The organism is Paraburkholderia haematera (assembly GCF_905220975.1).
Taxonomy (GTDB): Bacteria; Pseudomonadota; Gammaproteobacteria; order Burkholderiales; family Burkholderiaceae; genus Paraburkholderia; species Paraburkholderia haematera.
Genome location: NZ_CAJNBK010000027.1, coordinates 1 through 56,718 on the forward strand (window position 1 = coordinate 1; position 56,718 = coordinate 56,718).

General features: G+C 62.2%; 54 protein-coding genes (1 of these 54 only partly in view). 21 read left to right on the forward strand and 33 right to left on the reverse strand.

Annotated features, from left to right (window positions below):
* Positions 1-188: 188 nt before the first annotated feature.
* The 8 genes from KHO23_RS29435 to phnS form a co-directional block, all read right to left on the reverse strand.
* Positions 189-749, reverse strand: coding sequence for a phosphonate degradation HD-domain oxygenase (locus tag KHO23_RS29435; protein WP_211615748.1), 561 nt, complete (start codon positions 747-749; stop codon positions 189-191).
* Between the two features lie 4 nt (positions 750-753).
* On the reverse strand, positions 754-2,205 hold the full coding sequence (phnY, locus tag KHO23_RS29440) for a phosphonoacetaldehyde dehydrogenase (RefSeq protein WP_211615750.1): 1,452 nt from the start codon (positions 2,203-2,205) through the stop codon (positions 754-756).
* Complete coding sequence (gene phnA / locus KHO23_RS29445; RefSeq protein WP_211615870.1) at positions 2,202-3,458, reverse strand: phosphonoacetate hydrolase; 1,257 nt, start codon at positions 3,456-3,458, stop codon at positions 2,202-2,204. The genes phnY and phnA overlap by 4 nt, the downstream gene beginning before the upstream one ends.
* 58 nt (positions 3,459-3,516) lie before the next feature.
* Entirely contained in the window at positions 3,517-4,251 is a 735-nt protein-coding gene (locus KHO23_RS29450) for a phosphonate utilization associated transcriptional regulator (RefSeq protein WP_211615752.1), read from the reverse strand.
* Positions 4,252-4,333: 82 nt separating this feature from the next.
* Positions 4,334-5,197, reverse strand: a complete 864-nt coding sequence (phnV, locus tag KHO23_RS29455; RefSeq protein WP_211615754.1) for a 2-aminoethylphosphonate ABC transport system, membrane component PhnV — start codon at positions 5,195-5,197, stop codon at positions 4,334-4,336.
* The gene (locus tag KHO23_RS29460) at positions 5,187-6,137 is read right to left on the reverse strand and encodes a 2-aminoethylphosphonate ABC transporter permease subunit (RefSeq protein WP_211615756.1); all 951 of its coding nucleotides are present in this window, start codon (positions 6,135-6,137) and stop codon (positions 5,187-5,189) included. The genes phnV and KHO23_RS29460 overlap by 11 nt, the downstream gene beginning before the upstream one ends.
* Positions 6,115-7,215 carry a 2-aminoethylphosphonate ABC transport system ATP-binding subunit PhnT gene (gene phnT, locus KHO23_RS29465; RefSeq protein ID WP_211615758.1) on the reverse strand — a complete coding sequence of 367 codons (1,101 nt, stop codon included), beginning with the start codon at positions 7,213-7,215 and terminating at the stop codon, positions 6,115-6,117. Before phnT ends, KHO23_RS29460 begins: the two co-directional genes overlap by 23 nt.
* Positions 7,216-7,302: 87 nt before the next feature.
* Complete coding sequence (gene phnS / locus KHO23_RS29470) at positions 7,303-8,394, reverse strand: 2-aminoethylphosphonate ABC transporter substrate-binding protein (RefSeq protein ID WP_211615760.1); 1,092 nt, start codon at positions 8,392-8,394, stop codon at positions 7,303-7,305.
* A gap of 352 nt (positions 8,395-8,746) precedes the next feature.
* Here phnS and KHO23_RS29475 point away from each other — a divergent pair, with 352 nt between their 5' ends.
* Positions 8,747-9,871: a 2-aminoethylphosphonate--pyruvate transaminase gene (locus KHO23_RS29475; protein WP_407946084.1), complete on the forward strand. Its 1,125-nt coding sequence runs from the start codon at positions 8,747-8,749 to the stop codon at positions 9,869-9,871.
* A gap of 89 nt (positions 9,872-9,960) precedes the next feature.
* Here the strand turns inward: KHO23_RS29475 and KHO23_RS29480 are convergent, their stop codons facing one another.
* Complete coding sequence (locus KHO23_RS29480) at positions 9,961-10,716, reverse strand: DeoR/GlpR family DNA-binding transcription regulator (protein ID WP_211615762.1); 756 nt, start codon at positions 10,714-10,716, stop codon at positions 9,961-9,963.
* Positions 10,717-10,891: 175 nt separating this feature from the next.
* Here KHO23_RS29480 and KHO23_RS29485 point away from each other — a divergent pair, with 175 nt between their 5' ends.
* Together KHO23_RS29485 and KHO23_RS29490 are read left to right on the forward strand one after the other, a co-directional pair.
* Positions 10,892-12,448, forward strand: coding sequence for an ABC1 kinase family protein (locus KHO23_RS29485; protein WP_211615764.1), 1,557 nt, complete (start codon positions 10,892-10,894; stop codon positions 12,446-12,448).
* A gap of 180 nt (positions 12,449-12,628) precedes the next feature.
* Positions 12,629-13,501 (forward strand): DMT family transporter, encoded by an 873-nt coding sequence (locus KHO23_RS29490; protein ID WP_211615766.1) that lies wholly within the window; start codon positions 12,629-12,631, stop codon positions 13,499-13,501.
* Positions 13,502-13,585: 84 nt separating this feature from the next.
* Here the strand turns inward: KHO23_RS29490 and KHO23_RS29495 are convergent, their stop codons facing one another.
* Positions 13,586-14,608 (reverse strand): L,D-transpeptidase, encoded by a 1,023-nt coding sequence (locus KHO23_RS29495; protein ID WP_236067035.1) that lies wholly within the window; start codon positions 14,606-14,608, stop codon positions 13,586-13,588.
* Between the two features lie 390 nt (positions 14,609-14,998).
* On the opposite strand from KHO23_RS29495, the gene nadE reads away from it, so the two are divergent.
* Positions 14,999-15,859 carry an ammonia-dependent NAD(+) synthetase gene (gene nadE, locus KHO23_RS29500; RefSeq protein ID WP_211615768.1) on the forward strand — a complete coding sequence of 287 codons (861 nt, stop codon included), beginning with the start codon at positions 14,999-15,001 and terminating at the stop codon, positions 15,857-15,859.
* Between the two features lie 128 nt (positions 15,860-15,987).
* On the opposite strand, the gene KHO23_RS29505 is transcribed toward nadE, so the two are convergent.
* From KHO23_RS29505 to KHO23_RS29530, 6 genes are all read right to left on the reverse strand, one after another.
* Complete coding sequence (locus tag KHO23_RS29505; protein ID WP_211615770.1) at positions 15,988-16,257, reverse strand: RNA-binding protein; 270 nt, start codon at positions 16,255-16,257, stop codon at positions 15,988-15,990.
* A 5-nt stretch (positions 16,258-16,262) separates the two neighbouring features.
* Positions 16,263-16,409, reverse strand: coding sequence for a hypothetical protein (locus tag KHO23_RS29510; protein ID WP_211615772.1), 147 nt, complete (start codon positions 16,407-16,409; stop codon positions 16,263-16,265).
* Between the two features lie 277 nt (positions 16,410-16,686).
* Entirely contained in the window at positions 16,687-17,037 is a 351-nt protein-coding gene (locus KHO23_RS29515; protein ID WP_211615774.1) for a hypothetical protein, read from the reverse strand.
* A 98-nt stretch (positions 17,038-17,135) separates the two neighbouring features.
* Complete coding sequence (locus KHO23_RS29520) at positions 17,136-17,801, reverse strand: hypothetical protein (RefSeq protein ID WP_211615776.1); 666 nt, start codon at positions 17,799-17,801, stop codon at positions 17,136-17,138.
* A gap of 299 nt (positions 17,802-18,100) precedes the next feature.
* A complete protein-coding gene (locus KHO23_RS29525; RefSeq protein WP_211615778.1) occupies positions 18,101-19,762 on the reverse strand; it encodes a S10 family peptidase in 1,662 nt (553 codons plus the stop codon).
* Between the two features lie 231 nt (positions 19,763-19,993).
* Entirely contained in the window at positions 19,994-21,547 is a 1,554-nt protein-coding gene (locus KHO23_RS29530; RefSeq protein WP_211615780.1) for a S53 family peptidase, read from the reverse strand.
* 306 nt (positions 21,548-21,853) lie between these two features.
* Here KHO23_RS29530 and KHO23_RS29535 point away from each other — a divergent pair, with 306 nt between their 5' ends.
* Positions 21,854-22,363: a DUF1993 domain-containing protein gene (locus tag KHO23_RS29535; RefSeq protein ID WP_211615782.1), complete on the forward strand. Its 510-nt coding sequence runs from the start codon at positions 21,854-21,856 to the stop codon at positions 22,361-22,363.
* 30 nt (positions 22,364-22,393) lie between these two features.
* On the opposite strand, the gene KHO23_RS29540 is transcribed toward KHO23_RS29535, so the two are convergent.
* Positions 22,394-22,714, reverse strand: a complete 321-nt coding sequence (locus KHO23_RS29540) for a YnfA family protein (RefSeq protein WP_116121219.1) — start codon at positions 22,712-22,714, stop codon at positions 22,394-22,396.
* Positions 22,715-22,897: 183 nt separating this feature from the next.
* The gene (locus KHO23_RS29545) at positions 22,898-23,527 is read right to left on the reverse strand and encodes a LysE family translocator (protein WP_211615784.1); all 630 of its coding nucleotides are present in this window, start codon (positions 23,525-23,527) and stop codon (positions 22,898-22,900) included.
* A gap of 153 nt (positions 23,528-23,680) precedes the next feature.
* On the opposite strand from KHO23_RS29545, the gene KHO23_RS29550 reads away from it, so the two are divergent.
* The 4 genes from KHO23_RS29550 (at position 23,681) to KHO23_RS29565 (ending at position 27,307) form a co-directional block, all read left to right on the forward strand.
* Positions 23,681-24,148 carry an Lrp/AsnC family transcriptional regulator gene (locus KHO23_RS29550; RefSeq protein ID WP_211615786.1) on the forward strand — a complete coding sequence of 156 codons (468 nt, stop codon included), beginning with the start codon at positions 23,681-23,683 and terminating at the stop codon, positions 24,146-24,148.
* A gap of 71 nt (positions 24,149-24,219) precedes the next feature.
* Entirely contained in the window at positions 24,220-24,453 is a 234-nt protein-coding gene (locus KHO23_RS29555; protein ID WP_211615788.1) for a hypothetical protein, read from the forward strand.
* Between the two features lie 853 nt (positions 24,454-25,306).
* Entirely contained in the window at positions 25,307-25,498 is a 192-nt protein-coding gene (locus tag KHO23_RS29560) for a hypothetical protein (RefSeq protein ID WP_211615790.1), read from the forward strand.
* Positions 25,499-25,630: 132 nt separating this feature from the next.
* Positions 25,631-27,307 (forward strand): NRAMP family divalent metal transporter, encoded by a 1,677-nt coding sequence (locus KHO23_RS29565; protein ID WP_211615791.1) that lies wholly within the window; start codon positions 25,631-25,633, stop codon positions 27,305-27,307.
* A 138-nt stretch (positions 27,308-27,445) separates the two neighbouring features.
* Here KHO23_RS29565 and KHO23_RS29570 read toward each other — a convergent pair whose 3' ends face one another.
* A complete protein-coding gene (locus KHO23_RS29570) occupies positions 27,446-27,922 on the reverse strand; it encodes an OsmC family protein (RefSeq protein ID WP_211615793.1) in 477 nt (158 codons plus the stop codon).
* A gap of 108 nt (positions 27,923-28,030) precedes the next feature.
* Between KHO23_RS29570 and KHO23_RS29575 the strand changes: the two genes are divergently transcribed.
* Positions 28,031-28,672: a GntR family transcriptional regulator gene (locus tag KHO23_RS29575; protein ID WP_211615795.1), complete on the forward strand. Its 642-nt coding sequence runs from the start codon at positions 28,031-28,033 to the stop codon at positions 28,670-28,672.
* Here KHO23_RS29575 and KHO23_RS29580 read toward each other — a convergent pair whose 3' ends face one another.
* Positions 28,673-29,029, reverse strand: a complete 357-nt coding sequence (locus tag KHO23_RS29580) for a hypothetical protein (RefSeq protein ID WP_211615797.1) — start codon at positions 29,027-29,029, stop codon at positions 28,673-28,675.
* Between the two features lie 307 nt (positions 29,030-29,336).
* On the opposite strand from KHO23_RS29580, the gene KHO23_RS29585 reads away from it, so the two are divergent.
* Together KHO23_RS29585 and KHO23_RS29590 are read left to right on the forward strand one after the other, a co-directional pair.
* On the forward strand, positions 29,337-30,044 hold the full coding sequence (locus KHO23_RS29585) for a glycine zipper 2TM domain-containing protein (RefSeq protein ID WP_211615799.1): 708 nt from the start codon (positions 29,337-29,339) through the stop codon (positions 30,042-30,044).
* Between the two features lie 101 nt (positions 30,045-30,145).
* Positions 30,146-32,152 carry a bifunctional DedA family/phosphatase PAP2 family protein gene (locus tag KHO23_RS29590; protein WP_211615801.1) on the forward strand — a complete coding sequence of 669 codons (2,007 nt, stop codon included), beginning with the start codon at positions 30,146-30,148 and terminating at the stop codon, positions 32,150-32,152.
* Between the two features lie 297 nt (positions 32,153-32,449).
* Here KHO23_RS29590 and KHO23_RS29595 read toward each other — a convergent pair whose 3' ends face one another.
* From KHO23_RS29595 to KHO23_RS29640, 10 genes are all read right to left on the reverse strand, one after another.
* Positions 32,450-33,037, reverse strand: coding sequence for a PqiC family protein (locus tag KHO23_RS29595; RefSeq protein ID WP_211615802.1), 588 nt, complete (start codon positions 33,035-33,037; stop codon positions 32,450-32,452).
* Positions 33,034-34,644, reverse strand: a complete 1,611-nt coding sequence (locus tag KHO23_RS29600; RefSeq protein ID WP_211615804.1) for a PqiB family protein — start codon at positions 34,642-34,644, stop codon at positions 33,034-33,036. Before KHO23_RS29600 ends, KHO23_RS29595 begins: the two co-directional genes overlap by 4 nt.
* Complete coding sequence (locus tag KHO23_RS29605; protein WP_211615806.1) at positions 34,637-35,944, reverse strand: paraquat-inducible protein A; 1,308 nt, start codon at positions 35,942-35,944, stop codon at positions 34,637-34,639. Before KHO23_RS29605 ends, KHO23_RS29600 begins: the two co-directional genes overlap by 8 nt.
* A complete protein-coding gene (locus KHO23_RS29610) occupies positions 35,941-37,527 on the reverse strand; it encodes an efflux transporter outer membrane subunit (protein ID WP_211615808.1) in 1,587 nt (528 codons plus the stop codon). The genes KHO23_RS29605 and KHO23_RS29610 overlap by 4 nt, the downstream gene beginning before the upstream one ends.
* Before the next feature lies 1 nt (position 37,528).
* On the reverse strand, positions 37,529-40,768 hold the full coding sequence (locus KHO23_RS29615; RefSeq protein ID WP_211615810.1) for an efflux RND transporter permease subunit: 3,240 nt from the start codon (positions 40,766-40,768) through the stop codon (positions 37,529-37,531).
* 12 nt (positions 40,769-40,780) lie between these two features.
* Complete coding sequence (locus KHO23_RS29620) at positions 40,781-41,989, reverse strand: efflux RND transporter periplasmic adaptor subunit (RefSeq protein WP_211615813.1); 1,209 nt, start codon at positions 41,987-41,989, stop codon at positions 40,781-40,783.
* A gap of 27 nt (positions 41,990-42,016) precedes the next feature.
* A complete protein-coding gene (locus tag KHO23_RS29625; protein WP_211615815.1) occupies positions 42,017-42,490 on the reverse strand; it encodes a YMGG-like glycine zipper-containing protein in 474 nt (157 codons plus the stop codon).
* 204 nt (positions 42,491-42,694) lie between these two features.
* Positions 42,695-43,081: a response regulator transcription factor gene (locus KHO23_RS29630; RefSeq protein ID WP_211615816.1), complete on the reverse strand. Its 387-nt coding sequence runs from the start codon at positions 43,079-43,081 to the stop codon at positions 42,695-42,697.
* A 218-nt stretch (positions 43,082-43,299) separates the two neighbouring features.
* A complete protein-coding gene (locus KHO23_RS29635) occupies positions 43,300-43,935 on the reverse strand; it encodes a response regulator transcription factor (RefSeq protein WP_211615818.1) in 636 nt (211 codons plus the stop codon).
* A 5-nt stretch (positions 43,936-43,940) separates the two neighbouring features.
* Complete coding sequence (locus tag KHO23_RS29640; RefSeq protein WP_211615820.1) at positions 43,941-45,146, reverse strand: PAS domain-containing sensor histidine kinase; 1,206 nt, start codon at positions 45,144-45,146, stop codon at positions 43,941-43,943.
* Between the two features lie 860 nt (positions 45,147-46,006).
* On the opposite strand from KHO23_RS29640, the gene KHO23_RS29645 reads away from it, so the two are divergent.
* Positions 46,007-47,149 carry a patatin-like phospholipase family protein gene (locus KHO23_RS29645; RefSeq protein WP_236067036.1) on the forward strand — a complete coding sequence of 381 codons (1,143 nt, stop codon included), beginning with the start codon at positions 46,007-46,009 and terminating at the stop codon, positions 47,147-47,149.
* A 29-nt stretch (positions 47,150-47,178) separates the two neighbouring features.
* Here KHO23_RS29645 and KHO23_RS29650 read toward each other — a convergent pair whose 3' ends face one another.
* Positions 47,179-47,463 carry a hypothetical protein gene (locus KHO23_RS29650; protein ID WP_211615822.1) on the reverse strand — a complete coding sequence of 95 codons (285 nt, stop codon included), beginning with the start codon at positions 47,461-47,463 and terminating at the stop codon, positions 47,179-47,181.
* 235 nt (positions 47,464-47,698) lie between these two features.
* Between KHO23_RS29650 and KHO23_RS29655 the strand changes: the two genes are divergently transcribed.
* A complete protein-coding gene (locus KHO23_RS29655) occupies positions 47,699-48,670 on the forward strand; it encodes a transporter (RefSeq protein ID WP_236067037.1) in 972 nt (323 codons plus the stop codon).
* Between the two features lie 64 nt (positions 48,671-48,734).
* On the opposite strand, the gene KHO23_RS29660 is transcribed toward KHO23_RS29655, so the two are convergent.
* Positions 48,735-49,496 carry a bestrophin-like domain gene (locus KHO23_RS29660; protein WP_211615824.1) on the reverse strand — a complete coding sequence of 254 codons (762 nt, stop codon included), beginning with the start codon at positions 49,494-49,496 and terminating at the stop codon, positions 48,735-48,737.
* 261 nt (positions 49,497-49,757) lie between these two features.
* Here KHO23_RS29660 and KHO23_RS29665 point away from each other — a divergent pair, with 261 nt between their 5' ends.
* From KHO23_RS29665 to KHO23_RS29685, 5 genes are all read left to right on the forward strand, one after another.
* Positions 49,758-52,307 carry a RodZ family helix-turn-helix domain-containing protein gene (locus KHO23_RS29665; RefSeq protein WP_211615826.1) on the forward strand — a complete coding sequence of 850 codons (2,550 nt, stop codon included), beginning with the start codon at positions 49,758-49,760 and terminating at the stop codon, positions 52,305-52,307.
* Between the two features lie 103 nt (positions 52,308-52,410).
* Positions 52,411-52,794: a potassium channel family protein gene (locus tag KHO23_RS29670; RefSeq protein ID WP_236067038.1), complete on the forward strand. Its 384-nt coding sequence runs from the start codon at positions 52,411-52,413 to the stop codon at positions 52,792-52,794.
* 217 nt (positions 52,795-53,011) lie between these two features.
* Positions 53,012-53,572, forward strand: a complete 561-nt coding sequence (locus KHO23_RS29675) for a lipid-binding SYLF domain-containing protein (RefSeq protein ID WP_211615830.1) — start codon at positions 53,012-53,014, stop codon at positions 53,570-53,572.
* Positions 53,573-53,687: 115 nt separating this feature from the next.
* A complete protein-coding gene (locus KHO23_RS35250; protein ID WP_236067039.1) occupies positions 53,688-53,825 on the forward strand; it encodes a hypothetical protein in 138 nt (45 codons plus the stop codon).
* 275 nt (positions 53,826-54,100) lie between these two features.
* Positions 54,101-54,805, forward strand: coding sequence for an IS6 family transposase (locus KHO23_RS29685; RefSeq protein WP_211615832.1), 705 nt, complete (start codon positions 54,101-54,103; stop codon positions 54,803-54,805).
* Here the strand turns inward: KHO23_RS29685 and KHO23_RS29690 are convergent.
* Positions 54,787-55,887 carry a hypothetical protein gene (locus tag KHO23_RS29690; protein WP_211615834.1) on the reverse strand — a complete coding sequence of 367 codons (1,101 nt, stop codon included), beginning with the start codon at positions 55,885-55,887 and terminating at the stop codon, positions 54,787-54,789. The genes KHO23_RS29685 and KHO23_RS29690 overlap by 19 nt on opposite strands.
* A 353-nt stretch (positions 55,888-56,240) precedes the next feature.
* Between KHO23_RS29690 and KHO23_RS29695 the strand changes: the two genes are divergently transcribed.
* Positions 56,241-56,444 (forward strand): DUF2970 domain-containing protein, encoded by a 204-nt coding sequence (locus KHO23_RS29695; RefSeq protein WP_120296226.1) that lies wholly within the window; start codon positions 56,241-56,243, stop codon positions 56,442-56,444.
* A 15-nt stretch (positions 56,445-56,459) separates the two neighbouring features.
* Positions 56,460-56,718, forward strand: the start of a protein-coding gene (locus KHO23_RS29700) for a nitrite/sulfite reductase (protein ID WP_211615836.1). 1,403 nt of this gene lie beyond the right edge of the window; the window shows 259 of its 1,662 coding nt (coding positions 1-259); the start codon lies at positions 56,460-56,462; the stop codon falls past the right edge of the window.

The window sequence follows — 56,718 nt, forward strand, 5'->3', positions numbered from 1 at the left end:
CGCGCAAAGCCTTGCCACTGCTGGCTCTCCCGCTCCCCGTGCCCCGCTGTCCGGAGCACGAAAGAGCGAGATTCTAGCGAGCCGGACCGTGCCTTGCAAGCGTTATTTTGATATGCAGGGATTGCGCCAGAAATGGCGCGAAGACGGCACAACAAGCACACCCGAAGATCCGCTGAAAACCACCTCGTTCAGGCGGCCACGTGCTTCTGCATCACGCGCTCGACTACGCCCAGATAATGATCGAGGTCTGGCGTCGCGCGATTTTCTTCTTTGGCGCGATCGTCCCATTTGCGCAGGCGCAGTGCATCTTCCGCGTACGGCTTCTGCAGGAACGCCTCAGCCTCTTCCTTGCTGAAGATACCGCCTTGCAATTCCAGGCTCCGCACCGAATCGGCGGAAAGCTGGCCGAAGTACGCGTCGTCGATTGCACAGAGGCAGCGCTTGGCGTCGACATGCAGCCGGATCGGCTCCAACACCGCGTCCGGCAACACCGGCCGCAAGAATGGCAGCGCGAAATACTGATGCAGATCGTCGATGCCCCGCTCCGTCGGCGTTTCGCCTTGCAGATTCAGCAGATGGCCGAGGTCATGCAAAAATGCAGAGGCAACGAGTTCATCGTAAGCACCCGCCTCTTCTGCCAATGCACCGCTTTGCAGCGCATGTTCAAGCTGCGTCACCGGCTCGCCGCTATAAGCGAGGCTGCCGTACTGCTCAAATAACGAACGGATGTCGTTCAGACTCAATGCCACGCTTTTACTCCCACGGTAATGAAAAGGTCTTCAGGTTGGTGAAGCTCTTCATTGCTTCCTGAACACCTTCCTTATAGCCAAGCCCGGAATCCTTGATGCCGCCGAACGGCGTCAGCTCGATCCGGTATCCCGGCACTTCCCACACGTTGACCGTTCCCACACGCAATTCGTTGATGAAGCGTGTGATCGCGTCCTGCCGGTTCGTGCACACCCCAGACGACAACCCGAACGGCGTACCGTTACTGATACGGATAGCATCGTCGAGCGTATCGAAGGTGATAATCGGGGACACCGGGCCAAACGTTTCCTCACGCACCAGCGTCATTGACGGGTCGACGCCATCGAGCACCGTCGGCGAGTAAAGCGCGCCGTCGCGCTGATTGCCGATCCGCAGGCGCGCACCAGCCGCAACCGCTTCGTTCACGCGCGCCTCGAATAACTGCGCAGCAGCGTCGTCGATCACGGTGCCCATCTGATTTGATGCGTCGAACGGATCGCCGTAGGTCCATGCGCGCGTCTTCTCCACGACCAGTTCGGTGAAGTCCGCCGCAATGCTCTTTTGCACCAGCATCCGCTTGACCGCGGTACACCGCTGCCCGGAATTCTTATACGAGCCTTGCACGGCAAGCGTCGCCGCACGATCGAGATCGGCGTCTTCGAGCACGATCAACGGGTCGTTGCCGCCCAGTTCCAGCACGACGCGCCGGTAGGCCGCCTTCGCCGCGATGTATTTGCCGATCGCCACACCACCCGTGAACGTCACGAGTTCCGCCAGAGGATGCGTGATCAGTTCATCGGCGATTTCGCGCGGATCGCCAGTCAGCACCTGCAGCATCGGCGTCGGCAAACCCGCTTCATAAAGAATGTCCGCCAGATACAACGCCGACAACGGCACCTTCTCCGACGGCTTGAGCACCACTCGGTTATTCGTCGCGATCGCCGGCGCAATCTTGTGCGCGACCTGGTTCATCGGATGGTTGAACGGCGTAATCGCCACGATCACGCCCGCCAGCGGCTCGCGCTGCGAAAACACACGACGCTTCTTGCCATGCGGCGTGAGATCGCAGGAGAAGCTCTGGCCGTCGTCGCGCAAGGCCTCGATTGAGGCGAACTTGAACACATCGGCAACGCGGCCGATCTCGTAGCGCGAATCCTGTTTCGACAAACCCGACTCGAGCGAAATCAGGTCCGAGGCGTCTTCGGTCCGCTCCCGCAGCAATGCAGCGGCGCGCTCGAGAATCTGCGAGCGTTCGTAGCGTGTGAGCTTCGCCTCATACGCGGCGGCATATTCGAACGCGGCACGCACGTCGTCGATGCTCGCCAACGGGACCGTGCCCACCCGCGTCCCCGTAAAAGGATCGAGCACGTCGAGTGTGCGCGAACGCGTCGCGCGCTCGCCTTTGAGGCGCAGCGCTTCGGCCCGAAATGCCGGATGGTCCCGCAGTACGGCGTTCATGATGCCGACACGTGATTCAATGCGACGTCGAAGATATCGAAGTTGCGCAGCCGTTTATCGGTGGGCACCCCCTCGACACGCCGATTGAACAGCAGCGGCACTTCCTGCTCGGAGATCCCGCCGTGCGAGCGCAACGGCACGGTCAGTCCGGACAGATCGTGTTCATCGCGACGTGTGCCGAGCACCACGTGCTGGGTGCTGACCACGACGATATCGCCCACACGGTCATTCGGCAATTCGAAGCGCTCGCATGCGGCGCGATTGTCGAGGACCACTTCGACACCCTGCAAACCGCCGATCCGTTCGATCACCTGCGCGACGCTCACGTCGCCCGGCAGGTAAATCGTCGCGAACGAACCGAGCGCGCCGTGATGCACGACATACGGATCGGTGATCGGCAGAATCACGCGCGCTTTCCCGTGCCCGAGCCAATCGTCCAGCACATCCTGCAGATAGATCACATTCGGCTCGCCGGTCTTCGAGTCGTGCTTGGCGTTCATGCCGTGGTCGGCGGTCAGGCCGATCACCCAGCCGAGCGCGTCGAGTTTGGCGAGGTAGCCATCCATCATCGCGTAGAACGCGTTCGCGCCTTCGGTGCCCGGCGCCCATTTGTGCTGGATGTAATCGGTAGTCGACAGATACATCAGGTCGAGCTTGCGTGTTTCAGCAAGCCGCACACCGGCGGCAAACACGAATTCGGACAGACCCGCGCTATACACATCCGGCACCGGCAAGCCGACCAGATCGAGCACTTCGTCGATGCCGTTTTCTTCGCGCGTCACCTGGTCGGCTTTCTCCGCCGAAAAGCAGATGCCCTTCAGTTGCCAGCCGAGCAGCCGGCGCAGTTTGTCTTTCGCGGTGACCACGGCAACCGCGGCGCCGGCTTCCGCTGCGGCCGCCAGCAAGGTTCCCGCGCGCAGATAGGCCGGATCGTTCATCATCACTTCCGCGCCTTCACCGCCGTTCGCGTCCGGGTCCCAGAAGTAATTGCCACAAATACCGTGCACCGAGGGCGGCACGCCGCACACGATCGAGAGGTTATTCGGGTTGGTGAACGACGGAATCACGCAGTCGCCCTTGAAGGCCGCGCCACTTTCGAGCATCTTGCCGATGAAAGGCGCGGCGCCCGCCGCGACCGCGGCTTCGAGGTAATCGTATTCACAGCCGTCGACGCACACCACGACAGTCGGTTGCGCGGGCAGCCGGTAGCTGCGGCCATTGACTTCGATCGTACGTTCGCTTGCGTTTGCCATCATTACCTTCCAATACGTTAAGAGCACGCGTGCTCCAGTCAATCCAATACGGCCAGTCTCAATCGTTCGATACCGCCGACATCTGCACCGCGCCCAGGGGCCCCGACGATTCGCACGCCTCACGCGCGCGCTGCAGGCCGCCGTTCACATGCGCATGCATCAGCGCCGCGGCATGTTCCGCGTCGCGCGAAGCCAGCGCCGTCAGAATCGCGCGATGTTCGGAGAGCGAGCGCTCCATCGCGTCGGCACGCACCACCAGCGCGGCGCGGCGAAACAGGCTCAACTCGCTCACCAGCCTTCGATATGTTTCATACAGCTTGCGGTTGCCCGATGCCGCCACGATCGCGTCGTGAAACGCCACATTGGCGCGCGCGTAGGCATCGTGATCCTGGGCGTCGAGCGCCGCGCGCATCGCGTCGAGCCACTCGCGCAATACGGCAAGTTTCTCCGCATCGATACGCGAAGCCAGCATGCGGCACGCCGCCTCTTCGAGCACCGCACGCACCGCGTAAATCTCGTCCGCTTCCGCCAGCGACACCGTCCGCACGAACACGCCGCGGTTTTTCTCGGTGCGCACGAGGCCCACCTGTTCCAATGCGCGAAACGCCTCGCGCACCGGTCCGCGCGATACCTGCAGACGTGTGGCCCAATCGGCCTCGTTGAGTTTGTCGCCGGGTGCGAGCGCCCCTTCAATGATGTGCCGTTCGATTTCGTCGCGGACCAGCGTCGTCAGCGAATGCCTGCGCACGACCTCAATCGGATCGACAGAAGCAGTTTGCATATATTCGGTCATTTTGACATATTTCGCCACATCGATAAGGGTAGACGCTTGCGCGCCGTCAAGGCACGCCAGCACAACCATCCGAAGGTACTCGTCAGTCCGCCCGACGGCGCGGAACACGTGCCGCGATCAGCAACAGCGCTGCAAGCGAGACCATCAACAGAATCAGCGACAACGCGGAAGCCGGCAGGTAGTAACCGCGCTCCACCTGCCCGACCACGACGATCGGCACTGTCGCGAAGCCCGGCGGGTAGACGGTGAGCGTGGCGCCCAGTTCGCCGAGCGAAAGCGCGAAGCCGAGCGCGAGACTTGCACGGATCGCCGGCACCAGTTGCGGCAGCACGACGCGGCGCAGCACCATCGACGGCGGCGCACCCAGACTCGCAGCCGCTTCGCGCAGAATGGTCAATTCCGGACGCAACGCCGCAGCCGCACAGCGGTAGCAGAACGGCAGCACCAGCGCGAGCTGCACGAACACGACGATCGCCGCCGAGCTCGACAGATCCAGCGGACGCTTGTGATAGGCGATCAGCACGGCCAGCCCGAGCACCACGCTCGGCACGCCGTTGGGCATCATCGCGATGGTGTCGACGATCGCGCCGAGACCGCGCCGGTCGCGTCCTTCGAGCGCCAACGCCAGCCACAGCCCGAGAATCGTGCCAAGCACGGCGACGCCCATGCCGATTTCGAGGCTTGTCGTCAGCGCGTCGAAGTCGCTGGAGCCGAGCCGTTCGAACCAGCGCATGCTGAGGCTGTCCGGCAGGATCGTGCCCGACCAGTGTCCGGCCACGCTCGACAGCGCGACCACCAGCACCGGCAAGACGAACAGCCAGAAGCACAGCAACGCGGCAAAACCGAGAAACAGGCTGCCGAGCATGCGCACCGGCAGGCTGCGGCGCACCGGCCGCGCCTTCTTGTGCATGACCGGCAATACGGTCGGGTCGAGTTCAACGGCCATGGCCCGCTCCTTTCACCTTGCGACGGTTCACCTGGCGGTACAACGCGTACAGCGACAAAGACATGATCAGCATCACCACCGCGCCAGCGGCAGCGGTCGGCAGATCGAGATCGACGGTCGCGGAACTGTAGATCGCGACCGGCAGCGTGATCAGATGCGCGCTGCCGAGCACGAGCAGAATGCCGAACTCGTTCAACGTCAGCAGGAAACACAGGATCGTGCCCGCGGCGATGCCCGGCCACGCGAGCGGCAGGATCACTTTGAACGCAACCATCCAGCCGCTTGCGCCGAGACTGCGGGCGGCTTCGATCAAGCGCATGTCGAGCGTGGCGAACGACGCCAGAGTAGGACGCACGACAAACGGCGCGTAGAAGACCACTTCCGCGAGAATCACGCCGCCCACGCCGAACAGAAAATTGAGCGGCGGCGCTTCGAGATGAAACAGCTGCTGCAAGGCGATGCTGACCGAGCCTTGCGAGCCATACAGAAAGATCAGTGTGAACGCGACCAGAAACGACGGGAACGCGACGAACAACTCCAGAAAACGGGTCACCATGCGCGCGCCGGGAAACGGCTTGAAAAACAGGAGCGCCGCGAGGCCAATGCCGAGCAAGGAGGCGAGCCCGGCACTCACAAACAGAATCCACAGCGTCGTGCCGACCACGCCGCTCGTTTCCGGATTGCTGAAAAACGCCGAATAGGCCTGAAGGCTCAAACCGTGCGGGCCGGTGAAACTCAGCAGCACCAGACGCACAAGCGGATAGATCACCAACGGACCCAGCACGACCACCGCAAGGAACAGCAGGTGCCATTGCGCCGCACGTTCGCGCCGCTTCACCGCCGCCGTATGCGCGGCCGCGCTCGCGCTGCGGCGGGCATCGGCGGCAGCGCCAGCCGCGTTGAGCGGATTGGGGGTATCAGGGGTTGATAAGGACGACATCGTCAGCCTCATAACGCAGGGAAACACGCGCGCCCTTCTCCGGCATCATGCCGTTGCCGCGCTGCATGGTGACAAGCACCGGCTCGTTAGGCATCGCGTCCAGAACGACCGACACCGACAGCACCGCGCCGTACCATTCGACCGATGTGATCGCGCCATGCAACTGCCCTTCGCCGAGCGGCACGATACGCAGCGCTTCCGGACGCAGACAGGCCACCCGCTCACGCTCGTTGTAGCGCACATCGCCCAAGCTGAATGCGACCTGCGGCGGCAGCAGATTGGCCGCGCCGAGATAGCGCGCGACGAAACCGTCGTTCGGCGTGTCGTACAACTGCTGCGGCGTGCCGAGTTGCGCGATGCGGCCTTCGCGCATCAGCAGCGTGCGGTCGGATAGCACCAGCGCGTCGTCCTGATCGTGCGTCACACAGACGATCGTCAGATTCGGCAGGCGCTCGTGCAGCGCTTTCAATTCGGAACGCACCGAGGCGCGCAGATTGGCGTCGAGTGCGGAAAGCGGTTCGTCGAGCAACAGCACGTCCGGCTCGATCACGAGCGCGCGCGCCAAGGCCACACGCTGCTGCATGCCGCCCGACAATTGCGCGGGCATGTGATGCCCGGCGTCGCCCAGCTGCACGAGTTTCAAGGCATCGGCAACACGCCGGGCGACATCTTTCGACGGCGTGCGACGCGCGCGCAGCCCGAAAGCCACGTTATCGAACACCGACAGATGCGGGAAAAGCGCATAACTCTGAAACAGCAAGCCGAGATTGCGCTTATGCGGCGGCACATGCGTCAGGTCGTGACCGGCAACGGTCAAGGTGCCCGACAGTCCGTCCGCTTCAATGAACCCGGCAATGAAGCGCAACAGCGTGGTCTTGCCGCAACCGCTGCGGCCCAGCACGGTGAGCAATTCGCCGCGCTGAATGGTGAGCGACAGATCGTCTAGCACGGTGCGCGTTCCGAAGCGCACCGTCAGATGGTCGATCTGCACGCCGCCCGGCGTGTTCGAACGCGCGGCGTCGAGCGCGTCCGGTGAGGCGCCGAGCGCGCCTGGGTGAGCAAGACTGGCCGTATTCACCGGGTTCATCCTCCAACTAGATTAATGCTGACGCGGCGCCCTCGCGAAAAGCAGAGGGCGCCGCCTGATTCCACAACGAACTGCGGCTTACTTCGGCTTGACCACTTCGATCTGCTTGCCCGACGAACCGATCACGTCGCTCTTCCAGCGTGCCGTCCAGTCAGCCTTTTTCGCCATCACTTGCGTCCAGTCCACCGGGATCAGCGTCACACCGGCAATCGCCTTCTTGACGGCTTCGCCGTTCTTGCCGGCGAGCGGCACGTCGGTGCGGCCCGGAATACCGAAGATGTCCGGCACCTTGGCTTGCACGTCGGTCGACATCAGGTAGTCGATCAGCTTCTTGCCTTCAGCCTGGTTCGGACCGTTCTTGATCAGGCCGATCGCGTACGGCAACTGGAACGTGGTCGGCTTGTCGCCGGCTTTGGCAGCGAGGAAGATCGGCTTGAGCGACAGGCCGCCGTTCGCTGCATCGTCCAGATCCATCTGCAGGTCGCCGTTGGCGAAGGCGATTTCGTTACGCGAGAGCAGCACGTCGAGGTAGCCCGTGCCCTTGGTGTGGAACTTGGCGCTCTCTTCGAGCTTCTTCAGATAGTCGAACGCCTTGTCTTCACCCATCAGCGACGTGGTCAGGATGATGACGGCCATCCCGTCGCCAGCCGTGGCCGGGTTCGAGTAGGCGACCTTGCCGGTGTAGTCCGGGTGCAGCAGGTCGGCGAACGTCTTCGGCTGGTTCTTCGTGACGTCCGGGTTGATCGCGAACGAGAAGTAGTTGTTCACGAAGGTCGCCCATGCGCCGTTCGGCGCCTTGGCGATCGCCGGCACGTTCTTGTAGTTGGCGCTCTGATAAGCCTGCAGCAGGCCGGCCTGGTCGGCTTGCTGAATGAACGGCGGCAACGTGACGATCACGTCGGCCTTCGGCTGATCCTTCTCGATGGTGGCGCGGTTCACCACTTCGCCGCTACCTGCCGTGACGATGTTGACCTTCACGCCTTCCTTCTTTTCGAAGGCCGGCAGCACATCCTTGTAGAGGTTTTCGAGGCCGTCGGCGGTGTACAGCACCACGGCGTCAGCCGCATGAGCCTGCATCGCCGTGCCGCCAAACGCTGCCGCGGCGATCAGCGCCGGCAACAGTTTGCGTGCGAGGCCGGCCGTGGCGTGAAAGGAATTCGTCTTTGTCATGTCGCTCTCTCCGAAAGGCAAAAAACCAGACGGTCGGGATAACCCGATACCTGTTGTGATTGAACGGCGGTGCGCGCCGTGCCGCTTGCGTGTTGCCCGCAGCCAGTTGCCGTGCAGTTTCGCTCAGATTGCAGATTGCCGACAACTTTGCCGCTTCTCCTTCAGCCTGACTAACAGCTCACCTACGACATTCGCGCTGCCGGCCATGCCTGAACGGGCACGGCAAGAATCACAGGTTTCCATGACAACGCCGTGACTATTCTGTCGAATTCCAAAAAATGACACAATTCGCCAATAATATCCAAACTAAACTTTTTGTCACCCGACCTGGGCGACGAACATTCATCTGACGATGGAGGCTTGTGTGATCCTTGGAAACGACCCAATCCTGTTGACCCCGGGCCCGCTCTCCACCTCACCGCAAACTCGCGAGGCGATGCTGCGAGACTGGGGTTCGTGGGACGCCGCGTTCAATCGCATGACCCACAGCGTGTGTGCCGATCTCGTGAAGATCGTGCATGGCGAAAATGACTATGTGTGCGTGCCGCTTCAAGGCAGCGGCACCTTCGCGGTCGAAGCGGCGCTCGGCACGCTGGTGCCGCGTCAAGGCTGTGTACTGGTTCCGAACAACGGCGCGTATTGCGCCCGTCTGATCCGCATTTTGCAGCGAATGGGGATCGCTTATGTCGAGCTGGCGCTACGCGAGGACGAACCGGTCAGCGCCGCCGCCATCGAAGACGCCTTCAATCGCAATTCGCGTATCAGCCACGTTGCACAAGTCCATCTGGAAACGAGCGCCGGCCTGCTCAATCCGCTCGACGATATCGCCGCAGTGTGTCAGCGACACGGCAAGAGCCTGATCGTGGACGCGATGAGTTCGTTCGGCGCGTTGCCGATCGACCTACGGCGCGGCGGCATCGACGCGCTGATCTCGGCGAGCGGCAAATGCCTGGAAGGCGTGCCGGGGATGGGGTTCGTGATCGTGCGGCGCAGCGTGCTGGCGCAGAGCGAAGGGCGCTCGCCGTCGCTCGCGCTGGATCTCCACGATCAATACGTCTATATGGAAAAGACGACGCAGTGGCGCTTCACGCCGCCGACTCATGTGGTCGCGGCTTTGCGGCAGGCGCTCGATCAATTTATCGCGGAAGGCGGACAAGCGGCGCGCGGCGCTCGCTACAGCCAGAACTGCGCGGCATTGGTGACCGGCATGAAAGCGCTCGGCTTCGAGCCGTTTCTGAAACGCGAAGTGCAGGCGCCGGTGATCGTTACGTTTCACGCGCCGCGCGACCCCGCGTGGAATTTTGCGGACTTTTATGCCGCGGTGCGCGAAGCCGGCTACATGCTGTATCCGGGCAAGCTCACGCAAGTGGAAACGTTCCGCGTGGGCTGCATTGGCGCAATCGATGCAAACGAACTGCATAACGCGGTGGCAGCGATCGACCGTACGCTGAAACGGCTTGGGATTCGCGTGAAGTGACATGGACGCCGGGAAGCCCTGTGCCGCATAGGGTGCACGAGGCGTTCGCTCATGCACCCGGGCCGTCAGCCGCTCGGGCGATCAGACGATCAGGCGATCAGGATTTCCGGCCCATGCGCCGTGATTGCCTTGCCGAGCGCCTTTTCCGGCGCCAGCTCGGTGATCAGATAACGCGCCGATTCGATGCCGTTGATGCGCACCGGCGTCACGCGCCCGAACTTTGAGTGATCGGCGACAATCACCACCGTGTCGGCTGCGGCGATCATCCGGCTGCGCACTTCGGCGGCCATGCGGCTGTAGTCGGTCAGGTACCCGTCCGGCGAAATGCCGCCCGCGCCGATAAAGGCGAAGTCCGCGTGGTACTGAGTCAATTGATGGACCGTGTCGAGGCCGAAGGTGGCGTCTTCGATATCCGACAGTTCGCCGCCAAGCAGCGTCACGCGGTTATCGTTGCGGCGTCCGAGCAGCAGCGCGATACGCCAGTCGTTCGTATAGACCGACAGGCGATGCCGGTCGAGCAACGCCCGGGCCACCGCCTGCGTGGTGCTGCCCGAATCGATGATCAGCGAGGCGCCGTCCGGCACGAACTCAGCCGCGCGCTCGCCGATCGCCCGCTTCGCGCCGGCGTTGGCGGCTTCGCGCGTATCGAGGTCGGGCTCGCGCCGGTCGCTCGACAGCGCGCCGCCATGGGTCGTGACGAGCAGGCCGCGCCCGGCCAGCGCATTCAGGTCACGGCGGATCGTCTCGCGCGATACATTCAGTTCGCGCACCAGTTCAGCGACCGAGAGCGCGCCGGTTTTGGCGACTTGCGCCAGGATGTATTGGTGACGTTGTTCTGCGAGCATCTGTTGAGGGCCGGTAGCCGGCACACTTGGGTTTCGCCACGGGTGAAAGGCCGGCGTATTGTATTACGCGCGGCGCGGGGATGCTCCTGCTGGCGCGCTTACCTGCTAACCTGACTGCCTTGGCCGCGCGCGCCGACGCCAGTCGACGCCGCATGGTCCGTCAACCGAACTGCCGATGCCGCCACTGTTTCGCCGTTTACTGCTGCTGTTCCACGCGTTGCGTTACGGCGCGCGCCTGATCTGGCTCGCCGCCCCGTCCGATCACAAACTGCACTGGATGATCGAGCTGGTCGGCCGCGTGCATGCGTCCGGGCGCACCGAGCGTCTGCATGGCGTACTGCCCGCGCTCGGGCCGCTCGCGAGCCGCTTCGCGCAGACACTCGCTGAACGGCCCGAACTCGCGACCGGCACCCTGCACGACGCCATCGACGCGATCGATCACCTCGAAGCGCCGCTGCCGCCGCAGGAATCCGAACAGGCTTTGGCACGCGCATTCGGCCGGCCGCTCGCCACCATCTTCAGCGCGGTCGATCTGGTGCCGGTGCGCGGCGGCTTTGCCGAACAGACGCACTTCGCGCGGCTCATCGAGCCGGTCAAAGGCCATCATGAAGTGGCCATCAAGCTGGTGCGCGCCGATCAGTTGCAACAGATCGGCGACGAACTCGCGCTTCTACGCTGGGTCGCGCGCTGGCTGGAGAAATTTTCCGGCTCGGCCCGCCGCCTGCAAGTGCGTGCGCTGGCGCAGACCTTTACCGACGACATCCTGCGTCGCTTCGATCTGCGCGCCGAAGCCGCCAATCTGAGCCAGACCGGCCATCATTTCGACGGCGACGCGCGCATCGTCGTGCCGGACGTGATCTGGGACCTGTGCACCAACCACACGCTAACGATGCAACGCGTCAGTACCCTGCCCGCAAGCGACCTGCCCGGCCTGCACGCGCATCACGTCAAGCTCGCGCCGCTGGCCGCGCATATCGTCGAGGTGGTGACTGAACAGGCCTTCGAGCACGGCTTTTTTCACGCAACGCTCGATGCACGCCGGGTACGCGTGAGCGTCGAGGCGGACACGCTCGGACGCCTCGTGCTCGCGGAATTTTCGATCATGTCGAGTCTGTCGACCGGCGAGCGCGAATTCTTCGTGCACGGCGCGACCGCGTTATTCAACCAGGACTACGGCCGGCTTGCCGAACTGCATCGCGATGCCGGGCACGTGCCGCACGACACGCGCGCGGAGATGCTCGAAGCCGAGTTGCGCACCCGCGCCGAAGCGCACTTCGCAGCGGAGCCGGAAGACCGGTCGGCGGGTTCGCTGTTTCATCATCTGCTGCACGCGGTGCATCCATTCGACGGCGCCGTGCCCGGCCGTCTCGCCACCGCGCAGCGCTCGTTCCAGCAGGCTGAGATGCTGGCGCGCGCGCTGCATCCGGGCGTGGATACGTGGAATGTCGCACGCAATGTGCTGGCGGGTATTGCACGGCGCGATATGGATCATCGCGGCTGGATCAAGCGCATTTCGCGCGAGCTGCCGCATCTGGCGCATATGCTGCCGCGCGTGCCGCAACTGGCCGTGCGCTACCTGCAGCATGAGCACGATCGCGCCCGCACGCCGCAGCAGAATGCCCAGCTGTTGCAGGATATCAGCCGCGAGTATCGGCGTACGCGTGTGCTGCTGTGGGCATGCGCGGTGTGCGGTGGCGTGCTCGGCGCGGGGACGGTGCTGCTGATGTGGTGACGCGGTGAATACGCCGATGTTGTGATGCAGGGCTGGCGATGTCGGCTTGATGATGTCGAAGAGGCCGCGAGACAAGTTTCGGGCCGCCCGCCTTCAAGGCTCATTCGGGATTGCAGCTTCGAACAAGACGCGCATCGTGTACCCCGGCAAGATGGCGGCTTTTCACGTCACCCGTCTTCGATGCTCGCTTCCTCAATCGCTGCTTTATTCGTCGTGTTGTGGTCGACTGGTTTTGTGGTCGCCCGGGCGATCACACCTTATGCCGATCCCAATCTCTTCCTGCTTGCGCGCTTTGGCGGCACCGCGCTGATATTTACGCTGGCCGCGCTCGCCACTCGCGCCGCGTGGCCGACCGGCCGCGATCTCGGCAAGCACCTGTTCGCGGGCGCATTGCTGCAAGGGGTTTATCTCGGCGCGGGATACTGGGCCGTCGCGCAGGGCTTGAGCGCCGGTGTGATGGCCTTGCTCGGCGCGCTGCAGCCGCTCGCAACGGCTGCCGTCGCAGCGCCGCTGTTTGGCGAGCGCCTGTCGCGGCGCGGCTGGGCCGGCATGGCGCTCGGCCTCGCCGGCGTGGTGCTGGTCCTCGAACCGAAACTCGCCGCGGCCGCGCCGTCCACCCTGCATGGCGACGCGCCGCCGTGGCTCGTCGTGTTCATTTCGATCGTCGCGGTCGGCGCGATTACCGCGGGTACGCTGTTTCAGAAGACTTCGCTGGCGAAGGCCGATATCCGCAGCGCAAGTGCGGTGCAGAATTTCGGTGCTGCGGTGGTTGCGGCGGTTCTTGCGCTGGCGCTCGGCGAGCATCGCTGGATTGCGTCGGCCACTTTGTGGGGGTCGCTTGCGTGGGGCATCGTGATGCTGTCGGGGATCAGCGTGACCTTACTGGTGTGGATGGTCAGGCGCGGCGATGCGGCGCGCGCCACCGCGCTGATGTTTCTCGCGCCGCCGCTAGCCGCACTCGAAGGGTATGCCGGCTTCGGCGAAACGCTGCTGCCCGTGCAGATCGCGGGATTTGCGGTGGCGCTGCTGGGCGTATTGCTGGCGCGGTCCTGAGGGTGTGGCCGGCGGGCGAAGCGTTGAACGGCGGACGCCAGTTTGATCGCTCACGCTGGCCTGGGCCGCCCGTCAGCCCGCGGATCAATCCGCCGTATCGGCGCCGGCCGGCACTTTTGCGCGCACCTTGCTGCCCGGGCCCGGAGCCCAGACCGGGCGACTCTTGCGCTCCGAATCCACCACGACGATATAGCGCCCCGCCCATGGAGTCACCTGGCGATCGCTCTTCAACACCCACAGCGATTTGCCGGAGTCGACGAGCGCTGCATATTCAGCGTCGAGAATGCCGTAGTGGTCGATAAATGCGTTGAGCGACGCGGGGATCCGCACGCAGCCTTTCGAATGGCGAATACCGAGCAGCGGCTCGAGCCGGTCCGGGTCGGTGGCGTGCATCTGGAAACGCATCTGCGACATGCCGCCCTTGCCCCAGCCCCGTTCGCCCTGGGCCCAGCCAAGGTCGAAGATCCGCATGTCGCGCTTGCCGTAGCCGCGGATGTGGTTCTCGTTCAGCGTGCCTTCGGAGCGGAAATCCATGTTGGCCGGCGTATGTTCGAACACGCCGAGCGGCGTGATGAAGTGGTCGTACTCACCGGGCCGGCCCGTTGAAACCGGCGACGCACCGATCATCTGCCAGCTATCGGACGGGGCTGCCCGGAAATAGATGAACAGCGCCTGAACGTTGGCGTTGCGATCCACCATCACGACATACTCGCCCGACAGACCGCCGAGCATGTGCTCGCCCAGCGCCGTGCGCAGGCGGTCGGCATAGGCGCGCTGCTCGGCGGCCGGCACTTTCAGCCGACGCGTCACGTCTTGCGCGAACACCTCCCGCAACAGGAACGCGCGCCGCGGATCAACCACGCCGGCCGCGTCGGGCGCGGCAACGGCCGACGCGTCGAGGGCGCGCGCCGGGCGGTGCGCAGCCAGGGATGCCGATGCCTGGCTGGACGCAGTGCCTGAAACCGACGCTGAAGCCGCGGCCGTGCCTGATGCCGCAATAGCGACGCCGCATGACAGCGCGCAAAAGGCGGCAGCGAACGCATGCGTCAGATAGCGTCCTGACCGAACTGCGCGCGCGGAACACGGCACAGAGAGTAAATCCGACATACGCACCACTTCGCTTCGACGATCTACCGATGTGGAAGTACTGTGGTCCGGTGCAGGCGGACCAGGCCGATTGGGGTAGTTCATCGCGTATTTGAGCAAACCTGATTATTATTGACTGCTCGCCGGCTCATGCGGCGCCCGGAACGAGGATGTTACTAAGCACATTGCCATCTGTCGATGAAGAATCAGCCAATTCACGAATATCACCGTATTGACCGTCAATATTTAACGATCTGCGCAGCCGTTTAAAAGCAGCGCAAAGTGAATTTAACGCCCATATTCACGATAAAACCGCGAAACCGATTTGTCCTATCAGGCCGGCCGCTCGTGCAATCCGTGCGAGCGTTCATGGTTGAGATTCACGTTACCGCATACGGAGAAAAGAGGAACATGACGCAACAGGACCCAGCCGCACGCCAGCTAAGCATTGCAGCGGAAATGCACGTCACCGCCGAGTTCGACCCCGCACAGGAAATCGAGCGCCGGGTCGATTTCCTGGCGAAGTATCTGCGTAGCAGCGGTCTGAAAACCTACGTACTCGGCATTAGCGGCGGCGTCGATTCGACTACCGCCGGGCGGCTTGCGCAACTCGCGGTCGAACGGCTGCGCGCCGAACATTACGATGCGCGTTTCGTCGCGGTCCGATTGCCGTACGGCGTGCAAAAAGATGAGGCCGACGCGCAGCAGGCTTTGAGTTTTATTCGCGCGGACGAAAATCTCACCATTGATATCAAACCCGCCGCTGACGCGATGCTCGCCGCGCTGGACAACAGCGGCGTGATATTTAATGGCGACTCACAACAGGATTTCGTCCACGGCAATATCAAGGCGCGGCAGCGAATGATTGCGCAATACGCGGTAGCCGGCGCCCGAGCCGGTGTGGTAATCGGCACAGACCACGCGGCCGAATCGGTCATGGGATTTTTCACGAAGTTCGGCGACGGTGGCGCCGATGTGCTGCCGCTCACCGGCCTGAACAAGCGTCGTGTGCGGGCACTGTCCAAAGCCTTGGGCGCACCCGGAACGCTAACGCTCAAGGTGCCAACCGCCGACCTGGAAATGTTGCGCCCGCTGCGGCCGGATGAGGACGCGTACGGCATTTCTTACGACGATATCGACGACTTTCTGGAAGGCAAACCTGTCAGCGACGTTGCGCGCGAGACGGTCTTACGCTTCTACGATGCCACGCGGCACAAGCGGGCGTTGCCCTACACGCCGTTCGATTGGCCAGTGAAGACAGACGGGGAATGAGTGAAGGAATGTAACAATCTGGAGACGCGGGGAGGATGTGCGCCGGCAATGCGGCAGACGCAGCGCGCTCTCCCCACTCGACGCATTCGACGCACTCGAAGCATTCGGCACGCGCAACAGCAACGGCCTCAGTGAGCGGGCGGAGGCGCGTCGTCGCTGAACAGATCGGCGCTGGCCTCGAGCGCGAGGCCGCCCAAATGCTTGCCATGAATCTGCCGCGCGATCACCTCGCCCACGTACGGCACGTCCGCGTCCAACGCGACCGTGGCGTAGGCGCTGGGTTTCCCGGCGTCGACTACTTCGACGTTTTTCGCGTAGTGGCCAAGCTCACGTTTGAGGAATTCCCTCACTTCCTGCTCGCTGCACGATTCCGCGATATTGCGCACGATCAGGTTCATGCCGCCTACCCTCGGCGCGCGCTACGATCCGCGGCATGCACCCGCACCGGGCGCAGCGCTGCACGCTGTTTCTCCTGAGCCGCCGCGAGTTGGCGGATCAGCGCGGCGCCGGTCGCAGCCAAAGCAGCCAATGACAGATAGAAGGCAATCATTCAAATCTCCCCTTCGAATTTCGTCCTGTTTTCAGGATAGCCACAATCGACAACAAAAGCGATGCGACACAATGTCGTAAAAACGGACTTTAAAACTTCCGTTAATGCACTGTACCTGAATAAGCAGCGGTAAAAATAGCAAAACACTTGTTCATTCAGTGGTGCAGACCCGGGACATGCGCCAGACGCGGACGCTGGACGCAAAAACGGGGCGCGACACGCATCGCCGCTGGCATCCTGCGGGGGACGTGTGCAAAGGGCGGGCTGATCGTCGGGATCAGTCCGCCGCTTGCACGTTTGCCGCACTCACCCACCACGCATTCTTGCCGTCCGGCACGTGAACCAGCACGGCGGACGGGTCGTCGACGCCGTCGTCGGCGATTTCACACACCGCCAAACCATCCGGCAGATGTTTCACCTCGCCGGCCGCCTGGAACAACGCGACGCGCTGCGCGTTCAGCGGTCGCAGTTGCCGGTACACGTCGAAACTGATTGCCGCGGGCACGTCGCCGCGAATCCGCAGCGAATCGGCGCTGCCGCAGTGCACGGGTTCGGCGGCAAACGCCGCCGCACTGCCGAACAGACAGCTGAAAGTGAGCACCAGTGCGGCGCGGCGTGAATGGGTCATGGCGATTCTCCGAGAGTAAGTTGGGACAGCGCGGCCGGCAGGACGGCTGAATACGCGCAAATGAACAACCCGGTCAATGCAGACGGAGGCCGGCGGGCTCATGGCGCGTTGTCTCGACCGTTGTCTCGACCGTCGCCTCGCCCGTTGATGTCGCCGGTCGCGACATCAAGACGGCTCACATCGCAAGACGTTTGGCTGAAGCCGGAATAGACCACGGACCAGTTACCGACAATCGCGGCCTGCGCCTCCGCGAGGCTCAGTTTCCCTTCGCAAACGCAGCGTTTGAGCATGACAGCGGCACGCGCCTTGCGACGCTCGCCCTGCTGCCCTGCCCACGGCAGAAGATCGAGATTGGAAGGGGCTTTCGGCGAGCCGCCGAGCACAATCGGCACACGCCGGTCAAGCGCGAAAGCGGGACCGTTGTCGGCATCGATGCCGCGCGCGGCAAGCATGCGATCTTTATGGGCCATCAGTTCATCGAACGGCGGTGCGACCGTGTCCGCATAGCCGGGTCGGCAAATCGTTTCGCCGACTGACTCCTGCGTGACGCGCTCGTCGAGCATTGCTGAATCCTGAGCCCAGACTTGCCCGACGCGCAATGCGAGTACCGCGGCAAAACCGAGGAGGATCGCAAAACGCACCTTGCGGGCAGGATGCGCGACGCCGCACCGGCGCGCGAGCGTCGACGGAATCACCGGAGATGTACTGCTGGTTGCGTCGCTGTAATGGATGGTGCAACGCCTGTCTGCCATGCCTGCGTTCATTCGTCGGCACGCCGGCAACGGCGCGCAGTAGTTTAATTCGCAGACTAATTAAAACACATTCAATATCCGGGCGCGATCAAGGCGCACTTGCGCGGGTGCGCAACGATGCGCTCGCCGGTATCTGCAGGTGCGGTTTTCCCGAACGCGAATCGCCAGTGCGTGCCGTACACGAATCGCCGGTATCGGCCGACGCTGTCTTGCCGTGCATGGACACAGGTTGCAAGACAGCGCCGAACTCCAGGGCAAGAAAACGCCGCCGCCTGCGGAGCCGCTCGCGCACGGCTCCACAAGCAAGCACATCAACCGGGTTTCACCACCCGGGCCTGCAAGGCGCGGATGCGCCCGAGCGCCTGAGTATTGGACACCGTCGTGTCATACATCTTGGCGAGATCCGCTTTGAGCGCGGTACGCGAGCCGCCGTCGAGATAGACCATATGCCCCGACGGATAAAAACGCGCCGACAGATTCTGCCGGACCTGCTGGCTCACAAGTGGCATCTGCTGGAGATCGAGCACGGTCTGATAGAACGGCGTGACATAGTCGAAGAACCCGTTCGCCGAGAGCACCTTCAGGTCAGGATTGAGCGCCATCACAGCGGCAAGATCGCCGGCGGTGTACAGAATGATGTTGCCCTTCGCGTCGAGCCCCTTCTGCGCGCCGGTCGGATCGATATGGCTGAAGTCCCAATACTGGAATGCCTGATCGTTGAGGTCCGTGAACGCCGAATTCGACGTGTATTTCAACTGCTCGTTCAGATACACGTTCCACATCGTCGTGTAGACGCCGGTCACCGCCGTCATGGTCGGATCGTTGCCGCCGGAATTCGGATCGATCTTGCCGGCGATGCCGGTGTTGATCGCCGTGACCCGGCCGTCGTACTCGCCAAGCGCAAGGCCCTGTGCTTTCAGCAGCGTGGTCAAAAACAGCGAATTGCCGCGGCTGTCGTACGACGCGATATCGAGGCTCCATGCCAGCAAGCTGGTTTTGTCGATACCGGTGTATTCGCTGAGTTTTTCGACCGTTGCGGAATCCGTGGTCGGGAACTTGCGCAACGCCGCAAGATAATCGGTGCGCGCGAATTGCGCCACTTCTTCGGCAAACGTGCCGAGGTCAGTCGGCCGCGGCGCAATGCCGAGCTTCTTGTGATACCACGCGTCCGCGGCAGTTGTGGGCAACGCGCCGACCGGGTTGCCCGCTTGCGTGTAATCGAGAATGGACGATTGCAGCGTGATGCCGTTCAGATCGACGCCGTCTTCATGCAGCCGGTATGCCAGCACGCAACTGCGCGCCGTGCCATAAGACTCGCCGAACAGGTACTTCGGCGAGTTCCAGCGATTGTTTTTGGTGAGGAAGCGTTTGATGAACTGCTTGATCGAGTCCGCGTCCTGGTCGACACCCCAGAAGTCGCGGTTCTTTTTCGGCGCGATCGCTGCCGAGTAGCCGGTGCCGACCGGATTGATGAAAACGAGGTCGCTCTTGTCGAGCAGACTATCCGGGTTGTCTTCCATCGAGTACGGCGCGGGCGGCGTAAAGCCCGGCATCGACGTCTTGATGCGGCGCGGCGCGAACGAGCCCAGCAGCACGAACACCGAAGAGGAACCCGGGCCGCCGTTGTAGAAGAAGGTCACCGGACGGGTTTCCTCCTTCTGATTGTCCTGCGTAAACGCGACGTAGAACATTCTGGCTTCGGGCTGTGAGCTGCTCGGGTCGACAATCACAAGGTGACCCGCCGTCGCCGTGTAGTTGATCTTCTGGCCGCCGATCGTGGTTGAGTGATGCGTGATCGCGGCTGTCTCCGTGGTATCGGTGACGGAATCGTCCGGCCCATTGCCGTAAGCAACCGGATCGAAGAAGGGCTGATCTCCTGCTTTGTGCGACGCGCCGGCCGCAGCCGTTGCCGGCGAAGCATGCGAGTTGTGTGACGACTGCGGACTAACGGAAGCTGACTCGGTGTTCGTCATGATCGCTCCATGGTTCGTTAACGTCTTGAAGTGTCTTGAAGTGTCTTGAAGTGCCTTGAAGTCTCTTGTGCGTCCCGCGATGCCTGCGCCTCCTGAAACCATGCACCGTAACGTCTACGGCCTGAGCGCGGCGCACCGGGGGACAAGCGCGGACGGCTGGTGAGCGCCTGAACTGACGCCTGAACTGACAATCAGGCAGGCGCCGCCCGAAACGGTCCGCGACTCATCAGACTATAGTGCCGCTGCCACCTTCTGACCATTGGGACTGCCGAGTCCCGTGCACGCATCCCAACCCGGCGACGCGGCGAAGCTGCCGTTGTTGCCCTGGGTGATGTCATTGCAGGCGCCCGGCGCCTTGTAAAGCTTCGGGTTGATGAAACCGGCCGGTTGCCCCTTAGCCGCATTGATCCGCGCAATCAACGCCGCCCACAGCGGCGCAACCGCACTGGTGCCGCCGACCACCGTCTGCGTGCCGTCGATCAATACGCTATAGCCGGTGACCGGCGACGCATCGCCGGCCACGTCCGGCACGCCGCGCCCGCTGAGCGGCGTCCTGGCGCCGCTCGTCGAAGTGGCTGACAAGCCCTGCTGCCACACCGGGACCGGAAAGGCCCGGCTCACGCCGCCACCGCCCGCGCCACCCTGTGCACCGTCGTTCCACACCACCTCTGAGATCGAGGTGCCGGATGCGGTCAGGCTCGTGCCGCCGCACGCCAGCACATAAGGGCTCGACGCCGGAAAGTCGACCTGATCGCTGCCGGAACCGTCGCTCGAACCGCTATCGCCCGACGCCGCGCAGACAGTCACACCCAGAGCCGCCGCCGTTTGCAGCACACTGTTGAACGCCTGCAGCGACTGGCTGGTCCAGCTCGACTCGGGGCCGCCCCAACTGATCGAGACCACCGAGGGTTTGTTGGTCGTGTCGTGTACAGCACGGGTTACTGCGTCGATAAAACCGGCGTCGCTGTTCTGCGTGAAATAGACCGCGATCGTCGCGCCAGGCACGATCGCACCGACGATTTCGATGTCGAGCGTGACCTCGCCGTCCGGCCCGTTCGGGTCGCCGTTCGGCTGATTGCTGCCCTGATCGACGCCAACTGCTTTCACGGTCGGCGAAGCGACGCCAAGGCTCGCAAAATATTGCTTGAGGTCGGACGTGTTGTACCCGCCGCCGAGTTCGATGATGCCGACGCATTCGCCGCTGCCGTCGCCTTGCGGAAACTGATACAACGATGCGAGCTGCGGCGGCGTAAACGACGCCTGGTGCACTTTAGCCGCCTGGAACGGCGGCCGGATGCGAAAGTGCGCCCGCGCCTGAGGCCGGTTGTCGAGCCCGAGCACAGCTTGCACGATACCGTGCAGATCGTCCGGCACGCTGATCGTGCCGGTGCGGCCGCGGAACTGGCCCACCGCGTGATGCTGGTAATGTTCCAGCTTGACGCCGAACGCTGACTGGAACTGCGCAATCGTGCCGCCCAGCAATACCTGGCGCGCTGCCGGATCTTCCCGCACCACCGTTAAGCCGTGTGCGGCGGCAAAGGTTTTGACTTTAGCGATGTCGTCCGGCGCGGCGCCGTAATCTTTTGCAAACGCTTCGCGCGATAGGGGTTTGATGCTCGGGTCGCCCGCTTCGATCTTGCTCATCAGTGCGTCGAACTGCGCCTGGCGCTGACGGCGCAGTATCACGAAAACTTCGATCCGCTCCGTCGGATCGCATTGCCCAACGACTGTCGAACCTTGTTCTGCCGTTCGCTCGCTTCCCGGCAGCGGTTGTCTGTTGACCATGGTGTCGATTCTCCTGTGACCGTGATGGCGCGAAGCGCAAGGTGGACCCCGCGCGCAATACGCGCCTGCACGAACCCGCCGCTTCACAACGAGCGGCGGATTGCTATTTCAAAGACTTCGCCAAACCGTCCGACCCGTGCATTCGAACACAGTTCCGACATGCGCGGCAGTTGTCCGATTGGCTAACGCCGGATTGGGTCAATACGCATCGCGCAGCACCCGCGTTATCATGCTGAAGCGGCAATCCAGCCGTTGCAGCGCCTCGCGCGCCACCCGCGCGCACGATCGAAGAATCAGAGGAACCCCATGTCAATTTCGATGTATCAAGCGTCACTGCCCGTGCTGGTGCGCGGCATGACCAACCTGCAAGTCATCCTCGGCAAGGCCGAGGCGCACGCTGCCGAGAAACAGATCGACCCGTCCGTGTTCACGAACGCCCGGCTCGCGCCGGACATGCTGCCGCTGGTGCGTCAGGTCTATATCGTGAGCGACACGGCGAAAGGCTGCGCCGCGCGTCTGGCTGGCGTCGAAGCGCCGAAGTATGAAGACGTCGAACAGACCTTCGACGAACTCGATGCCCGCCTTCAAAAGACGATTGATTATCTGAAGGAATTCAATGCGCAACAGATCGACGGCTCGGAAGAACGTCCGATCACGCTGAAAATGCGCAGCGGCGCGATCGAGTTCACAGGGTTGTCATATCTGTTCGGCTTCGTGTTGCCGAATTTCTATTTTCACGTCACGACGGCGTACGACATTCTGCGTCATAACGGCGTCGAACTTGGCAAGCTCGACTATCTGGGCGGCATCAAGTAAGAACGCGCGCGGGGTACCGCGTGAGCGGCGTCAAACGCGTGGCTGGAACGCAATGATCGCCATGCCGGCCAGTGTGAATGCCACGCCCGCCGCATCCCACAGCGTGGGGCGCACTTTGTCGACGCACCATAGCCAGGCAATCGCCACCGCCACGTACACACCGCCGTAAGCCGCATACACGCGGCCTGCGGCGGTGCCGTGCAGCGTCAGCAGCCAGGCGAACAATGCGAGGCTAAGTGCGCCCGGAACCAGCAGCCAGATCGAGCCGCCCTCCTTCAGCCAACGCCAGGGCAAATAGCACCCGACGATTTCGGCAATGGCGGTCACGGCATAAAGCAGAAAGGTTTTCATCGACAGGGAGTGAAGCGAGTGGCTGTGTGACAGCGGAACCGTGCGCGGCTGTTCATCGGCTTTATTAACACATTCACTTTGCGCGCGGGCATGGCACGTGCGGCGGTTGCCGCATCATGTCCCTATTCGCTACCTGTCATGAGCGTCGCGTCACCCTTCACCGACATCCGTGATGTTCGGCAGTCAGTCCAGCGAGAGCCGCAACGCAAAGCCGATCAGCGCCGCTGAGAAAGTCCACCGCTGAAGTGTCTGCGCAAGAGGATGAGCCCGCATCCAGCCGGCGATGCGCGCCGCGCCGATCGCGTACATGGCGTCGAAACACACGCCGGTCGCGAGCAGCACCAGACCCAGTTCAACCATCTGCAATGCAACCGGTCCGGCCTCAGGGCGCACGAACTGCGGCAGTAGCACAGAGCAGAACAGCAGCGCTTTCGGATTCAGCAGATTGGTCAGCAGGCCCTTCACGAAAGCGGCACGCAACGGCTGCGCCTCGACGCCCGCCACGCCGCCTTCAGGCAACGCGAATACGGGTGAGCGGAAGATCTGGATGCCCACCCACGCGAGATAAACCGCGCCGCCGTAACGCACCACGTCGTAAAGCCAGGGCGCACTGCGCAAGAGCGCCGCCACCCCGCATGCCGACAGCGTGACGTGCGTTGCCCGCGCCACGCCCAGGCCGCCGGCCGCCGCGAAGCCGCTGCGCACGCCACGTCCGATACTGGTCTGCAGAACCAGTGCCATGTCGGGTCCAGGCACGGCATAGACAACAAACAGCGCTGCGATATAGACGACCAGAAGGTGTGCGGAAATCATAAAAGCCTCTTGTTTTTAAGGGCTCTATCTTGCTATTGTCGGCGGAGGGTTTGCTGGCGAAATACAGGGACATGGGTTTCATTTTTGGAGGAATACGCTAATATTCCACTCCCGATTTATGTTTTCCGCCAACACAACCTGCGCCCTCACGCTATGACAACCGACCTCGATAAAACAGACCGCGCGATCCTCGCCGCGCTGCAGAACGATGGCCGCATGTCGAACGCACGGCTGGCCGAGATGGTCGGCCTGAGCGAGACGCCTTGCGCCCGCCGCCTCAAGCGCCTTGAAAACGACGGCTATATCGACCAGTACCGCGCGATGCTTTCGCGCTCCGCCCTCGGCCTCGGCGTGGTCGCGTTCGTCTACGTGCGGTTCGCCGTGCACGACCGCGCGGTGGCCACCCGATTCGAACGCGAGGTACAGGCAATCCCGCGGATTCTGGCGTGCCACAACGTGTCGGGCAGCGCCGACTACATCCTGCAGGTCGTCGCGCGCGATCTCGACGACTACGGCACGTTCATGCGCGACGAGATGCGTGGCCTGCCGGGCGTGACGTCGGTGGAATCGGCATTGTCGCTGCGGGAAGTCAAGGCTAACGGCGGGCTGCCGCTGTCCTGAGCGCGGCCATGGCATAGTCACGCATTCGAATTTGATACGGCGCGAGCCGACCAGACCAGTACGGAGTTTTCATGGATCACGACAAGGCAAGAGCCGAAGAAACAGCCGCGATGGAGCGCGTATTGACCGCAACCACACGGGTAAAGGCGGCCTTCGCGTCGCTGCAATCGCAATTCCCGCCGGCCGGCAGCGGCCAGCCTTCGCAGTTCGCGCTGCAAACCTTCGACGCTGCATTGCAGGAACTCGAAGACGCACAAGCCGCATTCGACGAATTGCTCGGCGATCTGCTTGACGGCAATCGTTGACTGGCATAGACGGTCTCTTCACTGCATAGCTGATGCGCAGCACGCGAGCGGTGGCGGTCTTCGGTTTCCACCGAGCGGCCATCGCGTAATCTGGAGGTGCAAGCCGGACTTGACCGTTAGTTGCGTATTAAGGTCAGGGATCGGAAGGTAGCGCAAAGCCGGACCACCCCTCACCCGCCTACCCTTCCTGTCATTTCCGAAAAAACCGGCCTCGTTAGCAACGACGAAACGTCTTGTTCCACACATAAAAAAGAATATTTACTTCGCTTAACGAAGCATGTTGACTTCTGCTTGCGGGAGTGCATAAAATTCGCCCGTCATCACAAACGGGGCCATTGCCTTGGACACCAGCAGTAGTCGATCTTCGAACAGTTTCACTGCCTGACCGGCCCGACGCCCGCGCTCCCTTTTCTCAGCCGCCGTCTTGCCAGCAGGCAGACGGTGCGCGCCGTAGTAACCCTCTCCGTGCACCTTAACTAGCGCCATTCGGCCGCGGCGTGCTTACGCATGTCCCGCAACCGTATGGCATCGCGTCGCGAGCATCCGCTCGCGACAGCGTTCGCTCACGCCGGTTCGACCGTTCGAACGCCGGCGCGGCCGAGCGTGTGGACGAACACGTGCTTAATGAACACCGATAAGCAACACCGGTAAGCACCACCGATAAGCACCACCAAAAAGGAGCCGCCATGCCGGACAGTGACAGTTACCCCTTATGCCGCTCAATTGCCACGCAATTTTTGTTTTGCCTGAGGAAAGCGAGTAGACGTTCGCCGCCGCGCGCATAGTGCCGGCCGCGCTCCGTGTCTGCTGGCTTTCCGCAACCCGCGTAAAGCCATACGCCCGGAGAAAAACCATGTACATCGCCATCCTCGTACCGACTCTGCAGCAAACGCACATCCACAGCGACGCCGCACTCGCGCTTCACAGCGTCAAGCCGCACTGGCTCGCCCTGTCCTGGCAGCGCATCAAAGCGCTTCTCCCGAACCCGGCTTCGAACCCGGCTTCGGACTCGGCTTCGAACTCAGCTTCGAACTCAGCTTCGTAACGACTTACTGCACCCGCACGCCTTCGCGATCCGCATGTGCCGCCGTCGCTCTATCCTGTTCGACGACATTCGCACAGCGGATTCCGAAGACGCGCCAATGCATTCAAACCATACGCACTCAGGCGGCTAAAAATGTCCACTCCAATTAACGTCTCGCCACCGCGCAGCGCCGTTCTCGACGAAGCCCATCTCGGCGACATCAAAGGCGCGCTAGGCACCATTGCGCATCACGACACCGCGCCTCGCAACAACTGGTGGGCCCGCATTCGAACGCTGCTCGCGATCCTCGGACCCGGCCTCATCGTGATGGTCGGCGACAACGATGCCGGCGCTTTCGGCACCTACACACAGGCGGGGCAAAACTACGGAACCACCTTGCTGTGGACCATGCTGCTGCTCGTGCCCGTGCTCTTCGTCAATCAGGAAATGGTGCTGCGCCTCGGCGCCGTGACCGGGGTCGGCCATGCCCGGCTGATCTTCGAGCGCTTCGGCAAATTCTGGGGGGCGTTCAGCGTCGTCGACCTGTTTATCCTGAACGCGCTCACCATCGTGACCGAGTTCATTGGCATCACCTTCGTGCTGGATTTCTTCGGCATTTCGAAAGTGACCGGGGTCTGCATCGCCGCGGCCGTGACAATGGCCGCGGTCAGTACCGGCAATTTCCGGCGTTTCGAGCGCTTCGCGGTCGTGCTTTGTCTGTTGAGCCTGTTGCTGGTGCCTGTGCTCGTGTCGATTCATCCGCCGGTCAGCCAGATCGCGCGCGACTTCGTGATTCCGAACTGGCCCGCCAATTCAAAACTCAGCGATGTAATGCTGCTCGTGATCGGCATTGTCGGCACCACCGTCGCGCCGTGGCAGCTATTTTTCCAGCAGAGCTATATCGTGGATAAACGCATCACGCCGCGCTTCATGAAGTATGAGAAAGCCGACCTGTGGATCGGCATCCTCTTCGTGATGATCGGAGCCGTAGCCATGATCTCGTTCTGCGCCGCGCTGTACGCAGGCAAGCCCGAGTTCGGCAATTTCACGGATGCAGGCGGCGTGATCGCCAGCCTCGAAAAATATGCCGGCCGCACACCAGCCGTTCTCTTCGCCGTCGCGCTACTCGACGCCTGCATCATCGGCACGGCCGCCGTCTCGCTGTCCACCGCCTACGCAATCGGCGACGTGTTCAAGATTCGCCACTCGCTGCATCGCGGCGTGACGGATGCGAAGGGCTTTTACCTCGTCTACTTCGGCATTGTCGCAGCCGCGGCGGCGCTGGTATTGATTCCCGGCAGCCCGCTCGGTCTTCTGACTGAAGCCGTGCAGACGCTCGCAGGCGTGCTGCTTCCGAGCGCAACGGTGTTCCTGCTGCTGTTGTGCAACGACCGCGCCGTCCTCGGTCCGTGGGTGAATTCGAAGAAGCTCAACTTCTTTACTGGCGCAGTTGTCTGGGTGCTCGTCATGCTCTCCATCATCCTCACTGCATCGGTGATGTATCCGGACATTACCGGCGAAGCAATTATTGAAGTGCTGGCTGGCGGCACGCTACTGGCCGTAGTCGGCTACGTTGCAACCGTGACGGTTCGCAGGCTACGGCTCGCACCGACGGATGCCAACGGTTCCGCCGTTACCGCCGTTACTGATGGCGAGCAACAGTTTTCGAAAGAAGCACGCAATACGTGGCGCATGCCGCCCCTCGAAGATCTGCCTGCGCTGCAACTGACCCTGTCCAAACGCGTGTGGATGGGTGTGCTGCGCGGCTATCTGATCGTGGCGGTCGCACTCGTTGTCGTGAAGGTCGCGCAGATGGCGCTGCTGCATTAAACGGTCTTGCCCGTCCGCTCCCGGATGTTTTGGTGAGCGGCGGGCAAACAACCGACGTCCGTCCTTCACGCCTTCGATACTTCAGCTATTCAGTAGCATGGCGACATCGACCGAACATAGGCGACACCCCCGCATCCGTCACGCCCCCTCCGCCGAGATAACCGGCTCGCACAGAATCGGAAAGCTAACCGAATTCGCGATGTAGCACTTCTCATGCGCCACATGATGCAAACGCGCGGCCAGTTCGAGATCGCCACCTGCCCGAATGACGACGTGCGGGCGTAGAACGATCTGCGAAAAGCGGCCCTGCTCCGGACTATCGAGCATCGTGCCTTCGGCCTTGTCGTGATAGCTCAGCACAACAACGCCAGCATCCGAGCAAAGATGCAGATACCAGAGCTTGTGGCAAGCGGATGCCGAGGCGACCAGCAGATCTTCCGGATTCCACCGGTTCGCGTCGCCGAGAAAGGCCGCGTCGGATGATCCGGGAATGTCGGGCTTGCTTCCCGAGGCGATGACGTGGTCCCGACCGTATTCACGGTATCCCGAGGTGCCGCTGCCGCGGTTGCCTGTCCATTGCACCGATACCGTGTATTTGTGCTCGCCGTATGCCATGCCAATCTCCCTTGCTGTTGACCCGGAATTGATTTCGCAACGAACGCATTCTATATGCGCGCGACGGTTTTGGTATACCATTATTCCAAACGACAAGGATCAAAGCGCATGGAAGCGAAACTGGATTCGACTGCGGACGCCATCGTCGTCTCGCTACGCGAGCTGATTGCGACCGGCGAACTGGAGGACGGTGCACGGCTGGTCGAGCGTGAACTCGCCGATCGATTCGGGGTGAGCCGCGTGCCGATGAGAGAGGCCATACAAAAGCTCGAAGGCGAAGGGCTGGTCGAGCTCATGCGTAATCGCGGCGCCGTCGTGCGAACCTTGACGGAGTCCGACCTGAATGAGATCTACGGCCTGCGCATGTTGCTCGAAGGAGACGCCATCTTCCACGCAGTCAAACGCATGGACAGTGAGACGTTATCGCGCGCCGAACTCGTTCACCGGCTTCTGGGAGACGCGGATACAGCGCAAAGACAGGGCGAACTGAATCGCGAATTTCATGAACTGCTATACCGCCCGTGTGCCAACGGCCGGCAATTGAAGGCGATCCGCGAACTGCGGGCTCAGGTCGAGCGCTACGAACGATTGCAAGGTACGTTGCTCGCCGACACACCGGCCTTCCAGGACGAGCATCTCAGGATCCTCGAAGCATGCGAGGCCGGCAACGCACGCCTCGCGCGCGCGATGACAGTGGAACATCTCGCGTCGGCGAAGCGCATCGTTCTGCAACTGGTTCAGGCCGAATGACTACTGCGGCCCGAATGCCTTTCCCGCCACATTCGGCGCACGAGGATCCGGGTTCATATTCAGGCTGGTGCCGTTCGCGCGCATGTTGCTGAGCGCCGGGCCCGATCCCACGCTGCCGGTTCCGCCGATCGCCGGGGTGCTGCCCATCGTACCTATTCCAGGCGTTGGGCTGAGGCTTGCCGCGCCCGTCCCCACACTCATCCGCTGCGCCGCGGCCGCACCGTTGCTCCCACCTGCCTGCAAACCGCCCAACCCGCCCAAACCACTGGCACCGAGATTTGCCGACTGGGCATAAGCCACGCTCGTCAGTCCGATTACCAGCGCCGAAGTCAACACACCCTGTGTCACGATTTTCATAGCCTGCTCCATGATGCCGCCGAAATGCCCGACCGAACGCCTCGCACCGTCGTAGCGATGTCGAACAATCGACGCTCGTAACGGGATCCGGTCAAACAGTAAGACTGCGCGCCTGCCCCGTTTGTTCATCGCTGAGAATATTCGCCACGACCGTCTTCAGCGTTTCCTCGACGAATTTACCGACGAAATCCGCGCGGGCCAATCTCTATCGGCAAGTTGTACAAATGCTTACAAAGCAGCACGTGTCTGGCGTACACCGTCCGCGCAGTTGCCGCGTTATTGCAGGCATCTACCAGCGGAGCCCACAATGAACACCAACCTGACTTCCAGCAATCCGCAGCGCAGCCGCATTCACCCCCTGGTCGCCGGCGCAGCCGTGGCCGTCATCCTGGCGAGCGCCACAGGCATCGCGGCGATGACAGGTCTTCTGCCGACCTCGCACGCCGTGACGGAGCCCGCACAGCCGGTCGCCCCGGTTGCGGCGCAGGTCGCGAGCGCGCCGGTCGCCGCGCCCCAACCGGCACCGGTTCAGCAAGCGGCGCAGCAGCCAGTCCAGCAAGCCGCACCGGCCCGTCCGCGTGTCCATCACACGCACAGCACGCCCGCCACGGACGCACCGAGGTACGCAAACAATCAGGGCTATCAGGCGCCGAATGAATCCGCGCCGGCGAGACCGGTCGCCGATCCTTATGCGGGCGAGGTCGTCGCCATCAATACGGTGCAGGCGCCTGAGCCGACCACCGGTCTTGGCGCGCTAGGTGGCGCGGTCGCCGGTGGCCTCGTCGGCAATCAGATCGGCGGCGGACGCGGCAAGATTCTCACCACCATCGCGGGCGCTGTCGGCGGAGGCCTTGCCGGCAACGGGATCGAGCACGCCGTGCGCAAGCAGACCACCTATCAGGTCCAGGTGCGCATGCAGGACGGCAGCTACCGCAACTTCAGCTACCCGACGCAGCCGGACGTTCAGATCGGCCAGCGGGTTCACGTATCCGGCGATTCGCTGACGGCTTCGTGAGATTGCGCGCCGGCATTCAGTGAATGCCGGTTGGCCACAATGTGAGGAAACGCCGTGCGCGTTATGATCAGCCGTTACGCCAGAACGGCTGATCGCGCACGATGGAGCACGCCTACATCCACCTTTTGCATCTGCTTGCCGGTCATCCGGCGTGGACGCTCACGGTCATCTTTCTGGCGGCCTTCCTGGAGGCCATTGCCGTCATCGGCACCTTCATTCCAGGCAGCACGGCCATGTTTCTCGCCGGCGCGCTGGCCGGCACGGGTTCACTGAGCCTCGGCTGGGTGTTCCTGTGGGCGATCGCCGGCGCCGTCGCCGGGGACGGCATGAGCTTCTGGATCGGCAAGCGCTACAAGGACCGGATCGTCCAGTTCTGGCCGTTCAGCAATCATCCGCAGATACTCGACGCAGGTCATCGCTTCTTTCAGAAACACGGCGCCAAAGGCGTCGTGTTCGCCCGCTTCGTCGCACCGTTGCGGGCGATCGTGCCGGTCGTGGCGGGCATGCTGGGCATGACGCCGGTGCGCTTCTACGCGATGAACGTGGTGTCGGCGCTGCTCTGGGCCCCCGCACATATCCTGCCGGGCGTGGTATTCGGCGCCTCGGTGCTGCTCGCCGGCGCGGTGTCGTTCCGTCTCGTCGTCATCATCGCGTTGCTGGTCTGCATTGTCTGGCTGAGCTTTCGCGCGATGGGTTTCCTGCTCTCGCATGCCAGTGCGTGGTCGAGCGCGGCGGGCCGCTATCTGGGAAGCTGGGCTTGCCGCCACCCAGGCCCGTTCGGCCGGCTCGCGCGGCGGCTGCTAGACCCCGAACAACCGGATGCCAGCAGCATTGTGGTGGCGTCGCTGATCGTACTGGCATCCGGCGCGCTCTTCTTCGGCGTCCTCGATGACGTCATCAGCGGCGATCCGCTGGTCAGCGTCGATCTGTCCGTCTATCACTTTCTGCAATCGGTGCGCACCCCCTGGAGCGACACGGTGCTTGCAGGGCTGGCGACGCTCGGCAGCGTCTTCACGCTGACGGCGCTGGTCGTGACCGTGGTGGTGTGGATGGTGCTGGAGCAGCGTTGGCGCACCATCGGCTACTGGCTCGCCGCGGTCGTGTTCTCTCAATTGCTGATCTTCGCGCTGCAGTTCGCCATGCACCGCGCGCCGCCCAACGAACTCCTGTCCGACGCCTATGTGTTTCCGAGCAATCACGTCGCCGCGACGGTGATCGTCTACGGCTTCATGGCGTTCCTGCTCGCGCGGCGGGTCGGCATGGTGGAGGGCCTGTTCGTGGCGACCGCGAGTACGGTGGTCGTGATCGTGGTCGCGCTCGCCGGGCTTTACTTCGGCCGGTACTGGGTCTCGGACGCGATCGGCGGCGCCGCGCTCGCGTACATCTGGGTCGCCATCGTTGCGCTGACCGCGATGTTGCGGCATCCGGAGGTGCCGCCCTCACGCGGCTTCATGCCGGTTGTCGTTCTGGCGGTGATGCTCGTGAGCGTGGGCGTGCAACTGAGCGTCAGTCCGCCGGCGCCGCCGCCGGACGACACGCTGCGCCCGTCGCCCGTGCTGGTCACCCAGGCGCAGTGGAAGGTGTCGCTGTGGAAGAGACTGCCATGCTATCGCTCCGACATGGGCGGCGACCGCAAGGAGCCGCTCACGCTCCAATGGGTGTCTGACCTCGATTCGATCAAGGGGCAACTGCGCGCGCAGGGATGGGTCGAGGGCACCGACCTCTCCGCACACAGCCTGCTCTCGCTTGCCTCGCCGAACGTCGCGGCGGTGTCGCTGCCGGTATTGCCGAAGCTGAACAACGGCGTACCTTCGTCGCTGGTCTTCATGCGCCCCGGCGACACGCGCGACGAACGCGACGTCCTGCGCTTCTGGCCGAGCGGCTATGCCGTGGCGAACGGTGCGTCGACCACCCCGCTGTGGGTCGGCGCGTTCGCGCACGAGCGGCTCTCGCGGGCGTCGTGGCCGATCAACATTCTGCGGGTCGACAAGGAAGTGTCGTCGTTCGATGCGCACACAAAAACGAGCGCCGGTCTCGGCGCGGCGCTCGTGGGCACGGTGAGTTGCCATGGCGTGCCGGTGTCACTGCTGGCCTCGCCGGTGGAATGAGCGGCGCGTTGCAGCCGGCTCGCCCGGGCCTACCTGAATGTGCGTGTTCGCCGAACCCATCCGGAAATCGCTCTGTACTCAACTACTTGCCGCCTTTGGCCAGGACTTGTCCACAAAGATATGAACAATTTCTGTGGATAACTTCGGCGAAACCATTCGAACATTCCGGTCGACGCCCACTCGGGCGCACAGCTTGTGCGAGCCTTGACTGGCTTGCATGATCGGGCCGCTCGCGATCCACGCTCATCATTGGCTGCCCCGCAATCAGGAGCGCCGGATCGGACGCCGCCGGCTCTCTCAAGGCGGCGCCGGACGGATCGCACTGGCAATATCACGGCTCACCGTTCCGAGCGCCCTGCTGTATGCCGCCACCACCGCATCGAAACCGCCGCCGGCGCAAGGCTCGTGGATCGTGCTCCGGCCGCTTAGCGGGGGCTTTTTCCCGGGTGGCGCCACCGACCACAACACGTCGACCGTCACGGCGTCGCCGAGCGCCGCTTCGAAGCGCTGGATGTCGAGTTGAACCCGGTAAGCCGACGCCGGATCGCCACCCATCGGATAGGTAGACACCAGCGCGCTGTTCAGCAACTGCCCCAGATCGGCGCGCACCACCCGCGGGATCTGGCTTTTCAACGGATCGGCCCAGCGGGCAAATTCGTTGATGTCCACCTTGTTGTCACCGCTGCGAACCACGATCTGCGGCCGGTCGACGAGTTCGGGCACCGTCACTACGCCGATCAGCACCGCGATCGGCGCGGCGGGCGGGTTGCCCGTCTGCGGCACAGCTGGACTCAACGTGTAGAAGTCCGACTTGGGCGACGAGGCGCAACCGCACAACGCGGCGAGCGCTAGCGCCACGACGACGGTTAAGGATGAACGCATCATTTCTTATCCTCCAGCTTGCCGCGGATCAGTGCCTCTGGATGGCGCTCGAGATAGTCCGCCAGCGTACGGAAGGCCGCCGCCGTACGCGCCAGTTCCTTCATTGCGTCGCCGGTGTTCTGCGACAGCGGAGAGTCGGGCTGCAACGCGTTGTTCGCCGAATTCAGAGCCGTCTGCGCGGCAGCGAGTGTGTCGTGCGCCTGCGGCATGACCTCGGTGCGCAACTCCTTGAGCAACGCATCCGCATCGGCTAGTGTCTTTTGCGCATCCTTGCCGATGCCTTCGAATGGGATCTTGTTCAGCTTGGCGACGAGCGCCGTCACGGAATCCTGCAGCGATTGCAGCCCGCCTGGCACTGTCGGCATCGAAGGCGGAGTCACGCTCCAGTCCATCTCCGCCTTGGGCGCATTCGGGAAGAAGTCGAGGGCGACGTATAGTTGCCCCGTCAGCAGATTGCCGGTTCGCAATTGTGCGCGCAACCCGCGATCCAGCAGCGCTTTCGCCAGCTGCCGCCGATCCGTAACGACCCTGCCGCCGGCTACGCCGGATGCATAGCGCGACGTGAACCGTTCCGGGTACAGTTTTATATCAACAGGAATACTGAACTGCTTCGTAACCGGATCGAATCGTGTACGAATCCCTGAGACCTCACCTACCACGATGCCGAGAAAATCGACCGGCGCGCCAACCGTCAAACCACGTACCGACTCCTTGAAATTGAGCACGTAGTTATCGATGATCGTGTCGTGACGTTTCATCGCCTCGGTCTTATCGGAGAACAGCGTGAACTCAGCGCGGACATCCGCCTCCGGCCGATCGACCGCATCGTCAGGCGCCTGGAAAGCGAGGCCGCCAATCAGGATGGCCACCAGCGATTGCGTGTTGACTTTCACGCCGGTCGCATCGAGCGAGACGTCGATACCGCTCGCCTGCCAGAAGCGCGTATCGTTCTGCACGTACTTGTCGTACGGCGCATTGACGAACACATGCATCGTCACCCCTTTACCGTCGTCATCGAGCTTGTACGACGTGACCTGGCCGACCTGCAAGCGTCTGAAAAAGATCGGCGAGCCGACATCGAGCGACCCCATGTCGGCGCCCTTCAGGATGAACTCACGACCCGGCACACCGCTCGCGAACACCGGCGGCGACTCGAGCCCGACGTAGTCGCGCCGGGGCGTGGGCGATCTGCCCACATCCATGCCGATGAACGACCCGGAGATCAAGGTGCCGATTCCCGATACCGTGCCGCCCGAAATTCGCGGACGCACCACCCAGAAGCGTGTGTCGTCCACCAGCAGACCCGTGGCGTCTTTCGAGAGCTCGGCGGTAGCGACCACGTTGCGGTGATCGCCTGACAGCGTGACGCTTTTGACCACGCCGATATCCACGTTCTTGAACTTGAGCTTTGTCTTGCCCGCGTCGAGCCCCTCGCCGGTTTCGAAACTGATGGTGACGGTCGGCCCCTGTTCGAGGATCGCCTTGACCGCGAGCCAACCGCCGATCAACACCGCCACCAGCGGCACCAGCCACACCACCTGCATGCGCCAGCGCGAGCGCCGCGTCGCCACCGCTTCGGGAAGCTCAGGCGGCCCCGGGGGTCTAGACATGATGATCCTCCGTCGCGTCCCAGATCAGGCGCGGGTCGAACGACATGGCCGCGAACATCGTCAGCACGACTACAGAGCCGAACGCGACCGCGGCGGGTCCTGCCTGAATCGTGGCCAGCGCGTTGAACTGCACGAGCGCGACAAGAATGGTGATGACGTAGATATCGAGCATCGACCAGCGTCCCACCAGTTCGACCAGCCGATAGATGCGGGTTCGTTCCTGCACGAGCATGACCGAGCGGCGCTGCGTGGAGATCGCGAGGTACATCAACGCCAGGATCTTCAGCATCGGCACCGCAATGCTGGCGATAAACACCACCACGGCGAGCGGCCACGAGCCTGAGGTCCAGAGATAAACCACGCCGCTCAGGATGGTGTCCTTCTCCGATCCGAACAGCGAACTGGTATTCATCACCGGCAGCACATTCGCCGGGATATACATCACGATCGCTGCAATCAGGAACGCCCAGGTGCGCGCGATACTTCCGGGTTTGCGCGCATGCAGATGGGCGCCGCAGCGAGGGCATGCCGCGCCGTGCACGTGAGCCGTCGATTTCACCAGCAGGCCGCAACTATGGCAGCTCAACATGCCGCAACGCAGCGCGGTGTGTGCCGACGCGGCGGCCGCTGCTTCCGCATTCGAGGCCACATCGTCGAAGCTGCCGATGCGCTGCCAGAGTGCGCGTGGATCGAACGCGGATCCGGCCGCCGCCAGCAGCAGCATGAGCGCGCCGAACGACCATAACGCGACACCCGGTACGACGCTCGCAATGTGCGCGAGCTTCACCAGCGCCACGAGCATGCCAAGGATCAGCACCTCAGTCATGCCCCACGGCTGCGCGAGATGCATCAGGCGAAACACAAAATCGGCGTGATACGGGCGGCGGTTCAGCTGCAACGGCACCAGCAGGTAGGCCATGGCGGTCATCTGCATCAACGGCATCAGGAAGGTGGTGGCGAGCACGAGGCCCGCGATCGGCCACATACCGTCTCTGTAGAGCACACGAACCGCGCCGAGCAAAGTCGTCTCGACGAGATCGCCGTTCACCGCGAGTCCCACAATCGGATACAGGTTGCTGATGAAGAACAGCACGACGCAGGTCAGCGTAAAGGCCAGCGCCCGGTCGGTGCTGTTGGGATGCGCGCGATAGAGTTCCGCGTGGCAGCGGCAGCAGCGCAGCGTGCCGTCGGGCGGCACCGCGGATTCGCGCTGCAGCAGATCGCATTCGTGGCAGGCGACGAGAGGAACCGGACCGGGCCCCGTCGTCCCGTTCGTCCCGTTTGTCGTGGCGGTGGTCATTCAGGCTGCTCCGCGCCGGGTGACGTGGTGGACGGACTCGCCGATGGACTCGCGACCGGACTCGCTGAAGGACTCGCTGAAGGACTCGTTACCTGGGTTCCCGGCTGATCCCCTGACTGACTGGCCACCTGGGCCACCGCTTTCTGCCCCATCACCCGCCCGGTCATGCCCTCGGCCTGCACGACCCACCCACCGCCCATTGCCTTGTAAAGACCGATCAGCGAGCTGAACACCAGGCCGTTGGTCTGCGTATAGCTGAGTTGCGCGTTGAACAGACTGCGCTCAGCGTCGAGCACCTCGATATAGCTCGTATAGCCACCCTCGAAACGCAGCCGCGCGAGCCGAGCATACGTGCGCAACGCCTCCACCTGGCGACCCTGCACAACCAGTTGTTCGCGCGACTTCTGCAGCGCGATGAGCGCATCGTCGACTTCCTGGAACGCGGTCTGGATAGCCTGCTGATACTGGAACAGCGCCTGTTGTTGTTGCGCCTCTGCCTGGCTGACCTGACCGCTGATGCTGCCCGCCGTAAAGATCGGCACCGTCAACGAACCGGCGTACGACCAGACGCGCGCAGGCCCGGTGAACAGCTTCGAGAACTGTCCGCTCGTCGAGCCGAACAGACCTGTCAGCGAGATTTGCGGAAAATACAGCGCGCGAGCGGCGCCGATCAGCGCATTGGCCGCCACAAGATTTTGCTCGGCCTGCAGCAGATCGGGACGGCGCTCCAGCAGATCGGACGGCAGACCGGCAGGTACCGCGGGCAGCACCAGTTCGGTCAGCTCACGGCCGCGCAGAATCGGGCCGGGGTTGCGGCCGAGCAGCACTGACAACGCATCTTCCTGCTGCGCGATCTGCGTTTCGAGTTGCGGAATCGTCGCGAGCGATGCTTCATATTCGGACTGACTCTGCGCGAGTTCCATCTGCGAGACATCGCCGCCGGAGAAACGCGCCTGGAATACTTTGACCGATCCGGCGCGGCTCTCAGTGGTCGCCGTGGCGATCGCCAGTTGCTGATCGAGGTCGCGCAGATTGATGTAAGCGGTGGCCACCGAAGCAACCAGCGAGAGTATCGTCGCGCGACGGCCCTCTTCGCTCGCGAGCAGGCTCGCACGCGCCGATTCGGTCTCACGACGTACTCGCCCAAAGAGGTCCAGTTCCCACGCCACCGACAACGGCGCCGAAAACGCGTTGTAGACGGGCCCAAAGCCCACGGGTAGCGGCGTCGGCCCGGCCTGGGAAGCCCGCTGACGCGAGGCGTCGAAACCGGCGCTGATCTGCGGAAACAGCGCAGAGCGCGTCGTCGCGAACTGACCGAGAAACTGGTCGACGCGGGCTGCGGCGATCTTCACATCCTTGTTATCCGCGAGCGCGGCCAGAATCAGATCGTTCAGCACCGGGTCCTGAAACTGCTCCCACCACGGCGCATTGGCGACCTGCGCGGTTTCACCGGCTTCGAAACGAAAGTTCGCGGGCGTCGCCACGTTCGGGCGCACGTAGTCAGGACCGAACAGACAGCCGTTCAGTCCCATCGCGAGCAGCAAGGCGGGGACCCCACGCAGCACAATCGCAGAAGCTCGCATGTCAGTCGCCCTCACGTTGCGCAGATGGCGTGGCCGCCGCACCACCGCCTGATCCGGTGGGCGCAACCGGACCCGTGCCATCGCCCGCCGCCGGGCCGCCGCTCGCTCCTGGCGTCTTCTTGCCACCGCTCTTTTCCGACATGGTTTCGAGCACATAGAAGAACATCGGAATGAAGAACACCGCAATCACCGTTGCGCCGAGCATGCCGCCGATCACACCGGTGCCGATCGAATGCCGGCTGTTGGCCGACGCGCCGAGCGCAATGGCAAGCGGCACGCAACCAAGAATGAACGCAAGCGAGGTCATCACGATCGGCCGCAAGCGCTCGGTTGCCGCCGTGACCGCAGCGTCGTATACCGACTCGCCCGCTTCACGATTGAGCACCGCGAACTCGAAGATCAAAATTGCGTTCTTGGCGGCGAGCGCGACCAGCATGGTCAGGCCGATCTGGAAGTACACGTCGTTTTCGAGGCCGCGCAAGAGAATCGCGAGCAGTGCCCCGAACAGCGCGAACGGCACCGCCAGCAGCACGCCGAACGGCAAGCTCCACTTCTCGTATTGCGCGGCGAGAATCAGGAACACCATCACCAGGCCGAACACGAACACGAGCCCCGACGTGCCGCCCGATTGCCGCGCCTCGTAAGCCTCGCCACTCCATGCGACGCCATAGCCCGCCGGCATGACCTGGTCGGCCACTTCCTCAAGCGCACTGATGACTTGCCCGGAGCTATAGCCAGGCGCGCCATTCGCCGTGATCTTGACGGCCGGAAAATTATTGAAGCGCGTCACCAGATCCGGCCCGGTGACGTACTTCGAGTTCACCACCGCCTTCAGCGGCACCATGTTGTTGGTCTTGCTGCGCACATAAAGCTGGTTCAGGTCCTGCGGCGTCAAACGGTACTGCGGCTCGGCCTGCAAGATGACCTGCCACAGCCTGCTTGAACGGTTGAACTGCGAGACGTAGAGCGAGCCGAACATGGTCTGCATCGCGCTATACACTTCCTCGATCGGCACGCCGAGCGTTTCCGACTTTTCTCGATCCACGTCGACCAGTAACTGTTGCGACGACGCATTGAACGTGGACGTGACACGTGACAATTCCGGCCGGCTTTTCGCCTTCGCGACGAAGTCGTCCACCACCCCGGCAAGTTGCGCGGTTGTCGCGTCGCCCTTGCTCTGAATCCACATCTCGGTGCCGCCGGTCGTGCCGAGCCCCGGAATCGACGGTGGATTGACCGGCAGGATGATCCCTTCCTTGACCTGGGAGAGATTCTTGTAGGCGTCGATCAATACCGCCTTCGCGTTCTGGGTCTTGATATTGGCGAACTTGTAGCGCTCATCGAAACCTTTGAAGCCGATGAAGAACGTGCTCGCGTTATTCTTGTTCTGGCTGTCGAGCAGGCTGTAGCCGTCGACGATCGTCACGCTGCCTACCGCAGGCTGTTTCATGAAGTAATCGGTCACGCGCCGCGACACGTCGCCGGTTCGATCGAGGCTTGCCGCGTCCGGCATGATGATCGCGCCGAGTAGATAGCCTTGATCTTCAGGCGGCAGAAACGACGTCGGAATGGTGCGCATCATCACCACCGCCAGCGCGATCATGCCGACGAACAGCAATAGCGCGACCACGAAGCGTTTGATCACCAGTTTGACCACGGACGTGTAGCTGTGCGTCACCTTCTCGAAGTTCCTGTCGAACCACTTGAAGAAGCCTTTCTTCTCGTGGTGACCGGGCTTCAGCAGCAAGGCGGCCAGCGCCGGAGACAGCGTCAGTGCGACCACCCCGGAGAAAATGACCGAGATCGCGATAGTGATGGCGAACTGCTTGTACAACTGCCCCGTAATGCCGCCGAGAAAGGCCACCGGTACAAACACCGCGCACAGCACAAGCACGATCGCGACAACCGGGCCGGCCACTTCGTCCATCGCGCGCCTCGCGGCGTCCTTCGGACTCAGCTTGTGCACGTTCATATTCCGCTCGACGTTCTCAATCACCACAATCGCGTCGTCCACCACGATGCCGATCGCCAGCACCATGCCGAATAGCGTCAGCATATTGATCGAGAAGCCGAGTGCGAGCATTCCCATGAAGGTGCCCATGATCGACACCGGCACGGCCAGAACCGGAATCAGCGTCGCGCGCAGGCTCTGCAGAAAGACGAACACCACGATCACCACGAGTACGAGCGCTTCAAAAAACGTGTGCACGACATCGGAAATCGACGCGCGCGTGAAGTCGGTCGTGTCCAACGCAATGTCGTATTCAAGGCCTTCAGGAAAGGTCTTTTTCATTTCCTGGAGTGCCGCGTGGACCTGCTTCGAGACGTCGAGCGCGTTGGCGCCAGGCTGCTGATACACCGCGATGACGGTGGCCGGTTTGCCCTGAAAGCGGCTGCGGATCGAATAATCCTTCTGGCCCAGCGCGGCGCGGCCGATGTCCTTGAGACGCACGATCGCGGCATCGCCGTTGGCTGCCCGGATGATGATGTTTTCGAACTCCGCGGGTTCGCTCAGGCGGCCGGTGGTGGTCACGGCGAACGACTGTTCGACCGGCGCGCCGGTCGGCGATTGGCCGAGGCGGCCTACAGCGAATTGCTGGTTCTGGTTGGCGACCGCCCGCTGCACATCCCCCGCCGTAATACCGAGTTGTGCCATGCGATCGGGTTTGAGCCAGATGCGCATCGCGTAATCGGGCGTACCGAAGATCGCAGACTGATTCGCACCCGGTATGCGCTTGAGTGCATCGAGCACGTAGATGTTCGCGTAGTTGGCGATATACGTCGCGTCGTAGCGCTCGCCCGGCGAATAGATGGCGATCACCATCATGAACGCCGACGACTTCTTCTGCACCTGAATACCTTGCGACTGTACCGACGAAGGCAGTTGCGGCAATGCAAGGTTCACACGATTCTGCACATCGACCTGGGCCAGTTCCGGATTGGTGCCGATCTGGAAATACGCGTTGATGGTCAGATTGCCCGTCGATGAACTCGACGAGTTCATGTAGATCATGTTGTCCGCGCCGTTGACCTGCTGCTCGATCGGCGCGGCCACGTTGTTGGCCACGACGTCGGCGTTCGCGCCGGGATAATTGGCGGATATCGTGATCTGCGGCGGGGTGACATCCGGATACTGTGCGATCGGCAGATTGAACATCGCCACCGCGCCACCCAGCGTGATGACAATCGAAATCACCGAGGCAAAGATCGGGCGGTCGATGCAGAAACGCGAGATATTCATGTCGCGCTCCCCTTACTGCGCGGCGGTGGTATCGGACGGGCGTGCCGTCGAACTGCTCTCCCCGCCCCCTGGCACGGTGGCCGCCGCGTGCGCGGCCGGCGCCGCGACGATTTTCAGCGGCACGTCAGCGGCCACGCGAATCGCCCCGTCTACCACTACGCGCTCGCCAGGCTGCAACCCCTGGGTGATGAACCAGTCGTCACCATGCCATTCGCCCACTTCCACGACACGCTGATGCGCCTTCGAGTCATTGTCGACGACCCACACGAAGTGACTTTTAGCGCCCTGTAAGACCGAACGTTGCGGCACGAGGATCGCCTTCGGCCTGGAAGCGCCGGACACCCGTGCCCGCACGAACTGGCCGGGACGCAACTGGCCTTTCTCATTCGCGAAAGTCGCCCGCACGAGGAACGTGCCGGTCTCGGTGCTGAAAGCGGGATTGGTGAAGCTGATACGACCGTGGTCAGGATACTCAGTACCGTCGGCCATGATCAACGTGACTTCAAAGTCGTCATTGGCCGGAAACCGCAAACGGCCAGCCTTGACGTCTTCGCGGTACTTCAGCAACTCATTTTCCGAAATGCTGAAGTTGACCCACATGGGATCGAGTTGATAGACATAGGTCAGCAAGCCGGAGGCCGAGGCGGTGACAAAGCTGCCGTCCTGTTGCCTCGCGAAGCTGGACAAACCGGTGAGCGGCGATTTGATCGTCGTATAGCTGAGGTTCAGCTGCGCGGTTTGCACCTGGCCAAGTGCTGCGAACACGGCTGCTTCAGCCTGCTTTTCGTTGCCGGTCGCGTCGTCAAGATCCTTCTGGCTCAATGCGTTCTGTTTGGCCAGCGGAATCACGCGGGCGAGATTCGCCTTCGCAACGGTCAAGCGCGCCTGTTGCTGCGCGAGCTGGCCTTTGGCCGTTTGCAGCGCGGCGTCGAAGGGCTTCGAGTCCATCTGAAAGAGCGTCTGGCCGGCGCGAACCATTTGCCCTTCGGTATAGAGCCGCTTGTCGAGAAAGCCGTCCACCCGCGCGCGAATCTCAACTTCGCGAGAACTCTGCGTTTGCGCGGTGAATTCGAAATCGACGGGGGTGTCGCTCTGCACCACCGGCATCACGGTGACCTCGATCGCGCCGGCGACCGGCAGCGTCGCGGGCTTGCTGCAGGCGGCGCAAAGCGCAAGCGCAGTGAGCCCGGCAATCGCGAGACCTAGGTGGTTCCTGCTCATGACTGTCTCCCGCGTCCCGATCGATGTCTACTGAGCCGTGTAGCCGCGACCGGTCATGCAAGCCGCCACTGCCCGGTTGAAGGTCGCCATCTGCTGCGACGTCTGTTGCTGAGCCGCCTGCTGCTGCGTGGCCTCGGCCTGGTTGGCGCGGCGCTGGCGCATGCCGCCGGCCGCTGTTCCGGTCACCGCGCCGATCGCGGCGCCCTTTCCAGCGTTGCCCGCGATGGCGCCTACGGCCGCCCCCACGGCGGCGCCGCCGGCTGCACCCTTGACCGCTCCACCCTGCTTTGGCGCAGCGCCTGGTTGGCCGGATTGCTGGGCAATCGCGACCGGATCAACGCCGGTCGTCTGCTTCGCCCATAGTTGGCACTCCGCGGTATCGGTTTGCTGCCGACTGGCGCTTTGGCCTTTCGCCGGATAAAAGATGGGCTGCTGCGCGGCCGCTGAATACGCCAGCGTCAGCACAAGTACACCCGTCAGCCCTCGCATAATCGATAGCATGGTCAGATTCCGTTTGATTTCCCTGGAGGCGAACCGTCTGCGCGCGCCTGGCCTGGCGACTATCCGCGCGCCCGATCCCGAACCGGGGCGCCTTCTTCGACCCTGATCAGTCGAGTCAATTATTGGATTTCGCGTCGAGCGATGGCAATTGGCCTTTGGTCCCATAGCGCGCGAATTCGCGGTACAGGACCCGGCAATTGCCCATCAGACAGGCGGTACGCCGCCGAGCGCGGCGCGCACCGTCTTCACGAACAGTTCGTCGTTGAAAGGCTTGCGCAGCCAGGCAACCGCACCGCCTGCGAGCGCGTGCTCGCGTACCCCAATCTCGTCGTGTGCGGTAATGAAGATCACTGGCATGCCTTTGCCGGACAGGCGCCGCTGGACTTCGAGTCCATTGAGCCCGGGCATCTGCACGTCGAGAATGACGCAGTCGGGTTGATACGACGGCATCGAGGCGAGAACGTCGAGGAACGCGTCGCCGCTGGCAAATGCTTCGGAGGCGATCCCGATGGAGCGCAGCAATCGCCTGATTGCCCGGCTCACCGATTCATCGTCATCAACGACGACAACGAATGGTTTGAGTTTTCCCATGGAGAGTAGTCCGGTGCCCGGGAATGCGCGAGTCAGCACACCCCCCCAGAGGAAAGCCTACGAGACGGAAAGGTTCGCGGATATTGGACCTTGGTCCTGTATCGATCGAGTAGGGATCGGGTGCGATCCGCATATGGACCGACCTGCCCCCATCGACGACGCACGCGCCGGAACAGACCCCGAACGGACCACGCTATCGCCGGCCAGCCGCGATGACTTCAGCGCGAAACGCGGGCTTCGCCCGCACCGCCGAGACCGACTTTATCCGCAACGCGCACGAGCTGGGCAAGCGACGTGACTTCCATTTTCGCCATCACGCGCGCGCGATGCGCCTTGATTGTCTTTTCGACCGTACCCAGCTCGCCGGCCACCTGCTTGTTCAGGCGGCCCGTGACCACGAGCGCCATGACTTCCTTTTCGCGCGGCGTGAGCCTGTCCAGCCGGCCACGGATCGCGTCCAGCTCAGAGCGCACCGCGCGGGTCTGCTCCACGCGTTCGAAAGCGGCTTCGATCGCGCGGAGCAGATCGGTATCGTTCACGGGTTTTGCCAGAAAATCGGTGGCCCCTGCTTTCATCGCGTCCACCGTCATGGCGATATCACCGTGGCCGGTGATGAAGATGATTGGCAGCACCGCTTTGAGTTCGCGCTGCAATGCCAGCCCGTCCAGGTCCGGCAACTGCACGTCGAGAACCAGACAGGCTGGCGCATCGACCTCACGCAGCCGTTCGAGAAACGCGCGGGCATTGCCGAATGCTTCGACACGGTAGCCCGCGGCGTGGATCAGACGCGCCAACGCACGGCGCACGGAATCGTCGTCGTCGACGACGAAGACAAGCGAATCGGATTCAGTCATGGCCTTTATCGCGACTTATCCTCCGGCGTGGCATCGCCGGCCGGCAATGCCACGTAGAATGTCGCGCCTCGATCGTTGTTGTTTTCGGCCCATAGACGCCCGCGGTGCATGTCGATGATGGAACGGCTGATCGACAATCCCAAACCGAGCCCTTGGGGTTTGGATGTAAAAAACGGCTTGAAGATCTTGTCCAGCTTATCGGCGGTCAACCCATGGCCCCGATCGCGAACAGCGATCAACACCATGCCGTTGTCGGCCGGTTTGAGCGTGACGCACACCGCGCGGTCGACAGGTGGCACTTCGTTCATCGCGTCGAACGCATTCAGCAGCAAATTCAGCATGACCTGCTGCAATTGAACCCGGTCGGCGCGAACGGGCGGTAATGCCGTGTCGATATCGAGTGTCACGCGTACGCCACGCACGATTGCATCGCTATGGACAAGCGCCACCACATCGCGTATCACGCTCGCGAGGTCGAGTGAAATCACCTCGAAATCGCCCTTCTTGACGACCGTGCGAATGCGCCGGATCACCTCGCTGGCCCGGTAATCGTCCTGAACGATATCGTTCAGAATGTCGCGTAACTCCGCCAGATCAATCGGATCGGCAGTCATGAAACGCTGCGCAGCCTGCACGTTGCTGAGTATCGCGGTAAGCGGCTGATTCAACTCATGCGCTAGCGAGGAAGCCAGCTGACCAATCGTCGATACACGCGTCAAATGCGCAAGATCCTGGCGCTGGCGATGCAACTCATGCCGCTCCGTCTTGTCGATGACGAACGCGAGCGTGACGTTTTCACCGTCGAAGCGAAAAGCACTCAGGTCGATTTCGGCGCGAAACTCCGTGCCGTCCTTGCGGCGCGCACACGGATCATCCAACGGCGAGGGGCCGCACGCCTGCTGCATGGTTGAGGGGTCGGCCCAATACGGTGCGGGGCTGTTCAGACGCAGTGCATGGACCAGCAGTTCTGCCGGCTTGCCGACCAATTCGCCGTGTTCGTAACCGAAGAGCCGCTCCGCTTGCGGATTGACCATCACCATCAGGCCGCGCTCGTCGAGCATCAGGATCCCCAGCGGCAATAACGCCAATGCTTCACGAAAATAGCGCTCGCCGCTTACCTGTTCGCTAGCATCCGCATGTGAATCGTTAGTGAATGCTACTCGCGCGCCGCCATCGTAAGTTTCTCTGCGTGCCGTTCTTGCAGAGGTCATCGTGCGTAGGCGCGCCGTAAAACGCCGCCTTGCGAGTGAAGCTGACAGACCGCTATCTGATGCACCAGAACCATCGGGTGCGTGATGGCGATGCTCGCCACGTAGCAGCGCCGGCTGGCGAGTTCGATTTGAGAATTCTGTAATATTCGCTTCGCCCGCCAATTCCGGAAGCGCTGTATGCGCCGCACACCCATCGAGCGTCGCACTCTTACGATAGTTCGATTCGGTAATTGGCGGATTAAGACTGCTGAACGGTAACGATATCCGGCGGCGCAGTTCCAGCGCCAGCAACCCTAGAATGATTGCTGCCTGTAAAACGACGATAGCAGGCATAACGATGCTCATGACCGAACGGCCTCTCAAGCTTTGGCACCGCGAAATTGGCTACCGAAAGTCGTGCTGAACATCGGCGCGAGACGATACCCTTTGAACAGCGGGCTTATCGTCTCATTAGACAGTTAACGAATTAACTAAGACACGCTCGGAATGGGGACGCGGGCCGAACGAGCGTACCGGTAATGGTTACAACCAGGGAGCGTTTCAAACCGGTAAAATGAATCGTAGTACGGACATCTGAACATGTAAACGTGAATTGAGGCATTTCTTTTGCACCTAATTCGGTCAACAGACGAATGGGACCAAAGTCCAATTGTCCGTGTGCTTCGTTCACGATAGATTTGATTAGCCAACGGTTCGCCTTTCCCGAGCCTGCGTGACAGACGCGATACTCTCGAACGCGAACGCGCAAGTCATCATTCGTCGACGGCGTAGGACTTCACACAACGTTGCCGCCGCAACCGTCGGTTCTGCACGTTCTGCTGAAGTTGCCGGCACAATCGTTATCCGATGGCGAGATGCTCATGCGCAAAGCACGCGAAGCGGACCACCCAGCCTCTCACTCGAGTTGGGGAAAATTCGACCATACCGTCATGGTCTTACAGGGCGGCGGTGCACTCGGTGCTTATCAGGCTGGTGTTTACGCCGGACTTGCTGAAGCGGCCGTTGCGCCCGACTGGATTGCCGGTGTGTCGATTGGCGCTATCAACGCCGCGCTGATCGCCGGGAATCCCGCCGAGCGACGTGTCGAACGTCTGCGCGAGTTCTGGCAGCGCATATCGGCCCACGCTCCTTTCGTGCCACCGCTGTCGCTCGATCCCATGCGCCCGCTCCTGAACTTCATGAGCGCTGCATCCAGTGTTGCCTTTGGCGTACCGGGCTTTTTTACGCCGCGAATGACAGGGCCGTTTGCAGCGCCACAGGCGAGTATCGAAACGCTCAGTCTGTATGAAACGTATCCACTCAGGCAGACACTCAAAGAACTGGTCGACTTTGAACTAATCAACCGGCATGCAGTGCGCCTGTCTCTCGGCGCAGTCAACGTGCAGACCGGTAACTCAGTCTATTTCGACAATACCAAAGCAGAGATGGGTCCCGAGCACGTCATGGCAAGCGGCGCCCTGCCCCCGGGTTTTCCCGCCGTGCAGATAAATGGGCAATGGTATTGGGACGGCGGCATCGCGTGTAACTCACCGCTTTGGTACGTGCTCGACGAAGATTACAGAATGAGTGCGTTGATTCTGCAGGTAGACGTATTCAGTGGCGCCGGGGCATTGCCGACCAACCTCAGAGACGTGCAGGAGCGCTGCAAGGATATTCAATACGCCAGCAAGACACGTTTTAATACCACGCGAATCAGCGAGATTGAAGCACTTCGCAACTCGCTGCGCCGCGTGCTCGACACATTGCCCGATTCTTACCAGACCGACCCTGACGTGCAAAAGCTCAACGCGATCAGCACGCGGGGCGCAGTCGCGCTTGTCCATTTCATCAACCGGCACAACACACGATCGTCGAACTTCAAGGATTACGAGTTCTCACGCGCCACTGTCATGGACCTATGGGACTTCGGATACCGCGACGCACAGAAGTCGCTCGCAGATCCACAATGGCGGGAAGCGACCGATCTGGGCAATGGCATTCACATCTACGACCTGACCGGCTAGCGGGCGATCGGACACTGTCTCCAATCCCTTCAATTGCAACCTTGACCATTGGCCGTGCGATAGCAGGTCTTTCCGCTCGGACTCTTATATACACCCTTACCGTTTTTGGTCCTGGCTTCTCCGCCTTTGCTCGTCGTTGTGGTCGTGACACCGTTCTGATTCTTTTGCGCCTTCCATGCGTTGCCGGTGTTCGGGTTGTACCCGCCGGCCGTTTGCCCGTTGTTGCATTCGGTCATACCTCGTGCGTTAGTGGTGCACTCCGCGAATACGTTGGACGACAGCGCAAACGCTATCAACACGAGCAACACTTTCATGGTCGTCTCCTGAGTAGCAGGCACAGGCACGGCTCTCGCCTGCCACATCTTTCAGATTAGCCGCATCCGCTCGCCTGCCTATTGGACCTTGGTCCAATTGCAACTATCGCCATTCCAGCCGCCTCATGGAGTCGGTTCCGCAGCGGGGGCGCCGGTTCGACGCTTGCGCGCCACGTATCGCCACGTATCGCCACGTATTGCCACGTATCGCCCGGCACATCATGCAACGAGTGAAGTGGACTTGACCGCAATGCCGCACGCATCGATCGATTCGACCCGCATAGTCCCGCAGCCACAGCGTTTTCGGCTCGCGTGGCTCGGCGCCGCTCTGCTGCTTTCGATCTCCGCACTCCCGATTCGCGCGCAGGAAATGGAGCCACGCGCCTATTCGGCCGTGCCGGTGGGCACCAATTTCGCGGTGTTCGACTATGAGCGATCGAGCGGCGACGTGTCATTCGATCCGTCGTTGCCGATCACCAACGTGCAGGCACATATCAACGTCTTTTCGCTTGGGTATTCGCACAGTTTCGGCGTCGCGGGACATACCGTGAGCGTTGCGGTATCGGCGCCCTATGCGAGCGCAAATATAAATGGCGACGTGAAGGGTATTTACAATCAGCAATATCGCTCAGGTCTCGGCGATGTGCACTTCAGGATCGCGGCAAACCTGCGCGGCGACCCGGCACTCTCCCCGGAAGAATTCGCGCGACGCACACCCACCACAGTCCTCGGCGTCAGCCTGAGCGTGGTGGCGCCGACGGGCCAGTACGTCCCCGCCCGCCTCATCAACATCGGCGCCAACCGCTGGTCGTTCAAACCCGAGGTGGGACTCTCCCAACCCTTCGGCAACTGGTTCATGGACGCAGCGGCAGGCGTGTGGCTCTTCACCGACAACGACGATTTTTTCAGCGGCCATCGACGCAGCCAGGATCCGATGCCGACTTGCCAATGGCACGGAGGCTATACCTGGCGCCCCGGACTATGGCTCGCCGCGGATGTGACGTACTTTACGGGCGGGCGCACCCACGTCAACGGTGTCGAGGATCAGGATTATCAACTCAGCGCGCGATACGGTGTCACGTTGTCCGTTCCGCTGGCCGCGCAATGGTCCGCCAAGCTCGCGTGGTCGCGAGGCCTCGTAACGCGCGTGGGCGGCAATTTCCAGACCCTCTCGATCGCGCTTCAATACCGTTGGTTCAATCGTTGAATCCGGTCAAGCAACCTGGCCTATGTAACGGATTCACGCAAAGCCAAAGCACAGCGCTCCGCACTTAATGCCCGAGAATATCGAGCGCCGCGCGCATCGGCGCAAAGGATAATTTGACTACTCCGTCGAGCGGTGTATTCATTTCCATGATCAGGAAGATCGCACCGGATGTCGACAACGCGCACATCACGAGCGCCGTCATCGTCGTGCCGTTGCGGGGCGCGACCAGGCCGAACGTGCCGAAGAGGATCGCCAGCCAGAACACCAGGACCACCAGCAACGGCGCCGGAATCGAAACGGTTTGCTGAAGCAGCGCCAGCCACCGCGTAGCGAGTACATCGTCGACGATTTGCAACGCCCGAGCCTGCAATTGACGCTGCAAGTCGGTGTGCGGCGAAAGTTCCTCCACTTGACGCTGGAATGCTTCTCCGCGGGTAACCACTTCCGGGCTGCTCAGCCTGGCCAGTTGAGCAGGATCGCCGGAAGACATCGCCGCGACCGAAGCCTCGGTTGTGCGTTTAAGCGCGCTGCGAATCTCCTGCGTCTCCGGACCATAGTGAGCCAGCACGCGATCAAGGCGAACGATCGCGGCTGCGCTATGCAACAGCTCCGTATTCGTGGTGTCGAACGATCCTTTTGCCGACGAAATCAGCAGGCCCAGCACCAATGCGGCCATGGTTGCGACAAGACCGGTCGCCAGTTTGACGACACTGGTGGATTCATCGCTCAGGTGGTGCTGCGGCAGCACGCGGCGCAGATACGAACCGAGCAGCGCACTGCCAAAAACGCATGCGAATACCATTGCCGCGTCGACGAGGTGGCTCACCCTGCAATCCTCCGTCTCTGATCACACACGTAGGGATTCGACATCTTGCGCGTCACAATGCAGTGTGCAATTGGACCTTGGTCCAATTGCACACGCATCGCTGGGCACTTATGGTTTTAGGTGCCTCCGGTGAACGAATGCGATCCAAGCTCGACCCAAGCGACCCAGCAGGCAGAAGCTTGACCCGTCACAGCGATTTCATTCTCCGTTCCAGGCTGCGGTCGCACGGCGCAAGCGCCCTTGTCCGGCGAGGAGCAAAGCATGTCAGCCTTCAAACCACGCCTGCGAACGTTGACATTGGCGCTGGCACTCACGTTAGCGGCGGTGCAAACGAATCGCGCCGCCCCACTTGACCCCGGCTGGCCACGTGAGATTGTCCGCGACGACGCAGCGCTCACCTATTACCAGCCCCAGATCGACGACTGGAAGGATTTCAGGGAGTTGACCGGCCGCATCGCGGTGAGTGTGACCCTGCATGGCGGCAAGCCACAGGTGGGTATCGTGACGATGCAAGCGCATACCGATGTGGATATCGACAGCCGCAACGCACGCTTAAGCAATCCGCAAATTACGGGGACATCATTTCCCGGCGCGGACCCGGCTACGGCCCAGAAGCTCGATCAGGTGGTCCGAAAATTTCTCAACCCTCAGGCGTCGCTGACGTTGTCGATGGATCGGCTGGTGGCCAGTATCGATAAAAAACAGGCGCCACCGACTGTCGCGATCAAAAGCGACCCGCCCGCCATCTTCGTCAGCTTTGGCTCTGGGCTGCTGCTGTTCGTCGATGGCGATCCCGTGCTGGCGCCGATCAAGGACTCGGACATCGCGTTCGTCGTCAACGCTAGCTGGCCGCTCTTCGTCGACAACGCCACCCATCAGTATTATCTGTTCATCGGCGCTTCGTGGATGATATCGACGGACATGAAAACGGGCTGGGCGGAAATCAAAACGCTCCCCGCGAAGATGTCGAAAGTGTCCGCCGATCCCACCTGGGCGGACCTGAAACCTTTTATCCCGGCGCCGGCAAAGCCTGCCGGCAAAGCCCCTGCGGTGTTCTATAGCAGCACGCCCGCCGAGCTGATCGGCTTCGACGGCCAACCGGTCTACAGCACGATTCCCGGAACCGCGCTGGTATTCGCGAAGAACACGGACAGCGATGTATTCGTCTATACGCCGACAAAGACTTATTACTATCTGAGCGCCGGTCGCTGGTTCTCAGCGTCCGCGCCCAGCGGTCCATGGACTTACGCGACCGACAAGCTGCCCGCCGATTTCGCCAAAATTCCCCGGGATAGCCCCGCCTCGCGCGTGCTCGCTTCAGTACCGGGCACCCCCGAGGCGAACGACGCGGTACTGCTCGCACAGATTCCAACGACCGTCGAAGTGAACCCCGTCGCAGCGGCGGCGGAGATCAAAGTTGCCTACAGCGGTGAGCCGCAATTCGCACCGATTGAAGGCACGCCGCTCGCCTATGCGACCAACACGCCCGACAAGATCATCAAGGTCCAGAATCACTATTACCTCTGTTCACGCGGTGTATGGTTCGACTCGTCATCGCCCAGCGGACCGTGGGCGACCAGTACTTCTGTGCCGCAAGTGATTTATACGATCCCGCCGGCGTCGCCCGTCTATAACGTGACTTACGTGACCCAGCAGGTGGTGCCGGGCGGCACGGTTCAGGCGAGCTATACCGCCGGATATCTCGGCATGTTCATCGCGGGCGCCGCGGTCGGTGCGATCGTCGCGCAAGGCAACGGCTATTACTATCCGCCTTATGTACGCATCGGCTATGGGCCGTATCCGGTTTACTATCCGCGTCCCGCGCCTTATGGGTATCCGGTTTATAACCCCTATACGGGTGCGAGCGGCGTACGTGGCGGTGTCTATGGTCCGGCCGGCAGTGCAAGGTGGGGCGCTTCGTACAACCCTTATACGGGCACATACGCACGCGGCGCGACGGCCTCAGGACGATACGGCAGCGCGAGCGTCGCACAGGCCTATAACCCCTACACCGGCGCCTACGCGGCAAGCCGTCAGGGATCGAACGCCTACGGCCAATGGGGTAGCTCGGTCGTGACGAAGGGCAATCAGTGGGCTGCAACGCAACACACCGCCACCGCAAATGGCACGGTTGCGGGTTATCAGAATTCCGCAGGCGGCAAGGCCGTCGCCGGCAGCACGGCCAACGGCCGCGCGGTCGCGGGTAAGACCGCTAACGGCGATCTGTATGCAGGGCGTGACGGGAACGTCTACAAGAACACCGGCGGCAGCTGGCAGAAGTACGACAACGGCTCCTGGTCCACGGTGAACAAGCCGGCGTCTCAATCGGTGTCACAGTCGGCTGCGCAAAAACCAGCAGGCACACAAACACGGCAAACGGCAGGCACGGCGAACGCGGCCGCCGTTCAGCAGAACGTCCAGAGCGCCCAGCCGAATCGCGCCACCAACGCGGCAACCGTGGCGAAAAATACCCCGAACTATCAGCAGCCGCGCGCCGCTGCGGGCCAGCCCAATAACGTGCGGACGCCGCAGCAATCCACCCAGGCCAACCAGCAAGTACGTCCTCCGGCGACGCCCACCGCTCAACCTCAAAGATCCGCCGGTGGAATCAACCGGGCCAGCGCGCAACCCTCCTCCGCCGATCTTAATCAGGAAATGCAGAACCGGCAGCGAGGCGCCGCACAAACCCAACGCTACGCCCAATCCGCAGGCGCCGGTCGCGCCGCAGGCGGCGGCATGGGTGCTCGGGGCGGCGGCGGTGGAGGCGGTGGAGGCGGTGGAGGCGGTGGAGGCGGAGCTTTCCGCCGCTAGCGGCGTCGCCCGCTATCAGCACGCACGGCCTGCGACCAACCAGGAGTAGCGATGAGATTGCGGCGGCGGCATGATCGCACCGGGGCCTTGCGCATCGCGCAGCATGGCCGTTCTTGGCGCGGTTGTTGGCATCCAGGTGTTCGGCATCGGCCGCGCGACCTTCGACCGGATCCTCGGAGCGGTCGCACTCTGCATATTGATCGGTGTCGTGCGGGCCGAGGCCTGCCAACTCGTCAACAGCCACATACCCGCCGCTTATGCGGGCATTGCGTACGGGAGCGCTCAAAGCGATCGCGCGACCTGGCTCTACTTCAGCTTTGTGACACTTACGACGGTGGGCTATGACGACGTCACACCGGTCGCTCATATTGCTCGATCTCTCGCGATTCTCGAGGCGCTGATCGGACAGCTTTATCCAGCCATTGTGCTCGCGCGCCTGGTGTCGCTGCACGTCGCCGCCGACGACGCCGGAACGTCCTCGTCGTAGGTCATCGACGTGACACTGTGACATACAGGGACACCATGAAACGGTATTGGACCAAGGTCCAATTGTCTTTACGTGCCCGCAACGCCACTATTTATTCCAGTCGAAGCGTCCTGCAACCGGCATGGTCCGCACGATCACAGTCCTTTCAAGCCGCGAACAATCCGACGCGCAAATCGCGTTCGCACCGTGACGTCATTTCCCTGAATGGAGCACGAACATGTTCAAGTACCTTCGGCTGATCCTCGCCGTCCCACTCCTGCTGCTCGCGGTTTCCTGTTCGACTCAACAGACAGGGACGCCGGGCAGAGATCCGGAACTCGAAGCAAAGGCCCGCACGGCGCTACAGCAACTGATCGATAGTGCGCCACGGACGCAAGAACTTCAGAAAAAGGCAAAGGCCGTTCTCGTGTTCCCCGATGTCGTGAAAGCGGGACTGATTGTCGGCGCGCAAGGGGGCAAGGGCGTGATGTTCGCCCCGGACGGCTCGGTGATGGGCTACTACACGGCACGCGCAGTCTCCTACGGACTGCAGGCCGGCGGACAAACCTTCTCTGAAGCCATGTTCCTGATGAGCGACGAAGCCATCAGCTACCTCAACACGAGCGACGGTTGGTCGGTCGGCGTCGGCCCGAGCGTGGTGGTCGTGGACGCGGGAATGGGCAAATCGATGACCTCCACCACCCTGAAATCAGACGTCTATGCGTTCATCTACGGCCAGCAAGGGTTGATGGCAGGTCTTGGCGTGCAAGGGCAAAAGATCACCAAATACACGCCGTGATCCAGCGTGCGGCTCCCCTCGCGCAAGGTGAATGTTGCGCGTGAGGAGCCTTGTTCCGTATTGCGCTGCACAACGATGGGCCTCAACGTCAATGTAAAGAAGCGAGGACATCACCATGGCCTCGCGTCCTGAATGGTTGGCGATTGGTCCGGTACTTTTGCTCAGCACCGCGGCCAATGCCCAATACCCGATTCTCGACATGGTCGCCGGTAAAGTCGCTCAGAAGTACCAGGGATCGACCTCTGAGAAGTGATGGCAGGAACGCGCGCGGAAACATGGCCAGCCCAAGTCCGTGCGGGAACAGCAAGCCGTACAGATGCTGCATAACGATCCACAGATGCGTGCCGCGTTCATCGATAAAGTCGCCGCGCCGTCGATATTCTCAAGCTGGCGTGTGCCCATCTAGCTGCCGCCCGCTCGATGTCTTTCACCGCCGTCGTCTCGTATGAAAGCCCCAGCCGTCTCGGGGTTCTGTCGCAGTAAGCCGATCTGCTATGGTGGTCGGTCGCGAGACAAGCGATGTAACGAATGATCAAAACCCAAAACGCCACTGTGAGCCAGGCGCTAAAACGGCTGCATTACCCGCTGGATATAATGGTGACATGCGTACGTTGGTACGTTGCCTATCCGTTGAGTCTGCGTCATCTGGAAGAAATGATGTCTGAGCGAGCAGTGTCGGTCGATCATTCGACGGTGCACCGGTGGGCTATCAAGTTGCTGCCTGCGCTCGGCAAGGCATTCGGACCGTGCAAGAAAAAGGTCGGTCGAAGTTGGAGAATGGATGAGACCTACATCAAGGTCAAGGGCGAATGTAGGTACTTATATCGGGCCGTCGATAAGGCCGGCGACACAGTTGATTTCCTGTTCTGCGCCAAGCGAGACAAGGCAGCGGCCCGGCGCTATTTCGAAAAGGCGATCGCTGGAAACGGCGTACCGGAGACGGTGACGATCGACAAGAGTGGGGCGAATCTCGCAGCGCTGGATGCGATCAATGCTGATCGCGAAGTGCCGATCAAAATCCGACAATCGAAGTATCTGAACAACGTGGTGGAGCAGGACCATCGAGCGATCAAACGCATCGTACGACCAATGCTAGGATTCAAGAGTTTTCGTTGTGCCCGCATCATTTTAGGCGGCATCGAACTCATGCACATGATAGCGAAAGGGCAGATGAAGAGTGACGATGGACGGCATCGTTCAGTCGCCGAGCAGTTCTACGATCTTGCAAAATAAGCATTCCTATTCGTTTCGCCCTGCCTCTTTCTAATTTCCTTACTGCGACAGAACCGCAGCGGATCCTGTGGCTCGCGTGCGGCGAGCTCGTGGACGACGAAGTCGAACAGCGCCTGCCGCGTGGCGAGGGCCGGCCCGGCCAGCGCCAGGATGTCATGGCTGAGCCCCCGGCGAGCGTGCGGATGTCGCGGGCCAGTTGCTGCGTTTGGGCTTCGGCCTGACGGGCGCGCCTGAGCCCGGCGGCGCAGCTGCCGTCGCGCTTGCGTGAGTGCGCCTTGCCGACTCCGACTCCGACTCCGACTCCGACTCCGGCTCCGGCTCCGGCTCCGGCTTCCAGCTTCCAGCTTCTCGCGCCGTGTGCGGGCACCCCGGGCGAGGTTGCCCAGCGTGTTGGCAAGGGTCTCGCACTGGTGCAGGATGTGAAACACATCGCCATGGCAGGGCGTGTCGCCCCAGGCGGTTTTCTGTCCGGCGCGCAGGCCCTGGCTGGCATCGGCAATCGTGTACTCGGGAGCGAGCCCCTGCCGGGCAGCGTCGAGCAGGGGCACGCCCCAGCTGTCTCCGTCGCGATGCTGCTCGGTCGCCAGCAGGTAACAGTAGGTCGACTGCGCATCGACGCCGGCGAGCACCGGCCGCGCGCCCTGGAAGATCTCGTCGTGCAGGCCCACACGAATCCCCGAGAGGTCCTGCTCGCGGTTGATCGCACCGCCCTGCTGCGTGGCCCGGTGCAGCACCTCGTGTACGAGGCCCACGCTGACTGACACGCCCAGCAGGTCGCGCATGAACTCCACCACGCCGCGATACGAACTGCGGCAGATCAGCGGCAGCCCGAGCATCACCTGGCGCAGCCAGGTCCGGGTGACCGGCAACTGGAACAGCACTTCGTCATCGGCTACGGCTGAACCGAACGCATCATTGAGCGCGTCACTCGCCTTGTCCTTTTGCGCGTAGACAAACTTGCGGCTCACGCCGTGCCGGGCCGCCAGATCAGTGACCGTTTCTGATCCCGCCAAGACCCGAACGGCCAGCTTCTTGCGCTCACTCCCAGGCAGCTTCGCTGCCGCGCCAGCTGATCGACTCATGCACGCACCACGACCGAAAAAATGGGCTGCCATTATCGACCATCGCGACTTCATCCGGCGCCGCGCGTGTAACCCTCAACTGAACCACGCCGAGATTTGTCGTGCCCTTGTTCCACCCTCAATCCCACCTCCAAACGGTCAGAAATGCGGAACACCGGCCGTCTCGCGGGCGCCTGAACGGCGCGGCCATGATGCTGGGTCGATCCACCCCAGAGCGCAACACAAGGTGCGAGGCCGTCAGGCTGCGACGGATTGTCACCCATTGCTTACCCAGCAATGCCCGAATCTGCTGCTGTTTTTGATTCCCGAACGGCTCCATGATCAACGCAACCCAGATCAACCGGAGCCGCACCATGGAATTCCTTCGCCTCACCCGCATCGTTCTTTCAAGCTTCTTCGGTGTGCGCAAGCGCGCATCGCATGAAGCCGACTTCGCCAATATCAACATTGTTCTGCTGCCGTTTGTGGCCGTCTTCCTGGCGGCCTGCATTGGCGCGATCATCTTCGGCGTGGTGCACCTCGTCGCGCATTCGACCAGCACGATGCAAGGGCTCTGAACGCGGGAGCGCACTGTGTACGAATACGACAGCATTGATCGGACGCTCGTTCTTGAGCGCGTCGAGCAGTTCCGCGATCAGGTCGCACGCCGGATGTCCGGGGAGCTGAGCGAAGAAGAATTCTTGCCACTGCGTCTGCAGAACGGCCTCTACATGCAGAAGCACGCGTACATGCTGCGCGTCGCCATTCCCTATGGCACGCTGTCGGCCAATCAGCTCCGCAAGCTCGCCCATATCGCACGCACGTATGACAGGGGGTACGGCCACTTCACGA

What these genes read in the sequence shown, in the direction of transcription:
- phnY (WP_211615750.1), bottom strand. Translation starts at nt 2,205, where the DNA reads ATGAACGCCGTACTGCGGGACCATCCGGCATTTCGGGCCGAAGCGCTG.
- phnA (WP_211615870.1), bottom strand. Translation starts at nt 3,458, where the DNA reads ATGGCAAACGCAAGCGAACGTACGATCGAAGTCAATGGCCGCAGCTAC.
- KHO23_RS29450 (WP_211615752.1), bottom strand. Translation starts at nt 4,251, where the DNA reads ATGACCGAATATATGCAAACTGCTTCTGTCGATCCGATTGAGGTCGTG.
- phnV (WP_211615754.1), bottom strand. Translation starts at nt 5,197, where the DNA reads ATGGCCGTTGAACTCGACCCGACCGTATTGCCGGTCATGCACAAGAAG.
- KHO23_RS29460 (WP_211615756.1), bottom strand. Translation starts at nt 6,137, where the DNA reads ATGTCGTCCTTATCAACCCCTGATACCCCCAATCCGCTCAACGCGGCT.
- phnS (WP_211615760.1), bottom strand. Translation starts at nt 8,394, where the DNA reads ATGACAAAGACGAATTCCTTTCACGCCACGGCCGGCCTCGCACGCAAA.
- KHO23_RS29475 (WP_407946084.1), top strand. Translation starts at nt 8,747, where the DNA reads ATGGAGGCTTGTGTGATCCTTGGAAACGACCCAATCCTGTTGACCCCG.
- KHO23_RS29480 (WP_211615762.1), bottom strand. Translation starts at nt 10,716, where the DNA reads ATGCTCGCAGAACAACGTCACCAATACATCCTGGCGCAAGTCGCCAAA.
- KHO23_RS29485 (WP_211615764.1), top strand. Translation starts at nt 10,892, where the DNA reads ATGCCGCCACTGTTTCGCCGTTTACTGCTGCTGTTCCACGCGTTGCGT.
- KHO23_RS29490 (WP_211615766.1), top strand. Translation starts at nt 12,629, where the DNA reads ATGCTCGCTTCCTCAATCGCTGCTTTATTCGTCGTGTTGTGGTCGACT.
- KHO23_RS29495 (WP_236067035.1), bottom strand. Translation starts at nt 14,608, where the DNA reads ATGTCGGATTTACTCTCTGTGCCGTGTTCCGCGCGCGCAGTTCGGTCA.
- nadE (WP_211615768.1), top strand. Translation starts at nt 14,999, where the DNA reads ATGACGCAACAGGACCCAGCCGCACGCCAGCTAAGCATTGCAGCGGAA.
- KHO23_RS29505 (WP_211615770.1), bottom strand. Translation starts at nt 16,257, where the DNA reads ATGAACCTGATCGTGCGCAATATCGCGGAATCGTGCAGCGAGCAGGAA.
- KHO23_RS29510 (WP_211615772.1), bottom strand. Translation starts at nt 16,409, where the DNA reads ATGATTGCCTTCTATCTGTCATTGGCTGCTTTGGCTGCGACCGGCGCC.
- KHO23_RS29515 (WP_211615774.1), bottom strand. Translation starts at nt 17,037, where the DNA reads ATGACCCATTCACGCCGCGCCGCACTGGTGCTCACTTTCAGCTGTCTG.
- KHO23_RS29520 (WP_211615776.1), bottom strand. Translation starts at nt 17,801, where the DNA reads ATGAACGCAGGCATGGCAGACAGGCGTTGCACCATCCATTACAGCGAC.
- KHO23_RS29525 (WP_211615778.1), bottom strand. Translation starts at nt 19,762, where the DNA reads ATGACGAACACCGAGTCAGCTTCCGTTAGTCCGCAGTCGTCACACAAC.
- KHO23_RS29530 (WP_211615780.1), bottom strand. Translation starts at nt 21,547, where the DNA reads ATGGTCAACAGACAACCGCTGCCGGGAAGCGAGCGAACGGCAGAACAA.
- KHO23_RS29535 (WP_211615782.1), top strand. Translation starts at nt 21,854, where the DNA reads ATGTCAATTTCGATGTATCAAGCGTCACTGCCCGTGCTGGTGCGCGGC.
- KHO23_RS29540 (WP_116121219.1), bottom strand. Translation starts at nt 22,714, where the DNA reads ATGAAAACCTTTCTGCTTTATGCCGTGACCGCCATTGCCGAAATCGTC.
- KHO23_RS29545 (WP_211615784.1), bottom strand. Translation starts at nt 23,527, where the DNA reads ATGATTTCCGCACACCTTCTGGTCGTCTATATCGCAGCGCTGTTTGTT.
- KHO23_RS29550 (WP_211615786.1), top strand. Translation starts at nt 23,681, where the DNA reads ATGACAACCGACCTCGATAAAACAGACCGCGCGATCCTCGCCGCGCTG.
- KHO23_RS29555 (WP_211615788.1), top strand. Translation starts at nt 24,220, where the DNA reads ATGGATCACGACAAGGCAAGAGCCGAAGAAACAGCCGCGATGGAGCGC.
- KHO23_RS29560 (WP_211615790.1), top strand. Translation starts at nt 25,307, where the DNA reads ATGTACATCGCCATCCTCGTACCGACTCTGCAGCAAACGCACATCCAC.
- KHO23_RS29565 (WP_211615791.1), top strand. Translation starts at nt 25,631, where the DNA reads ATGTCCACTCCAATTAACGTCTCGCCACCGCGCAGCGCCGTTCTCGAC.
- KHO23_RS29570 (WP_211615793.1), bottom strand. Translation starts at nt 27,922, where the DNA reads ATGGCATACGGCGAGCACAAATACACGGTATCGGTGCAATGGACAGGC.
- KHO23_RS29575 (WP_211615795.1), top strand. Translation starts at nt 28,031, where the DNA reads ATGGAAGCGAAACTGGATTCGACTGCGGACGCCATCGTCGTCTCGCTA.
- KHO23_RS29580 (WP_211615797.1), bottom strand. Translation starts at nt 29,029, where the DNA reads ATGAAAATCGTGACACAGGGTGTGTTGACTTCGGCGCTGGTAATCGGA.
- KHO23_RS29585 (WP_211615799.1), top strand. Translation starts at nt 29,337, where the DNA reads ATGAACACCAACCTGACTTCCAGCAATCCGCAGCGCAGCCGCATTCAC.
- KHO23_RS29590 (WP_211615801.1), top strand. Translation starts at nt 30,146, where the DNA reads ATGGAGCACGCCTACATCCACCTTTTGCATCTGCTTGCCGGTCATCCG.
- KHO23_RS29595 (WP_211615802.1), bottom strand. Translation starts at nt 33,037, where the DNA reads ATGATGCGTTCATCCTTAACCGTCGTCGTGGCGCTAGCGCTCGCCGCG.
- KHO23_RS29600 (WP_211615804.1), bottom strand. Translation starts at nt 34,644, where the DNA reads ATGTCTAGACCCCCGGGGCCGCCTGAGCTTCCCGAAGCGGTGGCGACG.
- KHO23_RS29605 (WP_211615806.1), bottom strand. Translation starts at nt 35,944, where the DNA reads ATGACCACCGCCACGACAAACGGGACGAACGGGACGACGGGGCCCGGT.
- KHO23_RS29610 (WP_211615808.1), bottom strand. Translation starts at nt 37,527, where the DNA reads ATGCGAGCTTCTGCGATTGTGCTGCGTGGGGTCCCCGCCTTGCTGCTC.
- KHO23_RS29615 (WP_211615810.1), bottom strand. Translation starts at nt 40,768, where the DNA reads ATGAATATCTCGCGTTTCTGCATCGACCGCCCGATCTTTGCCTCGGTG.
- KHO23_RS29620 (WP_211615813.1), bottom strand. Translation starts at nt 41,989, where the DNA reads ATGAGCAGGAACCACCTAGGTCTCGCGATTGCCGGGCTCACTGCGCTT.
- KHO23_RS29625 (WP_211615815.1), bottom strand. Translation starts at nt 42,490, where the DNA reads ATGCTATCGATTATGCGAGGGCTGACGGGTGTACTTGTGCTGACGCTG.
- KHO23_RS29630 (WP_211615816.1), bottom strand. Translation starts at nt 43,081, where the DNA reads ATGGGAAAACTCAAACCATTCGTTGTCGTCGTTGATGACGATGAATCG.
- KHO23_RS29635 (WP_211615818.1), bottom strand. Translation starts at nt 43,935, where the DNA reads ATGACTGAATCCGATTCGCTTGTCTTCGTCGTCGACGACGACGATTCC.
- KHO23_RS29640 (WP_211615820.1), bottom strand. Translation starts at nt 45,146, where the DNA reads ATGACCTCTGCAAGAACGGCACGCAGAGAAACTTACGATGGCGGCGCG.
- KHO23_RS29645 (WP_236067036.1), top strand. Translation starts at nt 46,007, where the DNA reads ATGCGCAAAGCACGCGAAGCGGACCACCCAGCCTCTCACTCGAGTTGG.
- KHO23_RS29650 (WP_211615822.1), bottom strand. Translation starts at nt 47,463, where the DNA reads ATGAAAGTGTTGCTCGTGTTGATAGCGTTTGCGCTGTCGTCCAACGTA.
- KHO23_RS29665 (WP_211615826.1), top strand. Translation starts at nt 49,758, where the DNA reads ATGTCAGCCTTCAAACCACGCCTGCGAACGTTGACATTGGCGCTGGCA.
- KHO23_RS29670 (WP_236067038.1), top strand. Translation starts at nt 52,411, where the DNA reads ATGGCCGTTCTTGGCGCGGTTGTTGGCATCCAGGTGTTCGGCATCGGC.
- KHO23_RS29675 (WP_211615830.1), top strand. Translation starts at nt 53,012, where the DNA reads ATGTTCAAGTACCTTCGGCTGATCCTCGCCGTCCCACTCCTGCTGCTC.
- KHO23_RS35250 (WP_236067039.1), top strand. Translation starts at nt 53,688, where the DNA reads ATGGCCTCGCGTCCTGAATGGTTGGCGATTGGTCCGGTACTTTTGCTC.
- KHO23_RS29685 (WP_211615832.1), top strand. Translation starts at nt 54,101, where the DNA reads ATGATCAAAACCCAAAACGCCACTGTGAGCCAGGCGCTAAAACGGCTG.
- KHO23_RS29690 (WP_211615834.1), bottom strand. Translation starts at nt 55,887, where the DNA reads ATGAGTCGATCAGCTGGCGCGGCAGCGAAGCTGCCTGGGAGTGAGCGC.
- KHO23_RS29695 (WP_120296226.1), top strand. Translation starts at nt 56,241, where the DNA reads ATGGAATTCCTTCGCCTCACCCGCATCGTTCTTTCAAGCTTCTTCGGT.